General features: G+C 44.0%; 53 protein-coding genes (1 of these 53 running past the window's edge). 28 read left to right on the forward strand and 25 right to left on the reverse strand.

The genetic code is table 11. The annotated features are described in order from the left end of the window. On the forward strand, positions 1 to 474 hold a 474-nt coding region (locus tag R7R78_RS14910), incomplete at its 5' end, for a flagellin (protein ID WP_225473918.1). Positions 475 to 590: 116 nt separating this feature from the next. Continuing rightward, positions 591 to 1,715 (forward strand): flagellin, encoded by a 1,125-nt coding sequence (locus R7R78_RS14915; protein WP_225473920.1) that lies wholly within the window; start codon positions 591 to 593, stop codon positions 1,713 to 1,715. Positions 1,716 to 1,811: 96 nt separating this feature from the next. On the opposite strand, the gene crr is transcribed toward R7R78_RS14915, so the two are convergent. The 5 genes from crr to cysZ all read right to left on the reverse strand — a co-directional run bounded on the left by crr (position 1,812) and on the right by cysZ (position 6,742). Next, entirely contained in the window at positions 1,812 to 2,321 is a 510-nt protein-coding gene (crr, locus tag R7R78_RS14920; RefSeq protein ID WP_005382041.1) for a PTS glucose transporter subunit IIA, read from the reverse strand. A gap of 121 nt (positions 2,322 to 2,442) precedes the next feature. Beyond that, positions 2,443 to 4,167 (reverse strand): phosphoenolpyruvate-protein phosphotransferase PtsI, encoded by a 1,725-nt coding sequence (gene ptsI / locus R7R78_RS14925; protein WP_005389298.1) that lies wholly within the window; start codon positions 4,165 to 4,167, stop codon positions 2,443 to 2,445. A 140-nt stretch (positions 4,168 to 4,307) separates the two neighbouring features. Next, complete coding sequence (locus R7R78_RS14930) at positions 4,308 to 4,565, reverse strand: HPr family phosphocarrier protein (RefSeq protein ID WP_005382043.1); 258 nt, start codon at positions 4,563 to 4,565, stop codon at positions 4,308 to 4,310. Between the two features lie 300 nt (positions 4,566 to 4,865). After that, positions 4,866 to 5,834: a cysteine synthase A gene (gene cysK / locus R7R78_RS14935; RefSeq protein ID WP_005382045.1), complete on the reverse strand. Its 969-nt coding sequence runs from the start codon at positions 5,832 to 5,834 to the stop codon at positions 4,866 to 4,868. Positions 5,835 to 5,998: 164 nt separating this feature from the next. Then, positions 5,999 to 6,742: a sulfate transporter CysZ gene (cysZ, locus tag R7R78_RS14940; protein WP_025767003.1), complete on the reverse strand. Its 744-nt coding sequence runs from the start codon at positions 6,740 to 6,742 to the stop codon at positions 5,999 to 6,001. Positions 6,743 to 6,993: 251 nt separating this feature from the next. On the opposite strand from cysZ, the gene zipA reads away from it, so the two are divergent. From zipA to R7R78_RS14955, 3 genes are all read left to right on the forward strand, one after another. Then, on the forward strand, positions 6,994 to 7,950 hold the full coding sequence (gene zipA, locus R7R78_RS14945) for a cell division protein ZipA (protein WP_225473922.1): 957 nt from the start codon (positions 6,994 to 6,996) through the stop codon (positions 7,948 to 7,950). A gap of 90 nt (positions 7,951 to 8,040) precedes the next feature. Beyond that, positions 8,041 to 10,053, forward strand: a complete 2,013-nt coding sequence (gene ligA, locus R7R78_RS14950; RefSeq protein ID WP_017819968.1) for an NAD-dependent DNA ligase LigA — start codon at positions 8,041 to 8,043, stop codon at positions 10,051 to 10,053. A gap of 510 nt (positions 10,054 to 10,563) precedes the next feature. Continuing rightward, on the forward strand, positions 10,564 to 11,973 hold the full coding sequence (locus R7R78_RS14955; RefSeq protein WP_005382055.1) for a hypothetical protein: 1,410 nt from the start codon (positions 10,564 to 10,566) through the stop codon (positions 11,971 to 11,973). An 840-nt stretch (positions 11,974 to 12,813) separates the two neighbouring features. Here the strand turns inward: R7R78_RS14955 and R7R78_RS14960 are convergent. The 5 genes from R7R78_RS14960 to R7R78_RS14980 all read right to left on the reverse strand — a co-directional run bounded on the left by R7R78_RS14960 (position 12,814) and on the right by R7R78_RS14980 (position 17,469). Then, positions 12,814 to 13,275: an NfeD family protein gene (locus R7R78_RS14960; RefSeq protein WP_225473923.1), complete on the reverse strand. Its 462-nt coding sequence runs from the start codon at positions 13,273 to 13,275 to the stop codon at positions 12,814 to 12,816. Positions 13,276 to 13,278: 3 nt separating this feature from the next. After that, positions 13,279 to 14,196, reverse strand: coding sequence for an SPFH domain-containing protein (locus R7R78_RS14965; RefSeq protein ID WP_005382060.1), 918 nt, complete (start codon positions 14,194 to 14,196; stop codon positions 13,279 to 13,281). A 159-nt stretch (positions 14,197 to 14,355) separates the two neighbouring features. Beyond that, entirely contained in the window at positions 14,356 to 15,210 is an 855-nt protein-coding gene (locus R7R78_RS14970) for a co-chaperone YbbN (RefSeq protein WP_054578026.1), read from the reverse strand. A 472-nt stretch (positions 15,211 to 15,682) separates the two neighbouring features. Continuing rightward, positions 15,683 to 16,510 carry an SDR family oxidoreductase gene (locus R7R78_RS14975; RefSeq protein WP_213967005.1) on the reverse strand — a complete coding sequence of 276 codons (828 nt, stop codon included), beginning with the start codon at positions 16,508 to 16,510 and terminating at the stop codon, positions 15,683 to 15,685. 44 nt (positions 16,511 to 16,554) lie between these two features. Then, on the reverse strand, positions 16,555 to 17,469 hold the full coding sequence (locus R7R78_RS14980) for a TIGR01777 family oxidoreductase (RefSeq protein WP_130546534.1): 915 nt from the start codon (positions 17,467 to 17,469) through the stop codon (positions 16,555 to 16,557). 255 nt (positions 17,470 to 17,724) lie between these two features. Between R7R78_RS14980 and R7R78_RS14985 the strand changes: the two genes are divergently transcribed. From R7R78_RS14985 to yfcE, 6 genes are all read left to right on the forward strand, one after another. Further along, on the forward strand, positions 17,725 to 18,459 hold the full coding sequence (locus R7R78_RS14985; RefSeq protein WP_017634823.1) for a DUF1538 domain-containing protein: 735 nt from the start codon (positions 17,725 to 17,727) through the stop codon (positions 18,457 to 18,459). Next, positions 18,456 to 19,247 carry a DUF1538 domain-containing protein gene (locus R7R78_RS14990; RefSeq protein WP_005382078.1) on the forward strand — a complete coding sequence of 264 codons (792 nt, stop codon included), beginning with the start codon at positions 18,456 to 18,458 and terminating at the stop codon, positions 19,245 to 19,247. The genes R7R78_RS14985 and R7R78_RS14990 overlap by 4 nt, the downstream gene beginning before the upstream one ends. After that, on the forward strand, positions 19,237 to 19,587 hold the full coding sequence (locus tag R7R78_RS14995) for a P-II family nitrogen regulator (protein WP_005382084.1): 351 nt from the start codon (positions 19,237 to 19,239) through the stop codon (positions 19,585 to 19,587). Before R7R78_RS14990 ends, R7R78_RS14995 begins: the two co-directional genes overlap by 11 nt. Continuing rightward, positions 19,584 to 19,991 carry a CBS domain-containing protein gene (locus tag R7R78_RS15000; RefSeq protein WP_005382085.1) on the forward strand — a complete coding sequence of 136 codons (408 nt, stop codon included), beginning with the start codon at positions 19,584 to 19,586 and terminating at the stop codon, positions 19,989 to 19,991. Before R7R78_RS14995 ends, R7R78_RS15000 begins: the two co-directional genes overlap by 4 nt. Before the next feature lie 149 nt (positions 19,992 to 20,140). Then, entirely contained in the window at positions 20,141 to 20,350 is a 210-nt protein-coding gene (locus tag R7R78_RS15005; protein WP_005382086.1) for a hypothetical protein, read from the forward strand. A gap of 75 nt (positions 20,351 to 20,425) precedes the next feature. Beyond that, the gene (yfcE, locus tag R7R78_RS15010; RefSeq protein WP_017634822.1) at positions 20,426 to 20,971 is read left to right on the forward strand and encodes a phosphodiesterase; all 546 of its coding nucleotides are present in this window, start codon (positions 20,426 to 20,428) and stop codon (positions 20,969 to 20,971) included. Positions 20,972 to 21,010: 39 nt separating this feature from the next. On the opposite strand, the gene R7R78_RS15015 is transcribed toward yfcE, so the two are convergent. From R7R78_RS15015 to R7R78_RS15030, 4 genes are read right to left on the reverse strand one after another with little or no spacing between them, the layout of a single operon-like run. Next, entirely contained in the window at positions 21,011 to 21,289 is a 279-nt protein-coding gene (locus tag R7R78_RS15015) for a SelT/SelW/SelH family protein (protein ID WP_005382088.1), read from the reverse strand. A gap of 21 nt (positions 21,290 to 21,310) precedes the next feature. Then, positions 21,311 to 22,066 carry a sulfite exporter TauE/SafE family protein gene (locus R7R78_RS15020; protein ID WP_225473925.1) on the reverse strand — a complete coding sequence of 252 codons (756 nt, stop codon included), beginning with the start codon at positions 22,064 to 22,066 and terminating at the stop codon, positions 21,311 to 21,313. 46 nt (positions 22,067 to 22,112) lie between these two features. Beyond that, the gene (gene toxS / locus R7R78_RS15025; RefSeq protein WP_005382091.1) at positions 22,113 to 22,628 is read right to left on the reverse strand and encodes a transmembrane regulator ToxS; all 516 of its coding nucleotides are present in this window, start codon (positions 22,626 to 22,628) and stop codon (positions 22,113 to 22,115) included. Between the two features lie 11 nt (positions 22,629 to 22,639). Next, positions 22,640 to 23,518, reverse strand: a complete 879-nt coding sequence (locus R7R78_RS15030) for a transcriptional regulator (protein WP_017819958.1) — start codon at positions 23,516 to 23,518, stop codon at positions 22,640 to 22,642. Positions 23,519 to 23,789: 271 nt separating this feature from the next. Here R7R78_RS15030 and htpG point away from each other — a divergent pair, with 271 nt between their 5' ends. The 3 genes from htpG (at position 23,790) to hemH (ending at position 27,789) form a co-directional block, all read left to right on the forward strand. Next, positions 23,790 to 25,694, forward strand: coding sequence for a molecular chaperone HtpG (htpG, locus tag R7R78_RS15035; RefSeq protein ID WP_225473927.1), 1,905 nt, complete (start codon positions 23,790 to 23,792; stop codon positions 25,692 to 25,694). Between the two features lie 320 nt (positions 25,695 to 26,014). Beyond that, positions 26,015 to 26,659 carry an adenylate kinase gene (adk, locus tag R7R78_RS15040; RefSeq protein WP_005382094.1) on the forward strand — a complete coding sequence of 215 codons (645 nt, stop codon included), beginning with the start codon at positions 26,015 to 26,017 and terminating at the stop codon, positions 26,657 to 26,659. A 167-nt stretch (positions 26,660 to 26,826) separates the two neighbouring features. Then, a complete protein-coding gene (gene hemH, locus R7R78_RS15045; protein WP_017819956.1) occupies positions 26,827 to 27,789 on the forward strand; it encodes a ferrochelatase in 963 nt (320 codons plus the stop codon). A 49-nt stretch (positions 27,790 to 27,838) separates the two neighbouring features. Here the strand turns inward: hemH and R7R78_RS15050 are convergent, their stop codons facing one another. Further along, complete coding sequence (locus R7R78_RS15050) at positions 27,839 to 29,227, reverse strand: peptide MFS transporter (RefSeq protein ID WP_225473931.1); 1,389 nt, start codon at positions 29,225 to 29,227, stop codon at positions 27,839 to 27,841. Between the two features lie 333 nt (positions 29,228 to 29,560). Between R7R78_RS15050 and rfaH the strand changes: the two genes are divergently transcribed. Next, positions 29,561 to 30,061: a transcription/translation regulatory transformer protein RfaH gene (rfaH, locus tag R7R78_RS15055; protein WP_005382098.1), complete on the forward strand. Its 501-nt coding sequence runs from the start codon at positions 29,561 to 29,563 to the stop codon at positions 30,059 to 30,061. A gap of 115 nt (positions 30,062 to 30,176) precedes the next feature. Here the strand turns inward: rfaH and asnB are convergent, their stop codons facing one another. From asnB to nagA, 4 genes are all read right to left on the reverse strand, one after another. Then, on the reverse strand, positions 30,177 to 31,841 hold the full coding sequence (gene asnB, locus R7R78_RS15060) for an asparagine synthase B (RefSeq protein WP_005384979.1): 1,665 nt from the start codon (positions 31,839 to 31,841) through the stop codon (positions 30,177 to 30,179). 230 nt (positions 31,842 to 32,071) lie between these two features. Then, positions 32,072 to 33,661 (reverse strand): cation:proton antiporter family protein, encoded by a 1,590-nt coding sequence (locus tag R7R78_RS15065; protein WP_225473932.1) that lies wholly within the window; start codon positions 33,659 to 33,661, stop codon positions 32,072 to 32,074. Between the two features lie 81 nt (positions 33,662 to 33,742). After that, complete coding sequence (gene nagC, locus R7R78_RS15070) at positions 33,743 to 34,957, reverse strand: DNA-binding transcriptional regulator NagC (protein ID WP_005382105.1); 1,215 nt, start codon at positions 34,955 to 34,957, stop codon at positions 33,743 to 33,745. A gap of 2 nt (positions 34,958 to 34,959) precedes the next feature. Then, positions 34,960 to 36,096 (reverse strand): N-acetylglucosamine-6-phosphate deacetylase, encoded by a 1,137-nt coding sequence (nagA, locus tag R7R78_RS15075; protein WP_005384983.1) that lies wholly within the window; start codon positions 36,094 to 36,096, stop codon positions 34,960 to 34,962. A 490-nt stretch (positions 36,097 to 36,586) separates the two neighbouring features. Between nagA and nagE the strand changes: the two genes are divergently transcribed. Beyond that, positions 36,587 to 38,080: an N-acetylglucosamine-specific PTS transporter subunit IIBC gene (gene nagE, locus R7R78_RS15080; protein ID WP_213898759.1), complete on the forward strand. Its 1,494-nt coding sequence runs from the start codon at positions 36,587 to 36,589 to the stop codon at positions 38,078 to 38,080. A 276-nt stretch (positions 38,081 to 38,356) separates the two neighbouring features. Then, positions 38,357 to 40,027 (forward strand): glutamine--tRNA ligase, encoded by a 1,671-nt coding sequence (gene glnS / locus R7R78_RS15085; RefSeq protein ID WP_005382124.1) that lies wholly within the window; start codon positions 38,357 to 38,359, stop codon positions 40,025 to 40,027. A gap of 222 nt (positions 40,028 to 40,249) precedes the next feature. Here glnS and fcrX read toward each other — a convergent pair whose 3' ends face one another. Beyond that, positions 40,250 to 40,699 carry a ferric iron uptake transcriptional regulator FcrX gene (gene fcrX, locus R7R78_RS15090; protein ID WP_005382141.1) on the reverse strand — a complete coding sequence of 150 codons (450 nt, stop codon included), beginning with the start codon at positions 40,697 to 40,699 and terminating at the stop codon, positions 40,250 to 40,252. Positions 40,700 to 40,899: 200 nt separating this feature from the next. On the opposite strand from fcrX, the gene R7R78_RS15095 reads away from it, so the two are divergent. Beyond that, the gene (locus tag R7R78_RS15095; RefSeq protein ID WP_182016637.1) at positions 40,900 to 41,403 is read left to right on the forward strand and encodes a DUF4442 domain-containing protein; all 504 of its coding nucleotides are present in this window, start codon (positions 40,900 to 40,902) and stop codon (positions 41,401 to 41,403) included. Between the two features lie 52 nt (positions 41,404 to 41,455). Here the strand turns inward: R7R78_RS15095 and fldA are convergent, their stop codons facing one another. From fldA to R7R78_RS15110, 3 genes are all read right to left on the reverse strand, one after another. After that, a complete protein-coding gene (gene fldA, locus R7R78_RS15100; protein WP_005382146.1) occupies positions 41,456 to 41,989 on the reverse strand; it encodes a flavodoxin FldA in 534 nt (177 codons plus the stop codon). Positions 41,990 to 42,037: 48 nt separating this feature from the next. Continuing rightward, a complete protein-coding gene (locus R7R78_RS15105) occupies positions 42,038 to 42,259 on the reverse strand; it encodes a DUF2788 domain-containing protein (protein ID WP_005393038.1) in 222 nt (73 codons plus the stop codon). 112 nt (positions 42,260 to 42,371) lie between these two features. Beyond that, on the reverse strand, positions 42,372 to 43,139 hold the full coding sequence (locus R7R78_RS15110; protein ID WP_213903607.1) for an alpha/beta fold hydrolase: 768 nt from the start codon (positions 43,137 to 43,139) through the stop codon (positions 42,372 to 42,374). A 92-nt stretch (positions 43,140 to 43,231) separates the two neighbouring features. Between R7R78_RS15110 and seqA the strand changes: the two genes are divergently transcribed. Together seqA and pgm are read left to right on the forward strand one after the other, a co-directional pair. Further along, entirely contained in the window at positions 43,232 to 43,774 is a 543-nt protein-coding gene (seqA, locus tag R7R78_RS15115; RefSeq protein WP_005382149.1) for a replication initiation negative regulator SeqA, read from the forward strand. A gap of 92 nt (positions 43,775 to 43,866) precedes the next feature. Next, positions 43,867 to 45,513: a phosphoglucomutase (alpha-D-glucose-1,6-bisphosphate-dependent) gene (gene pgm, locus R7R78_RS15120; RefSeq protein ID WP_225473934.1), complete on the forward strand. Its 1,647-nt coding sequence runs from the start codon at positions 43,867 to 43,869 to the stop codon at positions 45,511 to 45,513. A 61-nt stretch (positions 45,514 to 45,574) separates the two neighbouring features. Here pgm and R7R78_RS15125 read toward each other — a convergent pair whose 3' ends face one another. Then, the gene (locus R7R78_RS15125) at positions 45,575 to 46,348 is read right to left on the reverse strand and encodes a DUF1853 family protein (protein WP_213973131.1); all 774 of its coding nucleotides are present in this window, start codon (positions 46,346 to 46,348) and stop codon (positions 45,575 to 45,577) included. Between the two features lie 232 nt (positions 46,349 to 46,580). Here R7R78_RS15125 and R7R78_RS15130 point away from each other — a divergent pair, with 232 nt between their 5' ends. Next, complete coding sequence (locus tag R7R78_RS15130) at positions 46,581 to 47,339, forward strand: Nif3-like dinuclear metal center hexameric protein (protein ID WP_170893752.1); 759 nt, start codon at positions 46,581 to 46,583, stop codon at positions 47,337 to 47,339. Between the two features lie 92 nt (positions 47,340 to 47,431). Here the strand turns inward: R7R78_RS15130 and R7R78_RS15135 are convergent, their stop codons facing one another. After that, positions 47,432 to 48,721, reverse strand: coding sequence for a citrate synthase (locus R7R78_RS15135; protein WP_005382163.1), 1,290 nt, complete (start codon positions 48,719 to 48,721; stop codon positions 47,432 to 47,434). A gap of 396 nt (positions 48,722 to 49,117) precedes the next feature. Between R7R78_RS15135 and sdhC the strand changes: the two genes are divergently transcribed. The 7 genes from sdhC to sucC all read left to right on the forward strand — a co-directional run. Next, entirely contained in the window at positions 49,118 to 49,510 is a 393-nt protein-coding gene (gene sdhC / locus R7R78_RS15140) for a succinate dehydrogenase cytochrome b556 subunit (RefSeq protein WP_017634811.1), read from the forward strand. Then, on the forward strand, positions 49,504 to 49,848 hold the full coding sequence (gene sdhD / locus R7R78_RS15145; RefSeq protein ID WP_005382169.1) for a succinate dehydrogenase, hydrophobic membrane anchor protein: 345 nt from the start codon (positions 49,504 to 49,506) through the stop codon (positions 49,846 to 49,848). Before sdhC ends, sdhD begins: the two co-directional genes overlap by 7 nt. Continuing rightward, positions 49,849 to 51,615 (forward strand): succinate dehydrogenase flavoprotein subunit, encoded by a 1,767-nt coding sequence (gene sdhA, locus R7R78_RS15150; protein WP_005382172.1) that lies wholly within the window; start codon positions 49,849 to 49,851, stop codon positions 51,613 to 51,615. It begins immediately after the preceding gene. A 15-nt stretch (positions 51,616 to 51,630) separates the two neighbouring features. Then, positions 51,631 to 52,341 (forward strand): succinate dehydrogenase iron-sulfur subunit, encoded by a 711-nt coding sequence (locus R7R78_RS15155; RefSeq protein ID WP_005382174.1) that lies wholly within the window; start codon positions 51,631 to 51,633, stop codon positions 52,339 to 52,341. Positions 52,342 to 52,512: 171 nt separating this feature from the next. After that, positions 52,513 to 55,338, forward strand: coding sequence for a 2-oxoglutarate dehydrogenase E1 component (sucA, locus tag R7R78_RS15160; RefSeq protein WP_005382176.1), 2,826 nt, complete (start codon positions 52,513 to 52,515; stop codon positions 55,336 to 55,338). Between the two features lie 28 nt (positions 55,339 to 55,366). Continuing rightward, positions 55,367 to 56,575 carry a 2-oxoglutarate dehydrogenase complex dihydrolipoyllysine-residue succinyltransferase gene (gene odhB, locus R7R78_RS15165; RefSeq protein WP_005382177.1) on the forward strand — a complete coding sequence of 403 codons (1,209 nt, stop codon included), beginning with the start codon at positions 55,367 to 55,369 and terminating at the stop codon, positions 56,573 to 56,575. Positions 56,576 to 56,788: 213 nt separating this feature from the next. Continuing rightward, positions 56,789 to 57,671 carry the 5' portion of an ADP-forming succinate--CoA ligase subunit beta gene (sucC, locus tag R7R78_RS15170; protein WP_225473936.1) on the forward strand. The gene runs 284 nt beyond the window's last position, so 883 of the gene's 1,167 nt are visible here — the first part of the coding sequence; its start codon is at positions 56,789 to 56,791; its stop codon lies beyond the right edge, outside the window.

Below are 57,671 nucleotides of genomic sequence, written 5' to 3' on the forward strand. Positions count from 1 at the left end.
GAGCTTGCGACTTACATTAACGGTCAAACTGACCTAGTGAAAGCCTCAGTAGACCAAGACGGTAAACTGCAAATCTTTGCTGGCAACAACAAAGTCGAAGGCGAAGTCGAGTTTTCAGGCGGCCTATCTGGCGAACTAGGCTTGGGCGAAGGCAAAAAGGTGACGGTAGATACTATTGACGTAACCTCAGTTGGTGGCGCACAAGAATCTGTTGCCATCATCGATGCGGCACTGAAATATGTAGACAGCCACCGCGCAGAGCTAGGTGCTTTCCAGAACCGTTTCAACCACGCAATCAGCAACTTGGACAACATTAACGAGAACGTGAATGCGTCGAAGAGCCGTATCAAAGATACAGATTTCGCGAAAGAAACGACGGCAATGACCAAATCACAAATTCTATCGCAAGCGTCAAGCTCAATCCTTGCGCAAGCGAAACAAGCGCCTAACTCAGCGCTAAGTCTGCTAGGTTAATCAATTTAACAAAGCAAGAAACCAAAGCCAGGCTTATCCCTGGCTTTTTGCTTATTGGCTATAACGATTCAGATGTGTCCTGACATTATGTTCGATAAGGCATTCATATCGATTAGATGATCTCTTTAAATTCCAATGTTTCTGCGATGGTGGCGCAGAGACACCTGAGTCAAGCAGCTGCGCAAAATGTTGAGTCACAACGCAACCTAACTTCGGGGTTTCGAATCAACTCGGCGAGCGATGATGCGGCAGGTTTACAGATATCGAATACTCTCCATGTACAAACGAGAGGGCTTGATGTCGCCTTAAGAAATGCGCACGACGCTTTTTCTGTTGCTCAAACAGCGGAGGGAGCATTGCACGAAAGCAGTGACATATTGCAACGCTTACGCTCTCTGGGGCTTCAAGCAGCAAACGGCAGTTATGACTCAAGTGATCGGCAAAGTATTCAATATGAGGTCGTAGCGCTGCAAGATGAGCTTGATCGTGTCGCGATCACGACAACATTTGCGGATAAAAACCTGTTTGATGGATCTTACGGTTCACAAAGTTTCCATATTGGCGCGAACGCTAATTCAATCTCTTTGACGTTACGTAACATGCGTAGCCATATCCCAGAGATGGGAGGGCTGCATTATGTTGGTGATGCGGTCGATAAAGATTGGCGAGTCACTAAAGATAACCAAACCCTAAAAGTCGAATACCAAGACAGTAAAGGGCAAACCCAAACGGAATCCATTGGACTCAAATTGGGTGACCGTATAGAACAGGTCGCCACTTACATCAATGCTCAACAATCGATAGTGGATGCTTCAGTAACGGAAAACAATGAACTGCAATTCTTCGCTTCTACGATGAAGGCGCCAGAGGGTGTGGTTCTCGAAGGGAGTTTAGCGGATGAGCTTGATGTGAGCGCTGGTCAATTAGTCACAATGGATGACATCGATATGTCGACGGCAGGTAAGGCGCAGCTTTCAATTGGGGTGATTGATGCAGCAATTAAGTACGTTGATTCGCACCGAAGTGAAATTGGCAGCTTTCAGAACCGTGTAAACGGCTCGATGGATAACTTAAATACTGTGAATCGGAGTGTTACAGAGTCCAAGAGTCGAATAAGAGATACAGACTTCGCAAGAGAATCTACGGAAATGGTGCGTTCTCAAGTGCTCCAAGATGCGACAACAGCATTATTGGCTCAGGCAAAGCAAAGGCCGAGTTCGGCACTTGGATTACTTAGCTGAGCGGATTTCATTGATGTAAGTCGATCAGAAACAAAATTTCAGGTAATAAAAAACGCTGCCAATGGCAGCGTTTTTTCGTGTTCGATTAAGTAAAAATTACTTAGTTACACGTAGAACTGGAGTTTCACCAACAGTTACAGAACCAGAAAGCTTGTTTAGCTCTTTGATTTCGTCCATGTTAGAGATAACAACTGGAGTTAGCGTTGACTTCGCTTTCTCTTCTAGAAGAGCTAGATCGAATTCAATTACAGTGTCGCCAGCTTTAACAGTTTGACCTTCTTCAGCGATACGCGTGAAGCCTTCGCCTTTTAGTTCAACTGTGTCGATACCGAAGTGAACGAAAAGCTCAACACCGTCGTCAGACTCGATAGAGAACGCGTGGTTAGTTTCGAAGATCTTACCGATAGTACCGTTTACAGGAGCTACCATTTTGTTGCCTGCTGGCTTGATAGCAATACCGTCACCAACGATTTTCTCAGCGAAAACAACATCTGGCACGTCTTCGATGTTTACAATCTCACCAGAAAGTGGCGCGATGATTTCGATAGCACCAGCGTCAGCGCTGTCATCAGATACAAGCTTCTTAAGTTTGTCAAACAGACCCATTGTGTCATGCTCCTAAGGTTTGGTTTTATTCTGTCGAATTATAGTATACCAATATAGCTCATTAGACGACTTTTTTCGCCGTCTAATGGCCATTAAGTATTGAATTACTTGGTACTACCGATTACTGAGCTTTCTCAGCAATAAACTTTTCTACCACGGCTTCGATTTCTTCTGCTGTCGGTAGAGAAAGGGCTTCTTCAGCCATTGCTTTCACTTCTGCGAAGTTAGAGTTACGAACTACTTTCTTCACTTTAGGGATTGAAATGCCGCTCATTGAGAACTCGTCCAGACCCATACCTAGAAGTAGAAGTGTTGCACGCTCGTCACCTGCAAGTTCACCACACATACCAGTCCATTTACCTTCTGCGTGAGAAGCGTCGATAACTTGCTTGATCACAGTAAGTACAGCAGGTGATAGTGGGTTGTATAGGTGAGAAATCATCTCGTTACCACGGTCAACCGCTAGTGTGTACTGAGTTAGGTCGTTTGTACCGATAGAGAAGAAAGATACTTCCTTCGCTAAGTGGTGTGCGATCGCAGCAGCAGCAGGAGTTTCAACCATAACACCGATTTCGATGTTTTCGTCGAACGCGTGGCCTTCAGCGCGTAGCTCTTCTTTGTACTCTTCGATCGCTTTCTTAAGCTCACGGATTTCTTCGACAGAGATGATCATTGGGAACATGATACGCAGTTTGCCGTGTGCAGAAGCACGTAGAATGCCACGTAGCTGATCACGAAGGATTTCACGACGATCTAGACTGATACGTACAGCGCGCCAGCCTAGGAATGGGTTCATCTCTTTTGGAAGATCCATGTATGGGAGATCTTTATCGCCGCCGATATCCATAGTACGGATGATCACAGCTTGACCGTTCATTGCTTCCGCAACTTCTTTGTACGCTTGGTACTGTTCTTCTTCAGTTGGTAGCGCAGTACGGTCCATAAATAGGAATTCAGTACGGTACAGACCAACACCTTCACCGCCGTTACGAAGGATACCGTCACAGTCTTTCACTGTACCGATGTTACCGCAAACTTCTACACGGTGACCGTCAGTCGTTTCTGCGTGTAGGTCTTTCAGTTTCGCTAGCTCTTCTTTTTCAGCTAGGAATGCTGCTTTAACCGCTTTCGCTTCTTCTAGCTCAGCTTCTGATGGGTTAACAACAATCTTGTTGTTCATTGCGTCAAGAATCAGCATGTCGCCATTCTTAACTTTCTTCGTGATGTCGTTAGTACCAACGATAGCTGGAAGCTCAAGTGAGCGAGCCATGATTGAAGTGTGAGATGTACGACCACCAATGTCACAAGCAAAACCAAGCACGTAGTCTAGGTTAATTTGTGCAGTTTCAGATGGCGTTAGGTCGTAAGCAACAAGAATTACTTCTTCGTTGATATCGCTAAGCGAAACAATGTTGATGCCTAGTGCGTTCTTAACAAAACGAGAACCGATATCGCGGATGTCAGTTGCACGCTCTTTTAAGTATTCGTCGTCTAGAGACTCAAGAGCACATGCTTGCTCTTCGATCACTGAGTGGATAGCGTGATCAGCAGTCATCTTGTCGTTTTTGATAAGTGCTAGGATTTCCTCTTCTAGCTCTTCGTCTTCAAGAAGCATGATGTGACCTTCAAAGATCGCTTCTTTTTCTTCGCCAAACGTTTCAAGCGCTTTTTGCTTGATAGTTTCTAGCTGAGCTGCAGATTTGTTACGAGCGTCAAAGAAACGCTGAACTTCAGCTTCTACTTGATCGTCAGAAATAGTGTTTGTGTTTAGGACAATTTCATCTTCTTGAAGTAGTAGTGCTTTACCGATTGCAATACCAGGAGATGCTAGGATGCCTGAAATCATAGCCTTACCTTAAGTTTGGTCAACTTTATAAAACGGGAGAATAATGGGTGCGCTAACGAATAGTTTTAGCTTAGTTTTGAGCCTATTTCCAACGAAGCCATTTTGCTTTCACAAAATGGCTTCTGGAGTAGGAGACCGGATTAGTGTAGTTGGTCCATTAGAGCAACTAGGTGGTCAACTGCTTGCTGAGCTTGTGGGCCTTCAGCAGAAATAGTAACTTGAGTACCTTTTACTAGGCCTAGTGTTTGTAGTTTGAACAGGCTCTTAGCGCTAGCGCTTTTACCGTTAGAAGTCACAGTGATGTCTGCGTCGAATGCTTTTGCTTCTTTAACAAACTGTGCAGCTGGACGAGTGTGAAGGCCGTTTTCTGCTGTGATTTCTACTTGCTTCTCGTACATGTGATATACCCCAATAAATGTATTTTTTTGTTAGTTTGTGACCAGATTTTAGCTTAACTGCTTTACATCTTGTGCGCTAGCACGGGAAGAGTTCAAAGCGCGTCAGTTCTGATACTAGTCAAAAGTTTGGTAACTACGCAACTGTTTGCGTGCGTAATCACTTTGAAACCTTTTTGTGTTCTGCTTCTTTATTTTGAAGCTAGAAATAAAACACCCTGATATTACCAAAGGTAGGGCAGGGATCAACAAAAAAGCCCCTAAACGGGGCTTTTTTAAACTAAAAATTGATTTGAACACATATTATTGTTGGTTCTCTTTTTCGGTAAAGATACCTGCAAAGAGTGCTGTACTTAGGTAACGCTCACCGGAACTTGGCAAGACAGTTACAATTGTTTTTCCTTCAAATTCAGGTAGTTCTGCAAGTCGGTTCGCTGCAACAACCGCTGCGCCAGATGAGATACCAGCTAGGATACCTTCCTCTTCCATTAGGCGACGAGCCATCTCAATCGCTTCTTCTGAGGTAACTTGCTCAACACGGTCAATAATGTCTAAATCGAGGTTACCAGGGATGAAACCAGCACCGATACCTTGAATTTTGTGTGGGGCAGGTTGGATTTCTTCGCCAGCAAGTGCTTGTGCAATAACCGGAGACTCTGCTGGCTCAACTGCAACAGAAGTGATGGCTTTGCCTTTTTCACCTTTGATGTAACGGCTAGTACCTGTAATAGTACCGCCCGTACCAACACCAGCAACGAATACGTCGATTTCACCGTCTGTCGCTTCCCAAATCTCAGGGCCCGTAGTCTTTTCGTGGATTTCTGGGTTCGCTGGGTTGTCAAATTGTTGAAGAAGTAGGTACTTCTCAGGGTTGCTTGCTACGATTTCTTCTGCTTTAGCAATCGCCCCTTTCATGCCTTTCGCCGCTTCAGTCAGCTCAAGGTTCGCGCCTAGTGCTTTTAGTAGCTTACGGCGTTCTAGGCTCATTGATTCAGGCATGGTCAATGTTAGCTTGTAACCGCGAGCAGCCGCTACGAATGCTAGAGCAACACCAGTGTTACCACTGGTAGGTTCTACAAGCTCTACACCTGGCTTAAGAAGGCCCGCTTTCTCTGCTTCCCAGATCATGTTTGCACCGATACGGCACTTAACACTGAAGCTAGGGTTACGCGCTTCAATTTTTGCGAGAACTTTGCCTTTACTTACTTTGTTTAGACGAACGAGAGGTGTATTACCAATAGTAAGAGAGTTATCTTCGTAGATTTTGCTCATAGTGATGTTCCTTCATTACACGTTGTGTGAATATGGATAGAAGAATATGCGGTATGAAAAAAAGGGAAAAGGATTAAAAAGTTATATCTTATTAGGTTGGCCCAGAACTTGATAAAAGAAAAGGGAAAAGCTGGCGCTGATCCCTTTCCTTCATCTCTAATCGACTATCGTTGGTGCTTAAACTCCGCGACCCACATAGCGGTTGCACCACATATTGCTACAGGCATGACAATGAGGTTCAAAATTGGGATCGTCGTAAACACAGACACCAATACCCCAAAGCCATAGGCCTTACCTTGCTTTTGTTTCAATTTGTAACGCATGTCGTTAAATGGGATTTTATGGTTATCAAACGGGTAGTCACAATATTGAATCGCGAGCATCCAGGCGGTAAAGATAAACCATAAAAATGGGCCTACTGTTTGTCCAAGGGCAGGGATGAGCAATAATAGGAATAGGCCTATTGCTTTAGGTAATATGTAAAGGAGCTTTCTCCACTCACGAGCTAAAACGCGAGGAACATCTTTCAGGACGGCAGTGAAACCATCATCATTTACTTTTTGTCCCGTTAAGTACTCTTCCACTTTTTCAGCCAAGAGGCCATTGAATGGCGCGGCGATAAAGTTCGCGAGCGTGCTGAAAAAATAGGAGAAGGTAGCGAGTATCGTCAGAGCGAGTAAAGGCCACAGAATGTAAGTTAACCAGGATAAAAACTCAGGCAGCTGCCCAATCCAGCCTTCTATCCATATATTAAGGTTTGAAAATAGATAGAAGATGGCACCACCTACAAGCAAGATATTTGCAAGTAGAGGTAAGATGACAAAGCGCCTGATTTTAGGGGCTAGTGCCAATTGTATCCCGTATAGAAAATAACCGAACCCGGTTCTCTGCTGATTGTTTTTCTTCATGTCTATTTTGGCTTCGTGTAAATGAAAACTCATTGTACCTGTGAGGACTTTTCTTTCAATGCCCTGACAAATGACGTCTTGTTAAGTGGAATCGTGGCAAGAATCACAACAAAAAACGGAACTTCTTGCATTAAGTTGTTCTAAATCTACATATAGTTTTGGTAAAGTAAACGTATCATTCAGATTTATTGCACTTGGGTTGCTGCTCAAGGAACTGCGAGTAGTAAAAACAAGTATATTGAGAGTAAATAATGCAGGAATTGCGATTCGTACTCATTGTTGTTGGCGCATTAGCCATCGCGGCATTACTGTTTCATGGTTTATGGAGCAGTAAAAAAGAAGGCAAAGCAAAGTTTGGTAACAAGCCACTTGGTAAGCTGGATGTTGACCAAGAAGACAAAAATGATCTTGTTGAGAAAGAACGAGACTTCGCTCCCGCTCCTGAAGATGACTTTGAGATCATTCGCAAAGATCGCAAAGAGCCAGATTTTGGGATGGCGAATTCTTTCGACAACAAGTTTGAATCTGACCCGTTATTCGGTGGTCTATCTGAAGTCAAACAGACGCAGCAGGAGCCGGATGACATCCCTTCATTTGTTGCAGAAAAAGATAAAGAAGAGGACGTTGAGCCTGTTGTTCAAGCACCAGTAGCTGAAGAGCCATTCCAGCCCGCTGTGGAAGAAGACGCTATTCCCGCCGCGTTTGATATTACGGAGAAAGAACAGCAAGTAGAAATTACTAGTGATCCTGTTGTTGCGGAGCCTAAAGAAGAGCCAAAGCCAGAACCTGAAATGCAAGTGATTGTATTGAATGTGCACTGTGCGGGTGAAGAGCCATTTGTTGGTACTGCTTTATTTGAGAGTATGCAACAAAACGGCTTAATTTATGGCGAGATGGATATTTTCCACCGTCATGTCGACTTGTCCGGTAACGGCAAAGTGCTGTTTAGCGTCGCTAATATGATGCACCCTGGTACGTTTGAGCATGCTGATCCTGCTGAGTTTACAACGAAGGGTATTTCATTCTTCATGACATTGCCTTGTTATGGCGAGGCTGAACAGAACTTCAACTTAATGCTTCGAACTGCGCAGCAAATTGCTGATGACTTAGGTGGTAACGTACTTGATGACCAGCGCAACTTAATGACGCCAGATCGTTTAGCATCTTATCGACGTCAAATAGTTGAGTTTACTGCCGCTAACGCATAATCTTAACAGCAAATAATAATAGGGCTCCGGATGGAGCCCTTTTTCTTGGATTTCCCAACCTCACCGATTGAAAATACACGGGGCTTTACTATGTCTGAATCAGTACTTCAGCGACTAGAAGAACTAAAAGAGTCGTTGCATTACCACGCTGTGCGTTACTACGTGGAAGATAACCCAGAGATCCCTGATGCCGAGTACGACCGTTTAATGCGAGAGTTACTGGATATTGAAGCTGAGAACCCTGACTTAATAACCGTAGACTCGCCAAGCCAACGTGTCGGTGGACAACCTCTTTCTGCGTTTAGCCAAGTGACACATGAAGTACCGATGCTTTCGCTTGATAACGCGTTTGATGATAGTGAACTTGATAGTTTCCACAAGCGCGCACAAGAGCGCGTGGGCAGCCAGAGTGTGAAAGAATACTGTTGTGAGCCTAAATTGGATGGACTCGCCGTAAGTTTGTTATATGAGAATGGCGTGTTAGTTCAGGCGGCCACTCGAGGCGATGGTACTACGGGTGAAAACATCACAGAGAATGTGCGTACGATTAAAGCCATTCCTTTAAAACTCAGGGGTAATGACTGGCCAAATCGTCTTGAAGTTCGTGGTGAAGTCTTTATGCCGAAAGCTGGGTTTGAAAAGCTCAATGAATTAGCAAGGAAGAAAGGCGAGAAAATCTTTGTTAATCCACGTAACGCTGCGGCAGGTAGCTTACGACAATTGGATTCACGTATTACGGCTTCTCGTCCGCTTAGCTTCTATGCATACAGTGTAGGCGTGGTGCAAGGCGCAGAATTGGCAGCAAGTCATTACGAACGCTTTTTGCAAATCAAATCTTGGGGACTGCCAATGTGCCCGGAAACTAAGCGAGTTGAAAGCTTGGCGGATGTAAAAGCTTACTACCAAGATATATTGCAGCGTCGTGATGCCCTCCCTTATGAGATCGATGGTGTCGTTATTAAAATTGACGATATTGCCGTGCAAGAGCGTCTGGGGTTTGTTGCTCGCGCTCCACGTTGGGCGATTGCCTACAAATTCCCAGCACAGGAAGAAATGACGACACTGAATGAAGTGGAGTTCCAAGTCGGTCGCACTGGTGCGATTACACCTGTTGCTAAACTAGAGCCTGTATTTGTTGGCGGGGTAACGGTAAGTAATGCGACGCTTCATAACGCAGATGAGATAGAACGTCTGCAGGTCAAGATTGGTGATCACGTTGTGATCCGCCGTGCTGGCGATGTTATTCCGCAAGTCGTATCTGTCATCAAAGAGCGTCGACCAGAAACAGCTCGAGATATTGTTTTCCCAACTCAGTGTCCTGTTTGTGGTTCGCATGTTGAGCGGATCGAAGGAGAAGCGGTAACACGTTGTATGGGGGGCTTAGTTTGCCAAGCCCAACGCAAACAAGCGCTAAAACACTTTGTTTCTCGTAAAGCGTTAGACGTTGACGGTTTAGGCGATAAAGTGATCGAGCAGCTTGTTGATCGTGAGATGGTGAAAACTCCTGCTGACTTATTTAAGTTATCAGCGGGGATTTTAACCGTACTAGATCGCATGGGGCCAAAGTCTGCGCAGAATATTGTGAATGCGTTAGAAAAATCCAAAGAAACAACTTTACCTCGGTTTTTGTATTCACTGGGGATCCGTGAAGTTGGCGAGGCAACCGCAGCAAACTTAGCAATGCACTTTAAAACGTTGGGAGCGATCCAAAATGCTACCGAAGAGCAGTTGATTGAAGTGCAAGACATCGGTGCTGTGGTTGCTCAACATATTACGACTTTCTTTAGTGAAGAACAGAACCAAGCGGTGGTTAAAGATTTGCTTGAACAAGGAATTCATTGGCCAGAGATTAATACTACTGAGCAGGTGGGGGAATTACCATTAGAAGGTAAAACAGTAGTATTAACGGGAACACTTTCTCAACTGGGGCGTACAGAAGCCAAAGAAGCCCTCCAAGCACTGGGGGCTAAAGTGACGGGTAGTGTTTCTAAGAAAACCGATATTTTGTTTGCTGGTGAAAATGCAGGTTCGAAGCTCGCAAAGGCACAAGAACTGGGTATCGAAATTAAAACAGAACAAGACTTACTCGAACTGATGAATTAAGTCTTCTCAAAAAAGCTAAAAAATAACTAAAAGCCCCGTATGGTAAGCATGCGGGGCTTTTTCTTGTTCATAATTAAGTGTTTTTTTATTGAGTAATTGATGCCTTTGTTCTTTTCAGTGATCAAGATCGAACCTTGGGTTATTGGTTTTTTTGGCTTTTTTAGTCTGCGAGTGACTTCAAGTTGATACTTTTAATTTAAATCTAAATATTTGATTTTAAATGATATTTTATTGCGTTGTGTTGGTGTTGTTAAAAATAAGATCTGGATCAATAAGTTATATGGAACTTTGGAGTGGCTCATATTTTTTTAGAAAAAAAATAAGTTCCATTTGGATGTTTTTAGCTGCGAAGTTAGTCTTAATCACGTGGATACACGGTGTGTATGCAGGAACTAAAAAAAGCCAAATTAGAAATAATGAGGTTTGATCAGGAATTTACTTCTCTCCTTCGGCGGCCAACTAAAGGTGAGATAGAAAAATACAGCTATATCCATTTTTAGGAGTTTTTCCATGGACAAATTTTTTAAGGTTTCAGCGTTAACCGCAGCAATGTTTGGTGTTGTTGCTGTCGCTCCAGCTACAGCGTCTACTGAAAGTGCAGCAGGTGGCGAGTACGTAGAGAAAGTGAACGAATTTATGCAAGACTCAAGTCTGAATGCATTATTCATAGTTGATACTCGTTCACGAACTCGTACAACAGGTAAGCCCGGCGGTGAAAATGGTGACCGTTGGAGTCGTCTAAACTACTCTTCTTACAACGCAATTTTAGACTTCACTTCTGGCTACCACGATGGTTGGGTGGGCGCAGATGTTGCGGCTTACTACTCTGGCGATCTTTACAACGATAGTCTTTACAATTCAAACGAAGGCTACCTATGTAACGAAATCTCAACTTGTAACAACCTAGACTGGGGTGCAGGTGATGGTCAGCAGCTTAAAGTTTACAAAGCAGCGCTGAAATTCAAAGCAAACGAAAACTTTAATGCTCGTTTCGGTATGTTACAGGCTGGTGGTAACGGTACAATCGGTAACGTTTGGAGCTTTGTACCTGGTACTTACCGTGGTTTCGAACTGAACGCTAAACTTGGTGATTTCAACCTAAGCTACTTTGGCGCAGACCAATTTACAGCACCTTGGCTGCTTCACGAAGATGATTACGCACCAGCGCTTTGGTCTGACACGTCATGGAGCTACCTACACTCTCTAGGTCTAAATGGTAACCTAACTGACAGCCTGTTTATGCAACTTGGTTTGGGTCAAGCTACTGGCGTTCAATATGCAAATGGTGTTGACTGGGGTGCAGGTCAAGTGACTAGCTACCACAACGAGACTGATAACACATCTTACAAAGCGTATTTGAAGTACACAGTGAGCGATCGTACAACTCTAGCATTTGATTTCTACGGTGTTGATGACGATGTGAAATACGATGGTCTAGGTTTCCACACTGGTCTGTCTTTGAACCAATCTTTCGGCAAGCTAGCTTGGATGTCTGAGTTGCGCTACACAGACACAGATAACCGTGCGGACTTCGTTCCTCGTACTATTCATACATATGGTATGAACAATGGTACTTGGTCTCAGTGGTGGGACGCGCTATCTGACTGGAACAAAGCGGGTGAGCTAGCATGGTACAACCGTCTATCTTACAACCAAGGTAACGGCTGGAACTACTACCTAGGCTTTGGTTACGGTACTGGCGCTGACTCTGCAGCAAGCGGAGCATCAGGTGACTGGGATTACGAAAGCGAATACGCAGTTAACGCAACAGTATCTTACTCACTACAAAGTGGCGCGCTTAAAGGTTCTACCATTCGTTTACACGGTACAATCCTAGAACGTGATGAGTACGCAGGTGCTGGCGATGCGGATGAAACAGACTTACGTCTACAAGTTCTTATCCCTTACAGCTTCCACTAATACTTAATGAGATAATAAAAGGAGCCGCTAGGCTCCTTTTCTATTTCACTTCTCGGCCGTCGTATATTTTGCAATATAACGGTGGCAACATATGTACATTACCGTTTGGCAACTCACACTTTATCTCTGGGCCTAACGTACGACCACCGGATGCACCATTAGCATGAGTGGTTAACGGAATTATGGCAAAAGATATTACTAATAGACCAGATAAAAATCTCATAATCATCACCTCAATATAAACTTTAAATATCTACGTACTTGTATAAACCGTGACTACGCAGAAAGGTAAGGTTGAAGAGGGCTCTTATATCAAACTAATCTCTTACTTCTTTACTATTCCCATTCCCCACCTCTAAATCGACACATTTCACTTGGAATATTCGTGACGTCGCCACTTGGCATCTTACATTCGACTATAGGTCCCAAATTAGTTGTACCGCCGTTTCCGTTGTTGTAGGCAAAGGAAGAAAAAGAAAAAATACCGCACAACATTAAAAAGAGAAGCTTATTCATAGTACATCCTCTTACTTACCAAATAAAAAGCACTCAACTTAAATGCTTATGCGTTAAGTATGTATCCGAGGATAAAAAGATCAAAAAATAATTCAATAAAGTTTTATTTTTTAAAATAAATTTAGATCGATAATTTACTTAGATATATTTCTATCTTATTGATTGTCGTGTGTTGAATAATTAAATAATAGGAAATGTGAAGTAGGGTATTAATAATATTACTAATACTTATTTTTTTCTCGATTTTAATTAAGGTAATGAAATGAAAGCAGTTGTTTAGATTAAAGTAATGGAGCATGATTTGCCCCATTACTTTGGCATAAATTAATTAGAATCAGGCTCAATGATTAAAATAATACCTTCCACATCAGTGATTCTTACGCGGGTACCGGCTGGAAGTGCTTGATCCGATTGTGCGGACCATGTGGTATCGGCTACCTTGATGCGATTGAGTCCGACGGAAAAGTCTTCTTCAAGGATAAGAGTACGCCCAATTAACTGCTTGTACTTTTGGTTCAGATCTCTTTCTTGGTCTTCTTGCTTGTCTTTAGACCATTGTCGTCGCCACCAAAGCCAGGTGGTGATTAAGCTGAAGCTTGCAAAGCAAAGCCATTGCAATTGCCAGTTCATTGGCAAAACGGTCATGATTGCTCCAACGATAAGTGCAGACATCCCGAGCCAGAGAAAATACCCAGCGGTACCAAGTAGCTCAACTGCTAAAAGAGCAAAGCCAAACGCTAGCCAATGCCAGAAAGAGATACCTTCCAACAAACTAAAAAAGTCCATAAATTATTCTTTATCTTGTTGTTTAAACATCTCTGCTATCCCTGCAACCGAGCCCATTAGTCCGGTTGCTTCTAATGGAAGCATAATGATTTTACCATTTTCGGCTTGACCAATGCTCTTGATCGCTTCGGTATAACCCTGTGCAATGAAGTAATTGACGGCTTGCATGTCACCTTTTGCAATGGCTTCGGAAACCATGTAAGTCGCTTTTGCTTCTGCTTGCGCGGCACGCTCACGTGCTTCTGCATGGAGAATAGCAGACTGCTTTTCGCCTTCAGCTTTTAATATCTCTGATTGTTTATGACCTTCGGCCTTTAATATCTCAGCTTGGCGAACCCCTTCTGCTTCAAGAATTTCCGCACGCTTATTACGCTCGGCTTTCATTTGCGCATTCATTGCAGCGGTCAGATCGGCTGGTGGCTGGACATCTTTAATCTCAATTCGTGTGACTTTTACGCCCCAAGGGTTTGTTGCTTGGTCAACAATCGCCAACAGCTTAGAGTTGATCATGTCGCGTTGGCTCAGCATTTCGTCCAGTTCCATTGAACCTAAAACGGTACGAATGTTGGTAAGGGTCAAGTTTCTAATAGCGTGTTCTAAATCGTTGACTTCATAAGCCGCTTTGGCAGCATCGATCACTTGAACAAATCCGACAGCGTCAATAACCACGTTAGCGTTATCTTTTGAAATGACCTCTTGCGCAGGAATATCGAGAACGCGCTCCATCATATTTACTTTTTGACCAACTTTATCAACGAATGGAATGATTAAGTTTAAACCCGGCTTTAATGTGTGGGTGTAGCGTCCGAAGCGTTCAACTGTCCAGTTGTTTCCTTGCGGAACCGTTTTAATGGCTGAAGATAAGATAACGACAGCAAGAACGACGAAAATACCGATGGTGATCAGTGAATCAATTGGCATGAGTTATTCCCTTAAGTGCATAATATTCGATCCATTTTTACCTATTTATAGACAATAGACAATTGAAGTTCTGAGACCTTTGAGAGGTTATTGGTTTTTTATATGACAAAGGCCGGAAATCCCGGCCTTTGTTGTCTTATTCCTAGAAGAATGCGGCGCTTAGTACAAAATTGAGTAAAGCTGGCGACGATATTTGCTTGCTAATGCGTTACCTTGACCTAGCGCACTGAGAATATCCATAAAAGTCTTCTTCACTTCACCGTCTTGGGCGCCCAAGTCTTTTTTAAGAATATTCCACAGCAGTTCCAACGCTTCTTCATCCCGACCAACTTGGTTGTATTGTACCGCCAATTCACAAGCGAGTTCGAAGTTTGCCATGTCTGCTGCGTATGCTTGTTCTAGTCGCTGTAACTCAGGGCTATCTGCAGCCTGCAAATGCAGCTCGAGCTTGGCTATTAGGCTCTTGTAGTAGTTATCTTGATACTCGAGAGGGATAGCGTTCAGTAGTTCTTGGGCAATATCAAATTGTTTGGTTTCTAGCAAACAATCAGCCATCGCGAGTTTCACATCACCACGCTCTTGCAGCTCTGGCGGCAAAGTGTGGATGATGCTCAAAGCCTGAGCATGCTCACCTTGCTGAAGAAGTTCACTGACTTGTTTTAATAGTTGTTCATCTGGGCTTGGCAAATGCTTTTGTAGCATGGTAGCAATGGCATCAATTGGCTGGGGGCCTCCCAGACCATCGACGGCTTGACCATTTATAAACAGCGCGATAGTTGGCAATACTTGCACGCCAAATTGAGACGCTAAAGCGGGCTGATCTTCACAATTTAGTAGAGCAAGCGTAAATGCACCGTTGTACTGTTGAGCAAGAGATTGCAACTCAGGGAGTATCTGTGCGCTTTCTGGCTGAGCGTTGGCCCAAAAGTGGATCAAAACGGGCGTGTTCATTGATCCTTCAAGCGTTTCGCGAAAGTTCTGTTCTGTTATCTCAACGATAAATGGGGATTGCATCAGAGTATCCTTGCCTTGTGTCTTGTCGTTGATATTAGATATGGAGTTGATTTAGGTGAAATTCAAGCGACATTCACCATCAATAATGAATCATTCTATTTTGAGAAAACGTGAGGTAATAGAGTGAGGTTATTGCTGCTCAGGTGTTAGATAAAAAGAAAACGCTGCCGAAGCAGCGCAATTCTAATGCTATTTGTTAGTGCGGTATCAAAATAGGATGAACATGGTCAACACTACACCCACACTAAGCCAGTTAAGCTGATTTAATGTCATTGTTGCCTCGCAGTAGTATAAACATTGCTACAAAACGTAATGGGTGGCGATACCAAATCTAAGCAACTCAATCACTTTGGGCGAAAGAATCCTCGCTGAATTGCGTAGAAATTGATTCGTTTGGTTGAGGTTTTTTTAACCTACATGTTCATAATGACATCACATTGTTACGGTGAAATTACATTTCGACAAAACTTTTTTATGCAGCCTGTCGCAAAATTTTATCAAGTACACGGGTTGGTAATAGTCTTTTCAAGACTGCGAATAATTTAGTCGGTGTAGTAATTCGATAACGAATTTTCGGTGAAACGCTAGTTAATGCATGAAGAACTGGTGCGATGCAAGACTCTGCAGGCAAAACAAATCGATTATTAGACTTGTCGTTGTTGAGTCGCTCTCTTTGTCCTTCATAAGCATGACGATGGGGGCTAGATTCAATATCAACCCACTTCTCAAAGGCTCGTAATGCATTGTTTCTAAATTGAGTTTCGATCGGTCCTGGTTCTATCAATGCTACTTTGATATTCGTATCCGCAAGCTCTAGCCTGAGCGTATCTGTCCAGCCTTCTAAGGCAAATTTTGATGCATTATAGGCGCCACGGTATTTCATTGCGGCAAAACCAAGAACAGAGCTGTTTTGTATGATGCGTCCTTCGCCTTGCTGGCGCATATGAGGAAGCACTTCTCTGACCAACTGGTGCCAACCAAAAAAGTTGGTCTGAAATTGATCTTGAAGAGCCCCGGTGGGTAAGTCTTCCAGTGCTCCGGGCTGACCATAGGCACCATTATTGAACACTGCGTAAAGCTTACCTTCTGCTAACTCTAGCGCTTGCTTCACGCCCGAAGAAATGCTTTCTGGGCTATTTAGGTCTAGATTGATGCAGGTTAGCCCTTCATTAATTAGGCGCTGGACATCTTGTTCTTTCCTACAAGATGCAATGACATTAAATCCCTTGTTTTGTAGGGCGTGAGCGCACACGTAACCGATGCCGGTTGAACAACCCGTAATAAGAATCGACTTTTTCATAATTTAATTTAAGACTCAGAAACCTTGATTAGAGCCATCATTCATCAGCTCCGGTCATGAAGCAAGTGCTTGAGTGCTGGCTCTATTCTGGAGTAGCTAAATTTAAAGCCCAGTTCGGTGAGTTTTTTGGGTTTGGCTCTCATGCTATCAAACAATAAGCAGGAAGATTCTCCCATTAGGAGTTCCATCGCCCATTTAGGCGTGAACAAGATATGCGGACGTTTTAGCGTTTTAGCTAGTGTGCCGCTGAATATACGATTAGTCACAGGATGGGGGGCGCACATATTGAATGCACCGTGGGCATGTGGTGTTTCAAGCAAGTACATGATGGCGCGGACCATATCTAGGATGTGAATCCAAGGCATGTACTGATTACCGTTCCCAAGTGGGCCGCCTACGCCAAGCTTGTAAGGTAATAGCATTTTTGCCAACGCACCACCATTAAGGCCGAGTACCACGCCAGTTCTCAGTAGACAAACCCGTGTTTGTTCCGACTCTGCGCGCTTGGCTATTTGCTCCCACTTTGCACATACCTCGTGAGGAAAGCCGTCGCTATTAACATGTAAGCACTCATCAAACGGATGGTCTTGTTGATCACCATAGTAGCCAACTGCCGAGCCACTAATAAAAACAGAGGGAGGTTCGGTACTTGCGTGGATCAGCTCAACAATTTGCTCGGTAATTTTCCAACGACTTTTGCAGATTTTTTCTTTTTGCTCGCTGGTCCACCTTTTATCCGCAATAGGCTCACCTGCAAGATTAATGACGGCATCAACGTGATTGAGATCGGCGAACGACTCGAGCGAGTCAAGGTATTCGATATTACCCAGATCAGCATGCTGTAGGCGTTGTTTTGCTCGCTCTGGAGAGCGTGTAAGTAGCATAACCTGGTGAGTTGATAGCAGCTTGAGCAACTCCGAGCCAATAAACCCAGTGCCACCTGTGAGTAATATCTTCATGTTATCTCTTTGAATGTACACGTATTAGAACATTATAGTCGTTTTGTGCTTAGCTTGATCATCTCAACACCATTATTTCTGGGATAGTGACAAGCTGACAGAGAGGCTATTAACTTCACATATTAGAAAATATGTAACTAAATGTTATAGATGGCGCTAGTGCATTCACGGTAGAAGAGTGAAATCTATGCCAGACTAAAAGTTATCGCTCATTGGAACGAGCGTAATCAGTTTGCATAATCAAGGAGGATAGGCATGGAAGCATTTGTTGCGCTTTTTCGAGCGCTCCTCAATAGTGCTCGTGACTTATTACCCATCATCATTGTTATCACTTTTTTTCAATTAGTCGTTTTGCAAGAGCCGCTGCCCAACCTGGTCTCCATTCTTTTTGGCTTGTTGCTTGTCGTTTTAGGATTAACCTTTTTTATCTTTGGCCTAGAACTTGGTCTTTTTCCTATCGGAGAGAGTATGGCTCAAGCCTTTGCAAAAAAAGGCAGCGTATTCTGGTTGTTAGTTTTTGCGTTTTGTCTAGGCTTTGGCACCACGATCGCCGAGCCTGCATTAACGGCCGTAGCAGAAGAAGCATCAGAAGTTGCGGCAGAAGGAGGGATGATCACAAACTCAGAGCAATCCATGCAGGATTATGGACAAGGGCTACGAGTAACGGTGGCACTTTCTGTGGGGATCGCTATCGTTATTGGCGTTCTGCGCATCTTAAAAGGGTGGCCAATTCATTACATGATCATCGGCGGCTACGTCGGCGTTGTAATACTGACGTGGTTTGCACCTGAAGCCATTATTGGCGTTGCTTACGATTCCGGAGGTGTAACCACGTCCACCATTACAGTACCTTTGGTCACTGCACTGGGTGTCGGTTTAGCGTCTTCTATTAAAGGGCGTAACCCTATGGTGGATGGCTTTGGTTTAATCGCTTTTGCCTCGCTGTTACCGATGATGTTTGTGATGGTTTACGGAATGGTCGTAACATGATTTCAATTGATCATTTCCTAGACACTTTGTTATCGACCGTTCGAGACGTCGTTCCCATCGCCAGCATTATTTTTGGTTTTCAGTTAGCGGTGTTAAGGCGTCCTGTTAGCAACCTTAAGAAAGTTTTGCTTGGGTTCGTTTATGTGATTTTCGGGTTAGCTCTTTTTTTACTTGGATTAGAAATGGCGTTGTTTCCACTTGGGGAGACGATGGCTGTGCAATTAACGGCGCCGGAGTTTTTACAAGAGTTCAAAGTATCGGTAGGGAAAGCCTTAATGTGGGTCGACTATTATTGGGTTTACACCTTCGCCTTTTTTATAGGCTTTAGTACCACGATTGCAGAGCCTTCTTTAATCGCTGTAGCGATAAAAGCAAACCAAGTCTCTGGAGGCAGTATCAGTATTAACGGCTTGCGCGTAGCCGTTGCGTTTGGGGTGGCAATTGGTATTGCATTAGGGAGTTACCGGATTGTCGTGGGCGATCCCATTCATTATTACATCATCGCGGGTTACATCGTCGTTGTGATTCAAACGTTTTACGCTCCTAAGCTTATTGTTCCACTCGCCTACGATTCTGGAGGCGTAACAACTTCTACCGTCACTGTCCCACTTGTAACTGCATTAGGGTTAGGGCTTGCTTCGACCGTCCCTGGAAGAAACCCAATGATTGATGGCTTTGGCTTGATCGCGTTTGCCAGTCTATTTCCTATGATCTCTGTGATGGGCTATGCGCAAATAACCCAGTGGCTGAATAAAAACGTCTCGGAGGAAGAAGAAAATGCGCTTTAAATTGATACTTGCGTTTGTTGAAGACAGCAAAACAGACAAGGTGTTGGACGCTGCACGCGATGCTGGTGCGACCGGTGCAACAGTGATTAACAATGCTCGCGGGCAAGGTTTAAATCAAAAGCGAACGTTTTTTGGTTTAACGCTAGAAGTGCAAAAAGATGTGCTGCTGTTTGTGGTCGAGGAACATCTATCTCGACACATATTAGAGACCATTAATGAGGTTGGTGAATTTGACAGAGAGTCGGGACAGGGGATTGCTATTCAGATCGATATTGAAGATGCAGTCGGTGTCGCGCATCAAGTCGAGACATTGACCAAAGTAGTCGAGGATGAATTATGAGTGATCAAACGATAATTAGAGTTCGAGATGTTATGGCGGCAACGTATGTAATGGTTGATGGACTGATGACCGTATACGAAGGCATAACGCTAGCGAAAAAATACCAAGTCAAAGCGCTGGTGGTGAAAAAGCGAGATGATAATGATGAATATGGCATCGTGTTGATGAATGATATCGCCAAAAAGGTGCTGGCGAATAATCGTTCTCCTCAGCGCACAAATATTTATGAAATCATGACCAAGCCCGCTTTGTGTGTCGAACCAGATATGAACGTAAAATATTGTGCACGTTTGTTTGAGCGATTTGGCATAAGCAGAGCGCCGGTCATTGAAAGTGGCGAGGTCATTGGGATGGTGAGTTATAACAATATTGTCATCAACGGTATGGTGCGAGAAGAAGTGTAATAGGTTGATATAAATGAAAAATCAACGAATTTTTTCTCAAGTCAGCGACTGTTACAAAGAACTAAAATATTTAATATATGTTAGGTTGCATATGTGTTAATTCACCATTATTCTTTGCGCCCTAAGCCTAATGTCGAGGAATCTGTATCATGCCTTTAGTCTCTTGCCCAGTGTGTGAGAAACAAATCTCAAAACGCGCTCATGCATGTCCAGGATGCGGAGAGCCCGATCCGCTGCACCATCTAGCCAAATCAAAGTTTATGTCGATGGTGTTTTGGATACTGGTGTTGGTTGGAACAGCGTATGCAGCATGGTTCTATGTTTTGCCTATGGTCATTGAATCATTGCGCTATCAGTAGTATTCAAACCGTCGTAGGTTGAGCTGCTAAAAAAATGCCGTAGAATGACCTCATACTTTTTGAGGAGACAATGTCGTGAAACTATTTTTTGCCTCAGACCTGCATGGCTCTTTGCCAGCAACTAAAGAAACCATTGAGCTATTTCTGGCCTCTGGTGCGCACCACCTGATTTTGCTAGGAGATACGCTAAACCATGGGCCGCGAAACCCTATTCCGGAAGGCTACAACCCTCCACAGGTAGCAGACTTATTGAACCAATACAGTGATCAAATTATTTCTGTACGTGGCAACTGTGATAGTGAAGTGGACCAAATGCTATTGAAGTTTCCAATGATGATGGATTACTCATGGGTGCTACTTGAATCTGGCAAGAGAATCTTTTTGACTCATGGTCACTTGTACAACTCTGAAAAACGGCCGCCACTACGTGAAGGTGATATCATCGCCCACGGTCATACACATGTTCCCGTCGCAGAGATGCAAGATGGAGCCATTATATTCAACCCAGGCTCGATGACATTCCCACGTAATGGCTTACCGAGAAGCTTTGGTACTCTAGAAGACAATAAGCTAACGGTAAAAACGCCAGAAGGCGAAGTATTAGCACAAACCATGATTTAACGGTTTTACTAAGTAAAAAAATAGGGAGCGAATTGCTCCCTATTTTGTGTCTGAATGTCCTAAATCGCGTTCTGGGTCGATAATGTCTCTAACGCGCTGTTTTAGCACCTTGGCTTCAGGAAAGCCGCTGTCTTTTTTCCGTTCCCAAATTTGCTGGCCATTACAGAAAATTTCGAAGCGACCACCTGTGTCTGGGTGTAAGCTGATTGTTTCTATTTCTTCACTAAAAGTATGCAGTAATTCTTGCGATAGCCAAGTTGAACGCAACATCCAGTTGCACTGGCGGCAGTAATAAATATCAATGATTGCTTTATCCATGAAACTTTCCTTTTAATCTTTTTAAACCAGCAACTTGATGCCCACGGCAAACGTGAGAATTTCGAATGCAACTTTAATCACTCTGTTACTGTATCGAGTCGCGGCCCATGCGCCTAAACTGCCGCCTAGAAATGAGCTTAACAATAAAACAGGCATCCAAGCCCAGTGAATAGGGGCCCCTGCCTGTACGACGGCAATGCCTCCAATGCCATTCCAAAACAGGCCGACACAAATCATGGTGTAAGCAACGGCTTGTTTGTAGTCGTAACCAAACCAGCGCACCAAAAATAGTGTCACGAGCAAACCAGAACCTGCGGTAAGAGATCCGTTAATGATGCCGATAGACAGTAAGCCAATTCCACCAATAACCCAACCAATAGGATGACGGTTGCGTATTACTTCAGCTTGGCCTAGCGATGTCTTAAACCGCGAGTATATACCCAGCGCTAGGATCATCGTGCCGAGCATCTTTTCCGCGATACCATCAGGGATCTGTACAATTAAGTTAGCCCCTAAAATCACGCCAATACTGCCGGACAAGATAAGATAGAGCGCGATTTTCCATTTAATAGTGCCTGATCTCAAATGCGTGCTTGCTGCGCCTAAGCCTAAAGCGACCGAAGCCACCTTATGTGTGCCTAGCGCAACGGAGAACGGTAAGCCGAGAAAGATGAGTAAAGGGAATTGAAGCAAGCCTGCTCCGCCACCAGAAAGTGAAGCCAGCGTGTTGGCGATTAGTGAACCGAAAAAAAGGGTAAGGGTATCTAGCCAATCCATAAGCAAAACAAAGGGGGCGTCTTGCCCCCTTATCATCCAATCAAAATTAGTTTTTAAACAGTACCGAAGAACCGTGGTTCAAGCTAGTGAGCAATAGTGTTTTTTCGTTCACGACGTCAATACGACGACTTTGCTCCGCATCTAGCTTAAAAATTTGAGTAATTAAACGTAGCTGTGCTTCGGAAAAGTCTTTTGATTGAGAAGATGAAATATCTTTAAACTCCGAAGGCGAGACCAACAAATAGTTGTCACTTACTTCCCAGCGGCCTTTTTCCGAGATATTTATCGTTGATTCTGCGGTTGAACCTTGAGCGAATAGTTTTATATTTGCTACGCGAATATAGTCACCATTAGGGAGATATTTCACGTTTGATTCAACATTAACTCGGCGTAGTGGGCCGACAGTATCGTCAGGCAAGCTGTCTGTAATGACTGTCACCATGGTCGACTGCCATTCGTTTGCTGTGAGGAGCTGCTCCACTTTTAGGTCACTTCCCCAATACAACCAACTACTGAAAAGAACGGATACGGCCAAAACCGCAGATGCTAATTTAATCTTCATATTGGCCTCCTTTATTTGCAGATGTCTGTTGGATCGTTTTGACCTGCGAAAATACGCAGTGTTACGTTCTCGTAAGAGTGGTTACTGTCATGAATATAGTTCAGAATCAGCTGGTTATTTTGTCCACCGGTGGCAATCACTTCAACTGGCAACGAGTCTTCTGCATGGTGCTTCACGTAGCGCTCAATGCATTGCTCTATTGAGGGCAACCAGTTGTTGATTTGAGGGTGATTTACAGGTGTCATCACTGGTACATTTTGATACTCACCAATCTGACGGAATTGGGATTCCGCAGGGTTCGTGAATAACAATACGCAAACAGGAAGCAGCAGAGACAAAAAGATAATGACACGCGGTAGCCAGTTAATCGTGTTAGATGCTGGCTTCGGCTGAGTTTTAGTCGGCTCTACTTGAGGCTCAAGATCAGCAGTAGTATCGGTCACTATCTCTGTTGGTGGTGTATCGCTCGCTTCTAACTCCACTGCTGGCGCTTCGTGTTCAGAAGCGGTTTCTTCAACGTCAGTGTTAGAGTCAGTAGAAAATGGGCTCAAGCGTTCCACTGAACAAATGAGTTGGTAGCCACGTTTAGGTACCGTTTTAACAAACTCTGGAGATTTTGTTGAATCCTTCAACATCTTACGCAGAGTAGAAATCGCTTGAGTCAGGCTTGAGTCATCCACCTCAAAACCTTGCTCACGCCAAACAAACTCGTGAAGCTCGTTACGGGTTAAAACTTCGTTTGGTCTCTCTGCCAACATCAGAAGTATACGGCTTTCGTTGCTTCCTAATCGTACAACGTCGTTGCCGTTTTGTTGGTCAGCGAGCGAATTACTATTTGGATCAAAGGTGAACCTTTGAGCAAGTAGAAATTTGGTGCCAATGTTAGTCATTTAGTTCTTCTTAGATGGATGATGTTGTAATTATGGTGATTTATGTCACAAAATTACCGGGGCGCTTGGAGTGCGCACGACATTTTAGATGCTTTTAGACGGGTAGGATAATTAAAATTTTCTAAAAAAACACCGTTTTTAGCAATATTGACCTTGAATTTACATTTGTCAGCCACATGTTAAATGACATCTCGGTAAGGTGATTTCAAGGGGAAAGTCACAAACTTGTCCCTATGAAAAAGCCAATTAGTTTAGATGTTATGGAGCACACATGAGCGAAACCGTATCTCAAAATAAAGAAACTCGTGGTTTTCAATCAGAAGTAAAACAACTACTGCATTTAATGATCCATTCTCTTTATTCAAATAAAGAGATCTTTTTGCGCGAGCTGATCTCTAACGCATCAGATGCATCAGACAAACTGCGCTTTCAGGCGTTATCTAACCCAGATCTATACGAAGGTAATGCAGACCTTTGCGTGAAACTGTCGTTTGATGAAAGCGCAAATACCTTAACCATTTCTGATAACGGTATCGGTATGAGCCGTGATGATGTGATTGAGCACTTAGGAACAATCGCAAAATCTGGAACAGCCGAGTTTTTCTCAAAGCTATCTGAAGAGCAGAGCAAAGACTCTCAGCTTATTGGTCAGTTTGGTGTTGGTTTCTACTCGGCATTTATCGTTGCTGACGCCGTTACCGTGCGCACTCGCGCTGCGGGTCTAGCCGCTGATGAAGCGGTACAATGGCACTCAGCGGGTGAAGGTGAGTACACCATCGAAAACATTACCAAAGAGTCACGTGGTACCGACATCATTCTTCATATGCGTGAAGAGGGTAAAGAGTTTTTGAATGAGTGGCGTCTACGTGACGTTATCAGTAAGTACTCTGATCACATCGGCATTCCTGTTTCAATCCAAACTGTCGTTCGTGATGACGAAGGCAAGGAAACAGATGAGAAGAAGTGGGAGCAAATCAATAAAGCCCAAGCACTGTGGACGCGTAACAAATCTGATATTTCAGAAGAAGAGTATCAAGAGTTCTACAAGCACGTATCACATGACTTTGCCGATCCCTTGGTCTGGAGTCATAACCGTGTAGAAGGTAAAAACGACTACACGAGCTTACTATACATCCCATCGAAAGCACCTTGGGATATGATGAACCGCGACCACAAATCAGGCTTGAAACTGTACGTACAGCGCGTATTCATTATGGACGATGCAGAGCAATTTATGCCGTCATACTTACGCTTCGTACGTGGTTTAATAGACTCAAACGATTTACCGCTAAACGTATCGCGTGAGATTTTACAAGACAATAAAGTGACTCAGTCTCTACGTAATGCTTGTACTAAGCGCGTGCTAACGATGCTCGAGCGTATGGCCAAGAATGACGAAGAGAAATACCAATCATTCTGGAAAGAGTTTGGTCTTGTGATGAAAGAGGGCCCTGCGGAGGACTTTGCAAACAAAGAGAAAGTTGCAGGTTTATTGCGCTTTGCTTCAACTGAAGTGGACTCTTCTGAGCAAACTGTGGGCTTGGCGTCTTACGTTGAGCGCATGAAAGAAGGTCAAGATAAGATCTACTACTTGACGGCAGACAGCTATGCAGCTGCGAAAAACAGCCCTCACTTAGAACAGTTCAAAGCGAAAGGCATTGAAGTTATCTTGATGTACGACCGCATTGATGAGTGGCTGATGAACTACTTAACTGAGTTTGATGGTAAACAGTTCCAGTCAATCACTAAAGCTGGGCTTGATCTAAGTCAGTTTGAAGATGAAGCAGAAAAAGAGAAGCAAAAAGAAACCGAAGAAGAGTTTAAGTCGGTTGTAGACCGCACGAAGTCTTACCTAGGCGATCGTGTGAAAGAAGTTCGTACGACCTTCAAACTCGCATCTACGCCTGCTGTTGTGGTAACGGACGATTACGAAATGGGCACTCAAATGGCGAAGCTTCTTGCGGCAGCTGGTCAAGCTGTGCCGGAAGTGAAATACATCTTTGAGCTAAACCCTGAGCACGAATTGGTTAAGCGTATGGCTGACGAAGCCGATGAAGAAGCGTTTGGTCGCTGGGTTGAAGTTCTGCTTGGTCAAGCAATGCTCGCTGAGCGAGGCTCTATTGAGGATCCAACAGAGTTCTTAGGAGCCGTTAATCAACTTTTGACTAAGGTGTAATAACCTCTGCAAATCAAAAAGCTCGCATTTCGCGAGCTTTTTGTTTGTTGTCGCAAAATTTTGCATCTCAAGTGCTGAGTTAATAATCAATAGGGCGTGAAAGAGGGTACTGTTAACATTCTTTAGTCTTAATACACTCTTTGCTCAGAGAACCTGTGATAGAATCTGCGACTTGAATGTGAGTAATAAGGCGTGTATTTTTGCTCGCCTATATACGTTATACCGAAACTTATCGTTGCAGGTGCTTCTCAGGTTTGATGTCTAAGAGGTCAGCTATTGTGAGCTTCGGTATAAATCTTAAATATTAAAGAGGATAAATCATGCGCATCATTCTTCTAGGTGCTCCAGGTGCAGGTAAAGGCACACAAGCAAACTTCATCATGGAAAAATACGGTATTCCACAAATCTCTACTGGTGATATGCTTCGTGCTGCTATCAAAGCAGGTACAGAGCTTGGTAAACAAGCTAAAGCTGTTATTGACGCTGGTCAGCTAGTTTCTGATGAAATCATCCTTGGTCTTATCAAAGAGCGTATCGCTCAAGAAGACTGTGCAAACGGTTTCCTATTAGATGGTTTCCCACGTACTATCCCTCAAGCTGACGGCCTAAAAGAAATGGGCGTAGACGTAGACTACGTTATCGAATTTGACGTTGCAGACGATGTGATTGTTGAGCGTATGGCTGGTCGTCGTGCTCACCTTCCTTCTGGTCGTACTTACCACGTGGTTTACAACCCGCCTAAAGTGGAAGGTAAAGATGATGTAACTGGTGAAGATCTTGTTGTTCGTGATGACGACAAAGAAGAAACAGTACGTGCTCGTCTAGGTGTTTACCACGAGCAAACTGCACCGCTAATCAACTACTACGGCAAAGAAGCTGAAGCAGGCAAGACTAAGTACCTTAAGTTTGATGGTACTAAGCAAGTAGCTGAAGTTAGTGCGGATATCGAGAAAGCACTATCTTAATTTGCTGAAGTCAAAAATTTAATATTTTGATATATTGAAAGCGGCCCAAGTGGTCGCTTTTTTTAGTTTACTCGTAAACATATATCTAATTAACTTCAGCTCGGCTATTCGTTACTTCGAGGTTACTTAAATATATGAACCAAGCCGTTTACCATGAATAGGATGTTATGAAAGAGAATAATAAACAGGGTGTACTCCTAGTTAACCTGGGAACTCCTGACGCACCAACCGCTCCTGCCGTAAAGCGCTTTTTAAGTCAGTTTCTTCATGATCACCGAGTGGTAGACATGACTCGATGGCTTTGGTGTCCACTATTGCACGGCGTTATCCTTCCTATCCGAGCTCCTAAAGTTGCCAAACTCTATCAATCAGTATGGATGGAAGAGGGCTCGCCGTTGATGGTGTACTCTAAACGCCAAACGGAAAAGTTAGCACAAAAGCTTGATATACCTGTAGAGCTTGGTATGACGTATGGTAACCCAAGTTTGCAATCAGGCTTTGAAGCCCTATTGGCGCAAGGCGTTGATGAAGTCATTGTTTTACCTTTGTATCCGCAATACTCGGGCACAACAACGGCAGCGGTTTCTGACGGAATCACTAAAGCATTTAAAAACCTGCCGGTGATGCCAGGCTTTAGCTTTATTCGTGATTATTACAATCACCCGAAATATATTGAAGCGTTAGCGCATTCAGTTCGTGAACATTGGCAAAAGAATGGTCAGGGAGATTACCTGCTGTGTTCTTATCATGGTATTCCAAAACGCTATGCTGACAATGGTGATGTTTACCCACAGCATTGTGAAGAGACGACTCGCTTGCTTGGGGAAGCGTTAGGTTTAAGCGAACAACAAATTGGCATGACGTATCAGTCCCGATTTGGGAGAGAAGAGTGGCTTCAACCTTATACCGATAAGACCCTAGAGGCACTTCCTGCAAAGGGTGTGAAAAATATTAATGTTGTGACCCCTGCATTTTCGTCAGATTGTTTAGAGACGTTGGAAGAGATCTCGGAAGAGTGTAAAGAGATTTTCCTTGAAGCTGGTGGCGAAAACTTTACCTACATCCCTTGTTTGAACGATAGTGAACTTCATATCGAGATGATGGTTGAGTTAGTTCAATCTAAACTTTAGATACAAAAAAGGGTCGCAATAGCGACCCTTTCTACGTTTAGTTGAGCGATCAAGCAACTTGTACTTGCTGCTCTTCTACTTGCTCTGCCGTTCTGTGCGTATTTTCAGCGCCATGCATCCAGCGAACGAGTGTATTAGAGAATAGGAGCAAAATTACGCCACTTACGGTTGCGCTGACCGCAATACCACTAAAGATAGCCATAGCGCCTAACTCGCCTACGTGAGAGCCCACATAGCCCGCAACATAGTTAGCAATCGCATTACAGCCAAACCATGCACCCATCATAAGTGAAGCTAAGCGAAGCGGTGCTAATTTAGTCACCAATGAAAGACCAATTGGTGATAAACACAGCTCGCCTAATGTGTGGAAGAAGAAAGCGCCGACCAACCATAACATCGATGTTTTTACTGTTGTATCTCCACCTTGTTCTAGCACTGCGCCAACCATACAAAGGAAACCAATCGCCAAGAAAAATAGTGCCATCGCAAATTTCACTGGCGAAGTAGGTTCACGTTTACCCAATTTTACCCAAAGGACAGCCAGAACTGGCGCTAGAGTAATAATGAAAAATGGGTTTAGTGATTGGAACCACGCAGCAGGAACTTCGAAACCACCAATCATGCGATCAGTATATTGTTGAGTGTAGATGTTCATCAGACCACCAGCTTGTTCAAAGCCTGCCCAGAAGACAATAGTGAATAAGCTCATGACCAGAATTACTTTTAGTCGATTCACTTCTTCTTTGGTGAGTGGCTGCTTCGTGGTGGCGTTTTTGTTGTTTAGATCTCGTTTCGCCGCTGGTTCGCGACCAATATCACCAAGCCATGATTGAGCCAGTACCATTTGCATCACTAGGCTAACCAGCATACCCACACCAGCGGCAACAAAGCCTGCTTTCCAACCGTAAGAGGTTGTCACAGAGCCAGAAACGACGCCGGCAAGTAATGCACCTAAGTTGATACCCATATAAAAGATAGTGAATGCGCCGTCACGACGGTTGTCACCTTCTTGATAAAGGTCGCCAACCATGGTTGAGATATTTGGCTTAAAGAGACCGTTACCAGTGATAAGTAGGCCAAGACCTAAATAGAAACTGTGTAGCGAACCAATACCTAAAGCATCAGCAGGAAGTGCAAGAGTAAACTGGCCGATGGCCATTAACGCGCCACCAAGAAAAATTGAGCGACGTTGACCTAAATAGTTATCTGCTAGGTAACCACCGATAAGAGGCGTGATATACACAAGCCCTGTGTATATGCCGTATAGGTCTAATGCGTCTTTGGTTGACCAGCCAAGGCCGCCGTTCATTGTTGTATCGGTGAGGTAAAGCACGAGAATGGCACGCATTGCGTAGTAAGAAAAGCGTTCCCACAGTTCAGTACCGAACAATAAGAACAGGCCACGTGGATGACCAAAATATTGATGTTGGTTTGACATAAGCTCTTCTAATAATAGTTATTACATTTTTTAACGACTTCTACGTATACAATGCAATTCAACGAGTGACAAATAATAAAATTTTGCCATTCAACTATTTTTGTTTGTTAAGTGGCTGTTTTTGATTGGATTTGCAGATTATATGATGGTGTATTGGTTGTGTTACAAACTTAATTTCCATTTTTGCCTATGGACTTCTTTATCGTAAGTTGCTGAAAAATGTCGTTAATGCGAGCGATGTATAATCATACTTTTATAGATAAACTGAATATCAATGACTCAACTTTGGCTTAATGCTAGGATAAAAACAAAATAGAATTGGCTAGTAAAAAGATGAAACGTTGGTATCTACTTTATTGTAAACGTGGGGAGCAGGTTAGGGCGAAACAACACCTTGAAAACCAAGGTGTGGAGTGCTTTTATCCAACTGTAGAAGTTGAGAAGATTTTGCGCGGTAAAAGACAAAAAGTTGAGGAACCGCTGTTTCCTTGTTACGTATTCGCTTACTTTGATTATGAGCAAGGGCCAAACTTCACCTCAGTCCGCTCTACTCGAGGTGTTGTTGACTTTGTGCGTTTTGGTGCTCAACCGAAAGAAGTTCAAGGTGACTTGGTCTTCGAATTGATGCAGTTAGAAAAGTGTTGTAATGACAATACCGTTTCTGAATGCATGCCAAAACCAGGCGATCAAATTAGAGTTAAAAGCGGTCAATTTGCGGGCATAGATGCCATCTTCCAAGAACAAGATGGTGAGAAACGCTCAATTATGCTAGTTCAGATGATCACCAAGCGTGTGCCTGTCAGCATAGACAATAGTGATTTAGATTTAAAATAGCCTAATTCCATCCAACATAAAAAGAGGTGCAAAAGCACCTCTTTTTGATCGTATCTAATTTTTTGTCTGTTTTAAAAGGGTTGGACGAACCGACCCTTATCTTTATCGTAGAGAATTAGTATGAGTCGTTGTGAACGGTCTGTACTGCACGACCTGATGGGTCAACACAGTTTTGGAACGATTCATCCCATTCAATCGCCTTCGCTGAAGAACACGCTACTGAAGGGCCTCCTGGTACACACTCTGCTGCTGATGGAAGTGGGAATAACTCTTCAAAGATTTCACGGTACACGTAGCCTTCTTTTGTCGTTGGCGTGTTGTATGGGAATCGATATTGAGCTGTTTCCATCTGCTGGTCTGTCACTTTCTGTTCCGCTACTTCTTTCAGCGTATCGATCCAGCTGTAGCCAACGCCATCAGAGAACTGCTCTTTTTGACGCCATGCGATCGATTCTGGCAGGTAGTGCTCAAAGCACTCACGAAGGATGTGTTTCTCCATTTTACCGTTGCCACACATCTTGTCTGCTGGGTTCAAGCGCATTGCTACATCAATGAACTCTTTATCTAGGAAAGGTACGCGTCCTTCAACTCCCCATGCTGCCAGCGACTTGTTAGCACGAGCACAGTCGAACATGTTCAGAGCAAGCAGTTTACGCACTGTCTCCTCGTGGAACTCTTTCGCGTTTGGCGCTTTGTGGAAGTAAAGGTAGCCACCAAAGATTTCGTCAGCGCCCTCACCAGACAATACCATCTTGATACCCATCGCTTTGATCTTACGACCCATTAAGAACATAGGTGTTGATGCGCGGATAGTCGTCACGTCATACGTTTCAATGTGGTAAATCACGTCACGAATCGCGTCCAAACCTTCTTGAATCGTGTACGTCATTTCGTGGTGAACGGTACCAATTTGGTCGGCAACTTCGCGAGCTGCTTTCAGGTCAGGCGCGCCTTCTAGGCCAACAGCAAAAGAGTGCAGTTGAGGCCACCAAGCTTCAGACTTTTCATCATCTTCAATACGCATCGCTGCAAAGCGTTTTGCTACCGCAGATGTAATAGAAGAATCTAGACCACCTGAAAGAAGCACACCGTAAGGCACGTCAGTCATTAGTTGGCGTTTAACAGCCGCTTCTAGCGCTTCCGTCAATTCTTCTTTGCTAGTGCTGTTACCTTGTACTGCTGCGTACTCGTTCCAGTCACGAACATAGTAACGTGTTGGCTCAGTATCTTTAGAGCTGTAGTAGCTACCAGGAGGGAATTCACTTACTGTTTTACATACTGGAACAAGAGCCTTCATCTCTGATGCCACATAGTAGTTACCATGCTCATCGTGACCTTGATAAAGAGGGATAATACCAATATGGTCACGTCCGACTAAATACTCATCTTTTTCTTCGTCGTAGAGCACAAAAGCGAAAATACCGTTTAGTTCTTCAAGGAGATCTGCACCCATATCTTGGTAAAGTGCAAGAATGACTTCACAGTCTGAATCGGTTTGAAATTCGTACTTTCCTTCGTAACGAGCACGAATTTCTTTATGGTTGTAGATTTCACCATTGACGGCAAGGATGAGCTTCTTATCAGGGCTGTATAGCGGCTGTGCACCACTATTTAGACCAACAATCGCCAAGCGCTCGTGCGCTAAAATAGCACGCTCTGAAGAGTAAATCCCAGACCAGTCTGGGCCACGGTGACGAAGTTTTTTCGACATCTCTAATGCGATAGGGCGCAATGCGGCTGCATCGCTTTTAATGTCTAAAATGCCAAATACTGAACACATACTACATCCTTACTAAACTAAACAATTTCTAATCGGTATGGTTTAAATTTGCCATTACTAATAAAAAAAGCAACGTTTTGTGATTAAAAAAATGATAAAAGGCCTCGTTGTATAGAAAATATTTAATTTAATCGTTGTTTTGGTGAATGAGATTAAGGTTTGGTACAAAAACTATACAAAAAAGGCTTTCTATCAATAGAAAGCCTTTCAAAAAATATCAGTGCTGTTGCTTATTTAATTGGTGTGAATTTAGGTTGAAGTTGTTTACAGACGTGTCGAGCAAAACCGCTACCAGCTTCACTATATATATTGAATGCTGCGTCAACGCCATTTTCAAGTAAGCCTTCCAATTGATCTGGGTATTCGGCGATAGCGGCAATTTGCCCCTTATATTTTCTGCGTTTAAGCTGTTCAAGTGCTGTTTGGTTACCTTGATGATGTGGCATTGCAAGCAGAACCAGTTTTACATGACCTGTATCTAAAATTCGCTCCCAGAAATCCGGGTCGGTGGCATCACCAGAAATCACATTTCTTCCTTCTGAACGATGATGATGTGCAGCGTCTTCACGAATTTCTATACCCAATGAAATTTTGCCATAGCGTGAGCGTAGCTCATCATAAGCGCCCGTTCCAATACGCCCCATACCTAAGATCAATACTTGGGCATGACCTGGGTTGATGAGTTGGTCGCGTTGATTGAGCTTTTCTACCGCTGTCTCTTGCAGCCACTTACCTGAATGTTGATAAATTTTATGGCTAAGGCGGTTAAGTGGCGCGGAAATTACAAAGGATACCGACACCGCAACTGCAATCGCAGCAAGTATATCACTTGGCATCCAGCCCATTTTATAGGCCAACCCAGCAACAATAAGACCAAACTCACTGTAGTTAAATAGTGATAAAGAGGCGAGCAAAGAGGTACGTACTCGAAACTTAAAATGATTAATAGTGACGAAGTACAAGAGTCCTTTGATTGGTAGCAGTAAGATAAATAGCAGGGCGAGAGCGACGCCATTCACGCTCAATGAGGCGGATAAACCAATGTTTAAAAAGAAGCAGACTAAAAAGAGCTCCTTCATATTGAATAATGACTTGGATAGTTCTGAGGCTTTTGGGTGACCTGCGAGTAGCATGCCTAAAATTAGCGCGCCCAAGTCTGGTTTCATCCCGACCAACTCGAATAGCCCAGCACCGACAACAAGCGCGAAGAAAATACCGAATAGCACCAGCATTTCGCCGTGGCCAACTTTATCGAGCAGCTTATAGAATAGGGGACGAAGGAAAGGCAGTGCGAACAAACCGATGGCATACCATTCTGGGACTTTTCCGGTTGAAGCAGTCAGGAATACTACGGCAAAAATATCTTGCATAACCAAGATACCGATCGCGAGTGTGCCGTAGGTCGCGTTCATTTCGCCTTTTTCTTGCAATGCTTTTACGGCAAAAACGGTACTAGAGAACGATAGTGCAAAAGCTAAAAGCAGGATTTGGCTGCCGTCCATACTGGCTAGCGAAGTCAAGCCCAGTAGTTTTAAGCCGGATAACGCTAGGGCAAAAAAAGCGGTAGAGAGTATGTTGTGGGCGGTTGCCCCTCCCCATATTTCTTTGGACAGCAGGGTTTTTACATCGAGTTTGAGTCCAATAGTAAACAGAAGAAGAGTAACACCAAGATCTGCGAGAGTGACGATAACGTCATTGCTTTGGTAACCAAATGCATGCAAGCCAAATCCAGCTAGTAGAAAACCAACGAGGGGAGGGAGGCTGCATTTAAGCGCAATAAAACCAGCTAAAAAAGCGGCTGTAATTAGAATAATTTCCATACTGTTGAGCTGTATTCCTGATATACAAAAACGGGCTGTGAAAACACAGCCCGAGATTGTAACTCAATTGGTTGTATAAACTTAGTCTTCCAGTAACTTTTGTAACAAAACTCCGTTTAGCATAGCGCGTTTAATCATCGCAAATGCGCCCATCGTTGGCTGCTTATCAATGTGAGAAGCCACGATAGGGAGGTCGTTATGGAAAGTTTTAAGAGATTGATTCTCTACGTTGCGTTGAATTGCAGGGAAAACAATATCTTGTGCTGCAGTAATATCGCCAGCAATTACAATTTTCTGTGGATTAAATAAGTTAACCGTAATCGCAATCGCTTTACCTAGCTGGTTGCCCACTCGCACTAAACTCTGTTTCGCAAGTTCATCACCATTCATTGCGTGCTGACATACCGCTTCAATTGTGATGTTTTCAAGGTCGGTTAAGCTTGATTCGTATCCTTGAGTAATCAGTTGCTTCACTCGTTGAATAATCGCTGGGTTTGCAGCTACGGTTTCTAAACAGCCAAAGTTTCCACATTGGCATTGCTCGCCAAGCGGGTCAATTTGGATATGACCAATTTCACCGACGTTGCGGTTAAAACCAAGAAAAACCTGGCCGTTAACGATAATACCTGCGCCAGTACCGCGGTGGACGCTAACCAAAATAGAATCCTGGCAGTCTTGGCTTGCTCCAAAGTAGTGCTCAGCCAACGCCATGCCACGTACGTCGTTGCCAACAAAGCATGCTGTATTAAACTTCTCTCCAACAATTTCACCGAGAGCAAGATTATCGATATCGGTATTAGGCATGTATTCGACCACGCCAGTTGTTGGGTTAACAAGGCCCGGTAAAGTGATGCCGATAGCGATGAGTTGATCAATTTTGTCTTCGCAACGGCTTACGAAATCTTTTAATAAATCGATAAGTCCTGCGATTAAGTCTGCTTGGTTAGTGTAGTGCAGTTCATGCTGATCTTCTGCCAGCGCGGTACCACCTAAATCGTATAAACTGAACTGTACGTAATCTCGACCTAAGCGAACGGCAATCGAATGAAAAGGTTTGACTTCAGTAGTCAAAGAGATCGCACGACGACCACCAGTTGAAGCTTGTTGGGCGACCTCCTTAATAAGGCCGCGCTCTAAAAGTTGGCGGGTTATTTTGGTAACACTAGCAGGCGCGAGCTGACTCACGTCCGCGACTTGAATACGGGAGATAGGACCTTGCTGATCAATCAGCCTATATACCGCAGCGCTGTTAAGCTGTTTTACTAAATCTACATTACCAATCTGTCCGCCATTCATGCTTAATTTTGCTCGTATTGTCCGTTAACAACCGTCGCTTTTACTTTAAAGTCACGATCGAAAATAGTCAGGTTTGCAACCATCCCTTTTCGAACTCGGCCAAGGCGATCCTCAACACCAATTGCTGTTGCTGGGTATAACGTGGCCATTCGTAGAGCTTCGTCTAAAGCGATCCCCGCGTGCTCAACTGAATTCTGAACTGCTTCAATCATTGTCAAAGCTGAGCCGCCTAGCGTGCCATTTTCATCAACACACTTACCATCTCGGTAATATACTTTCTTACCGACAAAAATAAAGTGATCAATGTTAGCACCTGCTGGAGCTGTGGCATCCGTCACCAAAACAAGCTTTTCACCTTTGATTTTATGAGCAATTCGGATGTTTGCGTAGTCGACGTGAAAACCATCAGCAATAATGCCAGCGTATACGTCAGGAGTATCGTAAATTGCACCAACAACTCCTGGTTCACGACCAACCATTGGTGTCATTGCATTAAAGAGGTGTGTAGCAAAAGTAATGCCTGCTTCAAAGCTTTTACGTGCTTCGGCGTAGGTTGCATTTGTGTGGCCAATTGAAACCACGATGCCAGCAGCCTTTAATCGCGCAATATGCTCTGGGTCGTTATGCTCAGGTGCTAGTGTTACTTTCGCTACGATATCGGCGTTTGCGCAGATAAGGTCGATCATGCTTTCGTCTGATGGGCGAATAAAATCGACGTTATGGATGCCTTTTTTCGCGACGTTAAGGTAAGGACCTTCGAGGTGTAAACCAAGCGATTGATTTTGATACTTGTTGTGGTACTCACGAGCTGCGGCAATTGCAGTTCGCATATCTTCATCAGATGACGTAATGAGTGTTGGCAGGAAGCTAGTACAGCCAGATTTGAGGTTTGCCTGGTGCATGATTTGCATGGTTTCAGGGGTAATTGCATCGTTTAGCATTACACCGCCACAACCGTTCAACTGCAGATCGATAAAGCCTGGACTTAGATTAGCGCCTGCAAGGTCTTTTACTTCGATGCTTTGAGGTAGCTCAGAAACCGGCACAATAGATTGAATAAGATCATTTTCGATGATGACCGCATGATCGGTAAGAACATCACTACCGGTATAAATTTTACAGTTACTTAGCGCGTACATAGTCAGCTAGTCCTTATAGATGAGAATTCAATTTCTATATCGTTATCTAAGTAGAGACTGCTTCAGTCATATGGGTACTTAGTTTGTATCACTGAATTAGATAACGAGTCACATACAGCAAGTCGCGTTTTATCGATGTTATTGTCATAGTAACTAACTGAAAAGTAATAATTGTATGGTTTTTTTATGATTCTTTTTCAGAGCAAAGTTACAGTGATTTACCCGCCTAGATACCAAAATAACACTGATTCTGCCTTGCATAAAGTGCGAGAATATTATCTTTAAAACGCCATTTTTTCGTATAATAAAATAAGTTTTATGATCTCGCTAGCAAAAACCTTCCGAAAGGGCAAATTGTGGTGATTATGATCACAAACGGTGAGCTTTTAATTTGCGGAGCAAAATTAATATCATAAACTTAGGATGACTAAATTGGACGGCTGAAATAAGTCATTCAACATAACATCTAATCCTATAGGGGGAACTTAAGGTGAACATTCTCGGATACTTCCAGAAGGTGGGTAAGGCGCTTATGGTGCCGGTTGCCACACTTCCTGCAGCAGCAATACTCATGGGTATTGGCTACTGGATCGACCCAAATGGCTGGGGCGCAAACAGTGCACTTGCTGCATTTCTTATAAAAGCTGGTGCAGCGATCATTGACAACATGTCAGTATTGTTCGCTGTTGGTGTTGCTTACGGAATGTCTAAAGACAAAGATGGCGCCGCTGCACTTTCAGGTTTCGTGGGCTTCTTGGTTGTCACAACGCTTTTGGCCCCTGGTGCAGTAGCACAAATTCAAGGCATTGACCCAAGTGAAGTACCTGCTGCATTTGGTAAAATCAATAACCAGTTCGTCGGTATCTTGGTTGGTATTGTTTCTGCTGAGTTGTACAACCGTTTTTCTCACGTAGAGCTGCACAAAGCACTGGCGTTTTTCTCTGGTAAGCGTCTTGTACCTATCCTAACGTCTTTTGCTGGTATCGTTATTGCGTTCATCCTGATGTACGTTTGGCCATCAGTTTACGGCGGTCTGGTCAGTTTTGGTGAAAGCATTCAAGGTATGGGTGAAGCAGGTGCAGGTGTTTACGCATTCTTCAACCGTCTTCTAATTCCTGTTGGTCTGCACCATGCACTAAACTCAGTGTTCTGGTTTGATGTTGCTGGTATTAATGACATTCCAAACTTCCTTGGCGGTGCGAAATCATTAGCTGAAGGCACGGCAACGGTAGGTGTTACGGGGATGTACCAAGCGGGCTTCTTCCCAATCATGATGTTTGGTTTACCAGGCGCTGCTCTAGCGATGTACCATACTGCGAAATCAAAGAATAAAGAGAAAGTGGCATCTATCATGATTGCGGCTGCGTTTGCTTCATTCTTTACAGGTGTAACAGAACCACTTGAATTTGCATTCATGTTCCTTGCTCCAGGACTGTACGTTCTTCACGCAGCGCTGACTGGTCTATCAGTTTATATCGCGGCATCGATGCAGTGGATTGCAGGTTTCGGTTTCTCTGCTGGTCTAGTCGACTTAGTATTGTCAACTCGTAACCCGCTAGCGGTAAACTGGTACATGCTCATTGTACAAGGTCTTGGTTTCTTTGCGGTTTACTACTTCGTGTTCCGTACCGTGATTGTTAAGTTTGGCCTTAAAACACCGGGACGTGAAGATGATGAAGAAGCTTCATCTAACGTGGCTGGATCAAGCAATTCTTCAGAGCTTGCTCGTCAGTACTTGAAGGCCCTTGGCGGTCATGACAACCTAAGTTCTATCGATGCCTGTATTACTCGTTTGCGCCTTTCTGTGAAAGATATGAGCGTTATCAATGAGAAAACTCTGAAAGATCTTGGAGCTATGGGAGTTGTGAAGCTAGGTACAAACAACCTACAAGTTATTCTTGGTCCACTAGCAGAGATTGTTGCTGGTGAGATGAAGAATGTATCTAAAGATGAAGACTTAAGTGGTGTTCAGCTACCAGCTTAACTGTTTAATAGTGGTGTGATTGTTTGTTATTGGTATTGCAAACAATTGATACTACAACATCGCAAAAGGCCTCCGCAGGAGGCCTTTTTTCGTTTAGGCCCTTTGAATCTGCTTTGCTTTCACGCTAACTCGATAAATATTGTCGTTTTAGAGCGAGTTCTTGTTGTCTAATTGCTTAGAATTGTGGATCATTAGGAACAATGTACTCTGTGAAACCATACTTGGATACAGGGTTCCGTTTTCTCTGACAATACTAATATTTTTGAGGTGCTATAGATGAGTGAAGCTGATGCTCGTCCATCAAACTTTATTCGCCAGATCATTGATAAAGATCTAGCGGATGGTAAACACACTAGCGTGCATACTCGATTCCCGCCGGAGCCAAATGGCTACCTGCATATCGGTCATGCTAAGTCTATCTGTTTGAACTTCGGTATTGCTCAGGACTACCAGGGTCAATGTAATCTGCGTTTCGACGATACAAACCCTGAAAAAGAAGACATCGAATACGTTGAGTCTATCAAGAAAGATGTAAACTGGTTGGGCTTTGAGTGGAGTGGTGAAGTATGTTACTCATCAAACTACTTCGATAAGCTTTACGAATATGCAATTGAATTGATTAACAAAGGCTTAGCGTACGTAGATGAGCTAAGTCCAGAGCAAATTCGTGAATACCGCGGCACACTAAAGGCGCCAGGTAAACCAAGTCCATACCGTGACCGTTCTGTTGAAGAGAACTTGGCGTTGTTTGAAAAAATGCGCGCTGGTGAATTTGAAGAAGGTAAAGCGTGTCTTCGTGCTAAAATCGACATGGGTTCTTCATTCATGGTCATGCGCGATCCAGTTTTATACCGTGTGCGTTTTGCTACGCACCACCAAACTGGTGATAAGTGGTGCATTTACCCAATGTACGACTTTACGCACTGTATTTCTGATGCATTAGAAGGCATTACGCACTCTATTTGTACGCTTGAATTCATGGATAACCGTCGTCTGTACGATTGGGTTCTAGACAACATCACGATCGAAAGCCGTCCACATCAATACGAGTTCAGTCGTTTAAACCTTGAATACACAGTGATGTCTAAGCGTAAGCTTAACCAGCTAGTTACTGAAAAACTGGTTAATGGTTGGGATGATCCACGTATGCCGACTGTCTCAGGTCTGCGTCGTCGTGGCTTCACACCTGCATCTATTCGTGAGTTTTGTAAGCGTATTGGTGTAACGAAGCAAGAAAATATGATCGAGTTTAGTTCATTAGAATCTTGTATTCGTGATGACCTAAACGAGAACGCTCCGCGTGCAATGGCTGTACTGGATCCTGTTAAAGTTGTTATCGAAAACTTTGAAGCAGGCGCAGTAGAAAACTTGACAGTTGCCAACCACCCAAATAAACCTGAAATGGGCGTGCGTGAAGTGCCATTCACGCGTGAATTGTGGATTGAGCGTGAAGACTTCCGTGAAGAAGCGAACAAAAAGTACAAGCGTTTAGTGCTAGGTAAAGAAGTTCGTTTACGTGGTGCTTACGTGATCAAAGCTGAGCGCGTTGAAAAAGATGCCGAAGGCAACATCACAACGATCTTCTGTTCTTACGATGCAGATACGCTAGGTAAAAACCCAGCAGATGGTCGTAAAGTGAAAGGCGTTATTCATTGGGTGTCAGCTGATAAAGCTCTTCCAGCGGAAATTCGTCTGTACGATCGTTTATTTACGGTGCCAAACCCAGGCGCAGCGGAAGATTTTGCTTCTACTATCAACCCTGAATCATTAGTTGTGATCAATGGCTTCGTCGAGCCTAGCCTAGCTTCTGCAGAAGCAGAAAAAGGTTACCAGTTTGAACGTATGGGTTACTTCTGTGCAGACTCGAAAGACTCTTCAGCAGATAATCTAGTATTCAACCGCACGGTTGGTCTACGTGATACCTGGGCAAAAATTGAGAATCAATAATCTCAATTAATGCTGAGAACGATGAAAAAATGCCAGCAAACGCTGGCATTTTTTATACCTAATCCCACAGAGTGCTATATAGATGTGCAAAACTGTGGAGAAAAAAGATGGGTGTTTAGTAGCTTTTGTTCTGTAACCAAAGTACTGACGTCTAAGGTACTGACTTCTAGAAACAAAAAACGCCAGCATGTGCTGACGTTTACTTTTTAAATTAACAAACCCTTATTTTTTCGGTTTGTGTGCATCTGGATTGTCTTTACAACCACCATCGCTACACTTGCCGTACAAGTATAAGCTGTGGTTTGTTAGTGTGACATTGTACTTAGCTGCAATCTCTTTTTGACGTTCTTCAATAAGATCGTCAGAAAATTCAATTACCTCACCACAGTCTAGGCACACTAGGTGGTCGTGGTGATGTTGAGTCGATAATTCGAAGACTGACTTTCCACCTTCAAAGTGGTGACGAGTTACAATACCAGCATCGTCGAACTGGTTTAGAACTCGGTAAACAGTTGCTAGGCCAATTTCTTCACCTAGATCAATCAACTTTTTGTACAAATCTTCAGCACTGATGTGCTGGCAGTCTGGCTGCTGAAGTACTTCTAGAATTTTTAGCCTCGGAAGGGTTACTTTTAAACCCGCATCCTTCAGCGCCTGATTATTATCTGACATATACTTTCCCGTTGGATCATCTGCAGCGATTTAACAGAATTCAATCTTCCTACCATTATAGGATAAGCGTTCGGAACATTAAACCACGAACTTCAAAGGGTTAATAGAATCTTTTTGTAAATTAGAAACAGGTCCATTATATTACAGCTCTGACCAGTTACAATTGTGTAACATTAAGCTTGGAGAGGGCAGGGATAGCGATGAATAGGCGACTAGCGAAGATATACAAACCAGGAATTGTAAAGTTCGCACTCAATGTTTGGCCTCCTTTTTGGGGGGCGGGTATTAAAATCTTACATATTTCTCAAGACTTCCGTACTGTAAAGGTACGTTTAAAGCTTCGCTGGTGGAATAAAAATGCCAATCGCACCCAATATGGCGGCAGTATTTTCTCTTTAACTGATCCTATTTACTCGTTGATGCTGATGGGGATTCTACGAGAGGAATATTATGTGTGGGATAAAGAGGCAAGCATTAACTTTATTAAGCCGGGGCAAAGTGATTTGTTTGCAGAATTTGAGGTCACTGAAGGGATGCTGGAAAACATTTATCAAATGACACGGAATGGAGAAAAGTGTTTTCCTGAGTTTATTACTCATGTAAAAGATAAACAGGGGAATGTGGTTTCAGAGGTTCAACGCAAGCTTTATGTAAGAAAGAAACCTCAGTATCGCGAAGAGGAAGTACTTACCGATGCTGTGTGACAATACATACAAAAAGACCTCCAAGTGGAGGTCTTTGCATCATTCAATTTGATTAGCCTTCTAGCTCAGCTAAACACATCTCTTCATAGATCTGTTTAACCCAGCTTTCAACACGCTCGTCAGTCAATTCTGGTTGGCGGTCTTCATCAATACATAGACCTACGAATTGGCTTTCGTCACCTTCAACAAGTGCTTTAGACGCTTCAAATTCGTAGCCTTCTGTCGAGGTATGGCCAAGAATTGTGCCGCCTTTAGATTCAACGATATCACGGACTGTGCCCATCGCGTCACAGAAGTATTCTGCGTAGTCTTCTTGGTCGCCACAGCCAAAGATAGCCACTAGCTTAGTAGAGAAGTCGATTTGCTCAAGCTCAGGGAAGAAGTCATCCCAATCACATTGTGCTTCGCCGTAGTACCAAGTTGGGATACCTAGAAGAAGAAGATCGAAGTTATCAATGTCTTCTTTGCTGCTTTTCGCGATGTCTTGAACGTGAACTAGATGTTTACCTAGTTGCTTTTGAATCATCTTTGCAACGGCTTCAGTATTACCTGTGTCGCTACCGAAGAAGATACCTACACTTGCCATAGAGTCTATACCTTTACATTGTTTGTTATTGGCGATGCTACTAAGGGTTTAACCTAACCCTGAGCCTTCCCAAGTTAGCTGAATTACACCTTTTGCAATAAAGCCAGCACAGCCTAGGAAAAGGACTAACCACACAATACGACGACCAAAAACAGGTACATTGCCTTGCTTTAGCACATCTTTTATCGCCATCCCGATGAAAAAAAAGATAGCAGCAAAAAGAAGATCGAGCCCAATAGACTCGAGCATATCCATATAGTCGTAAAGCATTTTAGCCCTTCATGCCGAAAAATCTTGGGCGCACTATACCACTGTTAAACGGTAAAGTTAATGCACTACAAGAAGGGTTATTTCAATAATCTAGTGTTGCTTTTCGAATTTGTTAACTCGAAATGTATTTTCGAATGACTCTCATTACTTCTGTCGGTTTCTCGGCGTGTAACCAGTGACCAGTGCCAGCGATAATGTGTGCTTTAGCATGGTTAAATTGTCGCTTCACTGCCGGCTGATGTTCTGGCATTAAGTAGTCAGAGTCCCCGCCTTTGATAAATAAAGTTGGGATATCTGTTGGTGTGATTTCTTGCCAGCCAATAATTTGGTCATAATTCTCAAAAAGGCTCGGTACGTTAAACCGCCAATCCATCTTATCGCCATTTTTGTACAGTGATTTAGAGAGAAATTGTCTTACACCATCGAGTTCAATATGTTGAGCTAGGATATCCATGGCTTGCTGTCGATTTGCTGGTTTTTCATTAATAACAGCATGTAAGCCGTTAAAAACATTATCGTGACGGTTCGTAGTGTAGGCAACAGGCGCCATGTCGAGAACGACTAACTGCTTGACTACATTTGGCGCAATGTCCACAAGAGCCATCGCGACTTTTCCGCCCATGGAGTGACCAATAACAATAGATGGCTCAACGTTTAAGTACTGAAGGAGCTGAGCCACATCTTTTGCCATATCGGTATAGTTATGGACTTCGGAGTGGAAAGAGAGGCCGTGATTTCTCAGATCAATACTGATCACCGTGTGATCTTTAATAAGATCGCGGGCGAGTAGACCCAGATTACTTAAACTACCAAACAATCCGTGAATCAAAACAACTGTTTGGCCTTGGCCTTCCTGCTTATAGTTGAGTAATGCTGACATTTTATCTTATTCGTGATGGGTTTAACGTGGAGTATCCGCGTGGATCTCGTTATAATCCCCCAGAGTTTAAACATTGAGAATGTGAAAAGCGAATGAAAACAATTGAGGTTGATGAGGATCTATACCGTTATATAGCTAGTCAAACTAAGCATATCGGTGAAAGCGCCTCGGATATTTTGCGACGCCTTTTAAACCTTGATGGTCAGTTGCAGGAAGCTAAAGCCGCGCCTGTAGTAGAGAAGCCACAAGGGATTGTAGTAAGTAAAGATGCGGGTAAAACGGAATCTGTTGATGTAGTGAAAGAAATGCGTTCGCTGCTTATTTCTGATGAGTTTGCCGGTCTAAAAAAAGCGATTGATCGCTTTATGTTAGTATTATCGACCTTACATAAATTGAATCCAGAAGGTTTCGCCCAGGCTACGAATGTAAAAGGACGCAAACGCGTGTACTTTGCAGATAATGAAGAAACCTTGCTAGCAAACGGTAATACGACCAAGCCGAAAGCCATTCCTGGTACACCGTTTTGGGTTATCACGAATAACAATACAAGTCGTAAAAGACAGATGGTTGAACAAGTGATGGCACACATGGGGTTCCAACCTGACTTAATAGAAAAAGTAACAGGTTCAATCTAAGAAACCTGATAGAAGCCTCATAATGCGTCGCAGTGAGCGGATATTATGAGGCTTTTTTAATTTTATTTGTATTTAAAGAAAGGATGTCAAACATGGCTATGCACCCTCGTGCTGGGCAAAAAGCGCAGCAGGAAGATCTTCACAATATCCCAGCACTCGTTGCTAACTACTTCTTACTTCAACCAGACGCGGCAAACGCAGAACACAAAGTTCAATTTGGTACTTCTGGCCACCGCGGTACTGCAGACAAGCACACTTTTAACGAAAACCACATTTTAGCGATCGCTCAAGCGGTAGCAGAAGTTCGTGCTGAGCAAGGCACAATTGGCCCGTTGTTTGTGGGTAAAGACACGCATGCGCTATCTGAGCCTGCTTTCTCAAGTGTGATTGAAGTACTGATTGCAAATGGTGTGAGAGTGATTGTCCAACAAGACAACGGTTACACGCCAACACCGGGTATTTCACACGCGATTCTGACTTACAACATCAAACACGATGAAAAAGCAGACGGTATCGTTATTACCCCATCACATAACCCACCACAAGACGGCGGTATCAAATACAATCCGACACATGGTGGTCCTGCAGAAGCAGAGTTGACTCAAGCTATCGAAGATCGTGCGAACGAACTGATTGCTGAAGGTTTACAAGGTGTGAAACGCCTACCACTAGCAGAAGCAAAAGCATCGGATCTGTTTGTAGAGATGGACTTGGTGAAGCCATACATTGATGACCTGGTGAACGTTATCGATATGGAAGCAATCCAAAAAGCGAACCTGAAGATTGGTGTAGATCCATTGGGTGGCAGCGGTATCGATTACTGGCGTCAAATTGGTCAGGCATACAACCTAGACCTAACGCTAGTAAGTGAATCGATCGATCCTTCTTTCCAATTCATGTCGCTAGATAAAGACGGCGTTGTGCGTATGGACTGTTCTTCTCCTTACGCAATGGCGGGTCTATTGGCACTGAAAGACGAATACGATTTAGCATTTGGTAACGATCCTGACTACGACCGTCACGGTATCGTTACGCCAAAAGGTTTGATGAACCCGAACCACTTCTTAGCCGTTTGTATTGACTACTTGTACCGTCATCGTGACGAGTGGGGTAAAGATGTCGCTGTTGGTAAAACACTAGTTTCAAGTGCGCTGATTGACCGTGTTGTTGCGGATCTAGGTCGTGAGCTATGTGAAGTGCCTGTTGGTTTCAAATGGTTTGTAGACGGTCTGTACACTGGTAAGTTTGGTTTCGGCGGCGAAGAAAGTGCTGGTGCGTCTTTCCTTCGTAAAGATGGCAAGCCTTGGTCAACAGACAAAGATGGCATCTTGCTATGCCTTCTAGCAGCAGAGATCACTGCGGTAACGGGTAAGAACCCACAAGATTACTATGAAGAGCTAGCGGCGAAGCACGGTGAGTCGAAGTACAACCGTATTCAAGCTGTAGCAAATGGCCCACAAAAAGACGTATTGAAGAAGTTGTCACCAGAAATGGTTGCGGCTGAAACTCTAGCAGGTGATGAGATCACTGCTCGTCTAACGCATGCACCAGGCAATGGTGCTGCGATTGGTGGCCTTAAAGTAACGACAGCTAACGGTTGGTTCGCTGCTCGTCCATCAGGTACAGAAGATATCTACAAGATTTACTGTGAAAGCTTCAAAGGTGAAGAACATCTGAAACAAATCGAAGCTGAAGCACAAGAAATAGTTAATCAAGTATTTGCAGCCGCTGGTTTGTAAAACATCCAATGGTCAATGTATCTAGCAAAGGGTTGATGTGAAAACATCAACCCTTTCATGTTTAAGTGCCCCGAACCGCTTTATCTCCGGGCCATGAATCTGGTACCACAAACCAGAATTGACCGTCTTCCGTTTGTGCGTGTATGAATCGATCTAAAGGCTTTTCAATAGGTTGAGAGAAATCGTCTGTACCGATCGCCCAGCATGGTTTATGTAAATGATAAAGTGGTTTACCAATTAAATCCCATTGACTTTGATAGCACCAGTAACCACTAATCTGACTTGGATTTAATTCATAACCCAAGCACTCCTTAGGAGTTGGCTCTGGAGTAAACGGATTAATATAGAGTCGTCCTTGCATCATTAGGCGCTCTTCTGGAGAGTCGTTTAAAGGAATTATTTTTTGAAATTCCGGGCGATCGCTCATTTTCAGCTGATGCGTGAGCATTCTATCCAATTTTGCATGTAACTGGTCGTGAGCATTCGGGCCATACCAAATGCCGTTGTAAAGAAGATAAAACTTAATCGCCACTTCCCAATGTTCTATCTGATTTGATTCTGTATTCCTCAACACCAAATCGACAGCACCAATGGTCTTACCTTCAGCGTCGTTTAACTGAATTTCTTCGGCAATAATCTGATATCGTTCTGAATTAGAAAGAGCCGCAGTGCATAGGTGCTGATATAAAAAACCCAGTCTCGGATTACCATTGTATTGTTCTGAGCTATTCAAAGGTTTGACCGAGACATCTTCTAAGGTTGCAAACGGAGGGCGTAACTTGAAAAGCGGAGGTGAAGTGGCGATCCATTGGTAAAAGCGTTGCAGTTGGTTCATCCGTATCCCTAAATTTATGGTGAGGCGACAAGCTTTGTTATTGTAACTAAATTTGCTTTTGAGGGTAGGGTGGCTAGCATCGATATTAGGGTTCGAGATACACTTTAAAGACCTAAATGATATCAAGGTGCCAGATGTCAAAAACGTTGTTGTATCAACTAGGTTGCACTCTTTCGTCTGATTCCATCGAGAGGTTATTTAGGTTTACATGCGCTAGAAATTGGAAGTAATAATGAATAACTTAAAGCTAGAACAGATTCTTAATGACAAACTGTCACCGCAGTTAATTAAAGATTACGCGCCAAATGGGTTACAGGTAGAAGGGAAATCAGCGGTAAAGCGTGTTATCACTGGCGTAACCGCCTCTCAAGCCTTAATCGATAAAGCGATTGAGCTTAATGCAGACGCATTGCTTGTTCATCATGGCTATTTTTGGAAAGGTGAGCCTGAGCCAATTCGTGGCATGAAAGGTAAACGAATTCGTAGCCTGATCAAAAATGATATCAACTTATATGGTTATCACCTTCCTCTAGATATTCATCCAGAGCTAGGCAACAACGCTGAATTAGCTCGCTTACTTGAAATCGAAGTAGAAGGTGGGCTTGAAGGGCACCCTCAGTCAGTTGCTATGTTTGGGCGCTTGAAAAAGCCGATGTCTGGTGTTGAATTTGCGAGTAAGATCAACCAAGTTCTTGCTAGAGAGCCTCTGCATATCGCTCCAGAGAATACCGATAAGATGATTGAGACAGTCGGCTGGTGCACTGGTGGAGGGCAGGATTTCATTGAACTTGCTGTACAGCACGGGCTGGATGCATTTATCTCTGGAGAAATTTCAGAGCGCACCACTTATACCGCTCGTGAAATGGACATTCATTACTTTGCTGCAGGTCATCATGCTACTGAGCGTTATGGTGTTCAGGCCTTAGGCAAATGGCTAGCGGATGAATATGGCCTACATGTGGAGTTTATCGATATTGATAATCCGGTTTAGCGTTTTCCATTAATAACGTTAAACGCAAAAAAGAAAAAAGGGTTGAGACGAAAATCTCAACCCTTTTGTTTGTCTATCTTCGTACTAAAAGATCATTCACGTTCGTGAAGTGGAGAAAACTCACGTTGTGTTTCGCCAGTGTATAGCTGACGAGGACGACCGATGCGGTTCAGTGGATCGCTGTGCATTTCGTTCCAGTGAGCAATCCAGCCGATGGTACGAGAAATCGCGAAGATAACCGTAAACATAGAAACTGGAATACCAATCGCTTTAAGAATGATACCTGAGTAGAAGTCTACGTTCGGGTACAGCTTCTTAGACACGAAGTACTCATCAGAAAGCGCAATGCGCTCAAGTTCCATTGCAACGTCTAGCAGAGGGTCTTGAATGTTTAGCTCTTTGAGAACTTCATGACACGTTTCGCGCATTACTGTCGCACGTGGGTCATAGTTCTTGTAAACGCGGTGACCAAAGCCCATTAAGCGGAATGGGTCATCTTTGTCTTTCGCGCGGTCTACATATTCAGGGATGTTATCGACGCTGCCAATCTCTTCTAGCATTCTCAAGCAGGCTTCGTTTGCACCACCGTGAGCAGGTCCCCAAAGGGATGCAATACCAGCGGCAATACATGCAAATGGGTTCGCACCAGAAGAGCCAGCTAGACGAACAGTTGATGTCGACGCATTCTGTTCGTGATCCGCGTGTAGAGTGAAAATCTTATCCATCGCACGGGCAACCACAGGATTTACTTCATACTCTTCGCAAGGGTTTGCGAACATCATATGCAAGAAGTTCTCTGCGTAGCTAAGGTCGTTACGAGGGTAAATAAATGGCTGACCGATAGAGTATTTGTAACACATCGCCGCCAGTGTTGGCATTTTTGACAGCAGACGGTACGCTGCAATTTCGCGGTGTTCGTCGTTGTTAATGTCAAGAGAGTCGTGATAGAAGGCTGCAAGTGCTCCAACTACACCACACATTACCGCCATTGGGTGAGCATCGCGTCGGAAGCCATGGAAAAAGCTTGCGATTTGCTCGTGTACCATTGTGTGACGAGTAACGGTCGTTTTGAATTGCTCGTATTGTTCTCGGGTAGGGGCTTCACCATAAAGAAGGATGTAACATACTTCTAAGTAATCTGCGTTATTGGCTAATTGATCAATCGGGAAACCGCGGTGCAAAAGAATACCTTTGCCGCCATCGATGTACGTGATTGATGATTCACAAGATGCAGTGGCAAGAAAACCTGGGTCAAAAGTAAAGTAACCATTGGCTCCCAGCTTACGAACGTCAATTACAGGTGTACCTAGCGTACCGTCCATAATTGGCAGTTCGATTGGCGCTTGACCTTCAACATGAAGGGTCGCTTTCTTATCCGCCATAACAATCTCCTTTGTTTATTATTTAATCCGTCCAGGATGTTTATGTGCCATTTTTGTACTGTTGTTAAAGCTTAAAGTCAATTTTTCTCCATCTTTGTGTGCACTTGTTATGATTTTTCTCATGAAAATCGTTAAAAATCTGTTCTATGTAGCATAATTTGTTACACCAATTGTATTAGAATGTTGCTCGCCGTATATTGGCAAAGAAAATTTTAGTTAAATCCTTATAAATTCGGGGCTAGAAACAAAGTGTGAGGTTTGTTGCTGGATTCCGTTTGTTAACAAATTGTTTACAATTATCTGGGTGGTTACTCGCGATATTTGTTAAATAGATGTTAACTTTTGTACGTTTGGAAGCTGAAATTGGTTATAACAATAAATGCTCAATGGAGCTGAGTGAGCAAGCCCGTGAAAGAAAGAAAGTCAAGACCTGTTAATTTAGATTTACAGACCATCCACTTTCCTATCACAGCAATCGCATCCATCCTACACCGTGTGTCTGGGGTAATTACGTTTGTTGCGGTGGGTATATTACTGTGGTTACTATCCATTTCTCTGTCATCCCCAATGGGTTTTATGGAAGCCGCTGACATCGTCGATAGCTTCTTCGTAAAATTCATCCTGTGGGGAATTCTTACTGCACTTGCCTACCACATCGCAGGTGGTATCCGTCACTTATTGATGGATCTAGGTCACTTTGAAGAACTAGATTCAGGCACGATGAGCGCTAAAGTCGCGTTTGGTGCAACAGCAGTATTATCATTATTGGCGGGGATCTTGGTATGGTAAAACACGTATCTTCATTTGGTCGTAATGGTGTACACGATTTCCTACTAATTCGTGCAACTGCAATCATTATGACGCTATACACGATTTATCTGATTAGCTTCTGTGCATTTTCAGATATCTCTTACGCATCTTGGACCCAATTCTTTGGTGGTACCTTCACTAAAGTATTCACCATGTTGGCACTTGTCTCGATCCTGATTCACGCTTGGGTTGGTTTGTGGCAGGTATTAACTGATTACATTAAGTGCGCGAAACTACGTGGCGCACTACAACTTGGTGTTATTGCCGTGCTATTCGGCTATGTCTTCTCTGGTCTATTTATTCTGTGGGGTGCGTAAGTGTCTATTCCAGTTCGTGAGTTTGATGCCGTAGTAATCGGCGCTGGTGGTGCAGGTATGCGCGCTGCACTACAAATTTCAGAACAAGGCCTATCATGTGCTTTGTTGTCAAAAGTATTTCCAACACGTTCTCATACTGTGTCTGCACAGGGTGGCATTACTGTTGCTCTGGGTAACTCGCACAAAGACGATTGGCAATGGCACATGTACGATACCGTTAAAGGTTCCGACTACATCGGTGACCAGAACGCGATTGAATACATGTGTAAAAATGGTCCTGAGTCAGTTATCGAGCTTGAAAAAATGGGTCTTCCATTCTCTCGTTTTGATAACGGTACCATCTACCAACGTCCATTCGGTGGTCAATCTAAAGAGTTTGGTGGTGAGCAGGCTGCTCGTACAGCCGCTGCTGCAGACCGTACTGGTCACGCACTTCTTCACACGCTTTACCAGCAAAACGTAAAACACAAAACAACCATCTTCTCGGAGTGGTACGCTTTGGATCTTGTGAAAAACCAAGACGGCGCAATCATGGGTTGTACTGCGATTTGTATGGAAACGGGTGAAATCTGTTACTTCAAATCAAAAGCAACCATTCTAGCTACAGGTGGTGCAGGTCGTATTTACGCATCGACCACTAACGCGCACATCAACACGGGTGATGGCGTTGGTATGGCACTTCGCGCAGGCGTTCCAATGCAAGACATGGAAATGTGGCAGTTCCACCCAACAGGTATTGCTGGCGCGGGTGTTCTAGTGACGGAAGGTTGTCGTGGTGAAGGTGGTTACCTTCTAAATAAAGATGGTGAACGCTTCATGGAGCGCTACGCACCAAACGCGAAAGACCTTGCTGGTCGTGACGTGGTTGCTCGTTCAATGATGATTGAAATTCGTGAAGGCCGCGGCTGTGATGGTCCTTGGGGTCCACATATCAAGTTGAAACTTGATCACCTTGGTAAAGAAGTACTTGAATCACGTCTACCAGGTATCTGTGAACTGTCTCGTACATTTGCACACGTTGACCCTGTGAAAGAGCCAATTCCAGTAATTCCAACTTGTCACTACATGATGGGTGGTGTACCTACTCAAGTCTCTGGCCAAGCAATTAAGCAGAAGGCCGACGGTAGCGAGATGGAAGTACAAGGCCTTTACGCATGTGGTGAGATTGCTTCTGTATCGGTACACGGTGCTAACCGTCTGGGCGGCAACTCATTACTAGACTTGGTCGTATTTGGTCGTGCTACTGGCTTGCACCTTGGCGAAACGCTAGCAGCGCAAGCAGAAGCTCGTCCTGCAACAGAATCTGATATTGAAGCGTCTCTAGCGCGTACTATGCGTTGGGAAAACAGCACTGGTGGTGAAGATCCAGTTCAGATTCGTAAAGACCTACAAGCATGCATGCAAAACAGCTTCTCGGTATTCCGTGAAGGCGATGCGATGGCAACCGGTCTAGAAGAGTTGAAAGTGATTCGCGAACGTTTGAAAGATGCGCATCTAGCGGACAAGTCTTCAGAGTTCAACACGCAGCGTATTGAGTGTCTAGAACTTGATAACCTGATGGAAACCGCGTTTTCAACTGCCGTTGCAGCAAACTACCGTACAGAGAGTCGTGGCGCACATGCTCGTTTCGATTTCCCTGAGCGTGATGATGAGAACTGGCTATGCCACTCTATCTACAATCCGGAAACAGAAGCGATGACTAAGCGTGATGTGAACATGACGCCAACGCATCGTGAAGCTTTCCCGCCGAAAGTACGTACATACTAAAGGGAGGATACGACTATGAAATTAAACTTCTCTTTATACCGTTACAATCCGGATGTGGATACCAAGCCTTACATGAAAGAGTATACCCTTGAGGTAGACGAAGGCTCAGACATGATGGTGCTTGATGCATTGATTCTGCTAAAAGAGCAAGATCCAAGCATCGCGTTTCGTCGCTCATGCCGTGAAGGGGTATGTGGTTCTGATGGTTTGAATATGAATGGTAAAAACGGCCTAGCGTGTATCACACCGTTATCTGCTCTACAAGGCGATAAGATAGTTATTCGTCCACTACCAGGGTTACCTGTCGTGCGCGATCTTATCGTTGACATGACGCAGTTCTATGATAACTATGCGAAAGTTAAACCATTCTTGATTGATGATGGTGCATTACCACCATCACGTGAGAACCTACAATCGCCTGATGATCGTGCGCATTTAGATGGATTGTACGAATGTATCATGTGTGCATGTTGTACAACGTCTTGCCCATCATTCTGGTGGAACCCTGATAAATTCATCGGCCCAGCTGGTCTTCTCGCAGCGTACCGTTGGCTAATTGATAGCCGCGATACGGCAACAGATGAACGTTTGTCTGATCTTGATGATGCATTTAGCGTTTTTCGTTGCCATGGCATCATGAATTGTGTAAGTGTTTGTCCTAAGGGATTAAATCCGACGAAAGCCATCGGTCACATTAAGTCGATGTTGGTTAATCGTTCGGTTTAATTTACTCGCTCTTAGGAATGTCGCAGTGTTGCGGATCACCCGATATGACCGCTTCACTGCTTCAGTAATATTCGAGTAAAGAATACAAAAATTGCCGACCGTATTTTTAGTCGGCTCTTATAGCTCGGCAAAGACCGAAGCAAACGTGAAAACTACTGGTTAAGGGAAAATATGCACAACGGCGTGATGAAGGCATGGCTCGAGTCTTCACACTTGGCTGGCGCCAATGCAACGTATGTAGAGGACCTCTACGAACTGTATCTAAGTGATCCCGATCTGGTAAGTGAGGAGTGGAAACGTGTTTTTGAAGGCTTGCCTAAGCCATCAGAAGAAGTGGCAGAACAACCACATTCACGTGTCCGTGACTACTTCCGACGACTCGCTAGAGAAACAAAGCATTACAATGTCCAAGTTAGTGACCCAGATGTCGATGCAAAACAAGTAAAAGTTCTACAGCTAATCAACGCATACCGTTTCCGCGGGCATGAAGCTGCAGAATTAGACCCACTAGGTCTATGGCAACGCCCAACAGTGGCGGAGTTAGACCCTGCTTTTCATAATCTTACCGAAGATGACTTCGAAGAAACTTTCAACGTAGGTTCTTTTGCTGTTGGGCAAGAAACCATGAAGTTGAAAGATATCTATGAAGCCCTCAACAAAACTTATTGCGGTTCCATCGGTGCTGAATACATGCACATGACTGACACAGAGCAAAAGCGTTGGATTCAGCAACGCCTTGAGTCTGTCGTAGGCCAGCCATCATTCAACAAAGATGAGAAGCGCACATTCCTAGAAGAGCTAACAGCCGCTGAAGGTTTGGAGCGTTACCTCGGGGCGAAATTCCCAGGTGCAAAACGTTTCTCTTTAGAAGGTGGTGATGCGCTGATTCCGATGACGAAAGAGTTGATCCGTCATGCGGGTACAAGTGGAATGCGTGAAGTGGTTATCGGTATGGCTCACCGCGGTCGTTTGAACATGCTGGTGAACGTACTTGGTAAGAAACCTCAAGACCTGTTTGATGAGTTCGCCGGTAAACACGACGAAACTTGGGGTACGGGTGATGTGAAATATCACCAAGGTTTCTCTGCTGATTTTGCGACTCCTGGCGGTGATGTTCACTTAGCACTTGCATTTAACCCGTCGCACCTAGAAATCGTAAACCCAGTAGTCATGGGCTCAGTTCGAGCACGTCAAGATCGCTTGGGTGATAATCAAGGTAGCAAAGTGCTTCCTATCACCATCCACGGTGATTCTGCAATCGCTGGTCAGGGTGTGGTTGCCGAAACGTTCAACATGTCTCTTGCTCGTGGGTTCCAAGTTGGTGGTACGGTACGTATCGTCATCAACAACCAAGTAGGCTTTACGACGTCTAATCCTCGTGACACGCGTTCTACGATGTACTGTACCGATATCGCGAAGATGGTGCAGGCGCCAATTTTCCATGTAAATGCAGATGACCCAGAAGCAGTTGCTTTTGTTACTCGCATTGCATTGGATTACCGTAACGAGTTCAAGCGCGATGTCGTGATTGATCTTGTATGTTACCGTCGCCACGGCCACAATGAGGCGGATGAGCCAAATGCGACTCAGCCTTTGATGTACCAGAAAATCAAAAAGCATCCTACACCACGCAAATTGTATGCAGATGTTCTGATCGATAAAAATGAATCAGATATCGAGACAGCGACTCAGTTAGTCAATGAGTATCGCGATGCATTAGATCGCGGTGAAGTGGTTGTTAAAGAATGGCGTCCAATGGCGTTGCACTCTGTAGACTGGTCCCCTTACTTAGGGCACGAATGGGATATGGAGTGGGATTCAAAATACGACAAGACACGCCTTATTGAGCTAGGCAATCGTCTGTGTCAGTACCCAGAAAGCCATAAACTGCAAAGCCGTGTTAATAAGCTATACAACGATCGTCTAGCAATGATGACCGGTGAAAAAGCCATTGACTGGGGTATGGCTGAAACATTGGCGTATGCTACATTGGTTGACGATGGCAAGCGTATTCGTCTTTCTGGTCAGGACTCGGGTCGTGGTACTTTCTTCCACCGTCACTCGGTTCTTCATAACCAAACCGATGCAAGCACTTACATTCCATTAGCGAATATTCATGACAACCAAGGGCCATTCCAAGTCTTTGACTCAGTATTGTCAGAAGAAGCAGTGTTGGCGTTTGAATACGGTTACGCAACAGCCGAACCAGGTGGTTTAACTATCTGGGAAGCACAGTTTGGTGATTTTGCCAACGGTGCACAAGTTGTTATCGACCAGTTTATCTCGTCAGGCGAGCAAAAGTGGGCGCGTTTGTGCGGTCTTACTATGCTTCTACCTCATGGTTATGAAGGTCAAGGTCCTGAGCACTCATCTGCACGTTTAGAGCGTTACCTTCAGCTTTGTGCTGAGCAAAATATGCAGGTTGTGGTTCCTTCAACACCGGCTCAGGTGTACCACATGATTCGTCGTCAGGTTGTACGCCCAATGCGTCGACCTCTCATTGTTATGTCGCCGAAATCTTTGCTGCGCCACCCTCTATGTACTTCAACGATTGAAGACTTGGCGGATGGTACATTCCAATCTGCAATTCCAGAAGTAGATGATTTAGAACCAAGCAAAGTGAAACGTGTCGTGTTCTGTGCTGGTAAGGTTTACTTTGACCTACTAGAGCAGCGCCGTAACAACGAGCAAGACGATGTTGCTATCGTGCGTATTGAACAGCTTTACCCATTCCCAATGGAAGAAGTACAAGCAGCAATTGCTCAATACACTAACGTTGAAGACTTCGTGTGGTGTCAGGAAGAACCTCAGAACCAAGGTGCTTGGTACTGTAGCCAACATAACTTCCGTGCCGCTATTCCTGCAGGTGCAAATCTTAAATACGCAGGTCGCCCAGCTTCTGCTTCGCCAGCAGTTGGCTACATGTCGGTGCACTTGAAACAACAAAAAGCGTTGGTTGAAGACGCTCTGAACGTGAACTCAAAAACTTCGAATTAAGAACTAGAAGTTAAAGGAAGAAACAGATATGACAATTGAAATTCTGGTTCCAGATTTACCTGAATCAGTTGCTGATGCAACCGTAGCGACATGGCACAAACAACCAGGCGACGCAGTAGAGCGTGACGAGGTTTTGGTTGACATCGAAACAGACAAAGTTGTGCTAGAAGTTCCAGCTCCGGAAGCTGGCGTTTTAGAAGCTATTGTTGAAGCAGAAGGTGCGACAGTACTTTCTAAACAAATCATTGCTAAATTGAAGCCAGGCGCAGTTGCAGGTGAACCAACTGCAGACAAAACAGAAGGTACTGAAGCATCTCCTGATAAGCGTCACAAAGCTGCGCTTAGCGAAGAAAGTAATGACGCATTAAGCCCAGCAGTGCGCCGTTTATTGGCTGAACATGGCTTAGAAGCAAGCCAAGTGAAAGGCACTGGTGTTGGTGGTCGTATTACGCGCGAAGATATTGAAGCGCATCTTGCGAACGCTAAATCTGCGTCAAAAGAAGACTCGCCAGCAGTGGTTGACGTGCCGGCAGCGGCTCGCAGTCAGAAGCGTGTTCCAATGACTCGCCTTCGTAAGACAGTTGCTAACCGTCTGCTAGAAGCGAAGAACAACACGGCAATGCTAACGACGTTTAACGAAGTGAACATGAAACCAATCATGGACCTTCGTAAGCAGTACAAAGATCAGTTCGAAGAGCGTCACGGTATTCGTTTGGGCTTCATGTCTTTCTACGTGAAAGCAGTAACAGAAGCGCTTAAGCGTTACCCAGAAGTAAATGCTTCGATTGATGGCGATGACATTGTTTACCACAACTACTTCGACATTAGCATGGCGGTATCAACGCCACGTGGTCTAGTTACACCTGTCCTAAAAGACTGTGACAAGCTTGGTTTCGCTGATGTTGAAAAAGGCATCAAAGAGCTGGCTATTAAAGGTCGTGATGGCAAGCTAACGGTAGACGAGCTAATGGGCGGTAACTTCACTATCACAAACGGTGGTGTGTTCGGTTCACTAATGTCTACACCAATCATCAACCCACCTCAATCAGCGATTCTTGGTATGCATAAGATCCAAGAGCGTCCGATGGCAGTGGATGGCAAAGTTGAAATCTTGCCGATGATGTACCTAGCGTTATCTTACGATCACCGCCTAATTGACGGTCGTGAATCAGTTGGTTTCCTAGTAACGATTAAAGAGTTACTAGAGGACCCAGCACGTCTCCTATTAGACGTTTAATATCGCTAAAACGTCTAGTTATCGTAGGTAGCTAGACGTTAAAAATTTCAATGGCTAGACTAGCTCAACGTTTGGCCTTCATTTGAATCCTTCAGTATGAGAACTCATGATGAAGGATTGATTTGAGAAGACCCTACAGACGTACAAGCAGCCAAGACTGCAGCGTTATGGAAATAATAAATCCCTTAAGGGAAAAACAAACGGAATATCGAAATGAATTTGCATGAATACCAAGCCAAACAGCTGTTTGCAGAATTCGGTTTGCCTGTGCCAGAAGGCTACGCGTGTGATACACCACAAGAAGCTTTTGAAGCCGCAGGCCGTATTAGTACAGCCAAGAAAGTAGTTAAATGTCAGGTTCACGCTGGTGGCCGTGGTAAAGCGGGTGGCGTAGAGCTACACGATACAAAAGAAGGCGTTAAAGAGTTTGCACAGAAGTGGTTAGGTAAAAACCTAGTGACTTACCAAACAGACGCAAATGGTCAGCCAGTAACAAAAATCCTTGTTGAAGAAGCTTCAAATATTGCGAACGAACTATACCTAGGTGCGGTAGTTGACCGTGCTAGCCGTAAGATCGTTTTCATGGCTTCTACCGAAGGTGGTGTGGAAATTGAAAAAGTTGCGGAAGAAACGCCGGAACTCATCCACAAAGCAGCAATTGACCCACTAGTAGGTCCACAAGCTTACCAAGGTCGTGAGCTAGCGTTCAAACTTGGTCTTGAAGGCGACCAAATCAAACAATTCGTTAAGATCTTTATGGGTCTTGGCACTATGTTCTCTCAGTACGATCTTGCTCTGCTAGAGATCAACCCACTTGTGATTACTGGCGAAGGCAACTTGCTATGTCTTGACGGTAAGATCAACATCGACTCAAACGCACTGTATCGTCAGCCTAAGCTTCGTGAAATGCACGATCCTTCACAAGAAGATGAGCGTGAAGCACACGCAGCTCAGTGGGAGCTGAACTACGTAGCACTAGACGGTAACGTTGGCTGTATGGTTAACGGTGCAGGCCTAGCAATGGGTACGATGGATATCGTAAACCTACACGGCGGCAAACCAGCTAACTTCTTAGATGTAGGTGGCGGCGCGACGA

Source organism: Vibrio sp. 2134-1, assembly GCF_033339495.1.

Bases quoted from the DNA above. Each gene is read 5' to 3' on its own strand.
- R7R78_RS14915 (WP_225473920.1), top strand. From the start codon at position 591: ATGATCTCTTTAAATTCCAATGTTTCTGCGATGGTGGCGCAGAGACAC.
- crr (WP_005382041.1), bottom strand. From the start codon at position 2,321: ATGGGTCTGTTTGACAAACTTAAGAAGCTTGTATCTGATGACAGCGCT.
- ptsI (WP_005389298.1), bottom strand. From the start codon at position 4,167: ATGATTTCAGGCATCCTAGCATCTCCTGGTATTGCAATCGGTAAAGCA.
- R7R78_RS14930 (WP_005382043.1), bottom strand. From the start codon at position 4,565: ATGTACGAGAAGCAAGTAGAAATCACAGCAGAAAACGGCCTTCACACT.
- cysK (WP_005382045.1), bottom strand. From the start codon at position 5,834: ATGAGCAAAATCTACGAAGATAACTCTCTTACTATTGGTAATACACCT.
- cysZ (WP_025767003.1), bottom strand. From the start codon at position 6,742: ATGAAGAAAAACAATCAGCAGAGAACCGGGTTCGGTTATTTTCTATAC.
- zipA (WP_225473922.1), top strand. From the start codon at position 6,994: ATGCAGGAATTGCGATTCGTACTCATTGTTGTTGGCGCATTAGCCATC.
- ligA (WP_017819968.1), top strand. From the start codon at position 8,041: ATGTCTGAATCAGTACTTCAGCGACTAGAAGAACTAAAAGAGTCGTTG.
- R7R78_RS14955 (WP_005382055.1), top strand. From the start codon at position 10,564: ATGGACAAATTTTTTAAGGTTTCAGCGTTAACCGCAGCAATGTTTGGT.
- R7R78_RS14960 (WP_225473923.1), bottom strand. From the start codon at position 13,275: ATGGACTTTTTTAGTTTGTTGGAAGGTATCTCTTTCTGGCATTGGCTA.
- R7R78_RS14965 (WP_005382060.1), bottom strand. From the start codon at position 14,196: ATGCCAATTGATTCACTGATCACCATCGGTATTTTCGTCGTTCTTGCT.
- R7R78_RS14970 (WP_054578026.1), bottom strand. From the start codon at position 15,210: ATGCAATCCCCATTTATCGTTGAGATAACAGAACAGAACTTTCGCGAA.
- R7R78_RS14975 (WP_213967005.1), bottom strand. From the start codon at position 16,510: ATGAAAAAGTCGATTCTTATTACGGGTTGTTCAACCGGCATCGGTTAC.
- R7R78_RS14980 (WP_130546534.1), bottom strand. From the start codon at position 17,469: ATGAAGATATTACTCACAGGTGGCACTGGGTTTATTGGCTCGGAGTTG.
- R7R78_RS14985 (WP_017634823.1), top strand. From the start codon at position 17,725: ATGGAAGCATTTGTTGCGCTTTTTCGAGCGCTCCTCAATAGTGCTCGT.
- R7R78_RS14990 (WP_005382078.1), top strand. From the start codon at position 18,456: ATGATTTCAATTGATCATTTCCTAGACACTTTGTTATCGACCGTTCGA.
- R7R78_RS14995 (WP_005382084.1), top strand. From the start codon at position 19,237: ATGCGCTTTAAATTGATACTTGCGTTTGTTGAAGACAGCAAAACAGAC.
- R7R78_RS15000 (WP_005382085.1), top strand. From the start codon at position 19,584: ATGAGTGATCAAACGATAATTAGAGTTCGAGATGTTATGGCGGCAACG.
- R7R78_RS15005 (WP_005382086.1), top strand. From the start codon at position 20,141: ATGCCTTTAGTCTCTTGCCCAGTGTGTGAGAAACAAATCTCAAAACGC.
- R7R78_RS15015 (WP_005382088.1), bottom strand. From the start codon at position 21,289: ATGGATAAAGCAATCATTGATATTTATTACTGCCGCCAGTGCAACTGG.
- R7R78_RS15020 (WP_225473925.1), bottom strand. From the start codon at position 22,066: ATGGATTGGCTAGATACCCTTACCCTTTTTTTCGGTTCACTAATCGCC.
- toxS (WP_005382091.1), bottom strand. From the start codon at position 22,628: ATGAAGATTAAATTAGCATCTGCGGTTTTGGCCGTATCCGTTCTTTTC.
- R7R78_RS15030 (WP_017819958.1), bottom strand. From the start codon at position 23,518: ATGACTAACATTGGCACCAAATTTCTACTTGCTCAAAGGTTCACCTTT.
- htpG (WP_225473927.1), top strand. From the start codon at position 23,790: ATGAGCGAAACCGTATCTCAAAATAAAGAAACTCGTGGTTTTCAATCA.
- adk (WP_005382094.1), top strand. From the start codon at position 26,015: ATGCGCATCATTCTTCTAGGTGCTCCAGGTGCAGGTAAAGGCACACAA.
- hemH (WP_017819956.1), top strand. From the start codon at position 26,827: ATGAAAGAGAATAATAAACAGGGTGTACTCCTAGTTAACCTGGGAACT.
- R7R78_RS15050 (WP_225473931.1), bottom strand. From the start codon at position 29,227: ATGTCAAACCAACATCAATATTTTGGTCATCCACGTGGCCTGTTCTTA.
- rfaH (WP_005382098.1), top strand. From the start codon at position 29,561: ATGAAACGTTGGTATCTACTTTATTGTAAACGTGGGGAGCAGGTTAGG.
- asnB (WP_005384979.1), bottom strand. From the start codon at position 31,841: ATGTGTTCAGTATTTGGCATTTTAGACATTAAAAGCGATGCAGCCGCA.
- R7R78_RS15065 (WP_225473932.1), bottom strand. From the start codon at position 33,661: ATGGAAATTATTCTAATTACAGCCGCTTTTTTAGCTGGTTTTATTGCG.
- nagC (WP_005382105.1), bottom strand. From the start codon at position 34,957: ATGAATGGCGGACAGATTGGTAATGTAGATTTAGTAAAACAGCTTAAC.
- nagA (WP_005384983.1), bottom strand. From the start codon at position 36,096: ATGTACGCGCTAAGTAACTGTAAAATTTATACCGGTAGTGATGTTCTT.
- glnS (WP_005382124.1), top strand. From the start codon at position 38,357: ATGAGTGAAGCTGATGCTCGTCCATCAAACTTTATTCGCCAGATCATT.
- fcrX (WP_005382141.1), bottom strand. From the start codon at position 40,699: ATGTCAGATAATAATCAGGCGCTGAAGGATGCGGGTTTAAAAGTAACC.
- R7R78_RS15095 (WP_182016637.1), top strand. From the start codon at position 40,900: ATGAATAGGCGACTAGCGAAGATATACAAACCAGGAATTGTAAAGTTC.
- fldA (WP_005382146.1), bottom strand. From the start codon at position 41,989: ATGGCAAGTGTAGGTATCTTCTTCGGTAGCGACACAGGTAATACTGAA.
- R7R78_RS15105 (WP_005393038.1), bottom strand. From the start codon at position 42,259: ATGCTTTACGACTATATGGATATGCTCGAGTCTATTGGGCTCGATCTT.
- R7R78_RS15110 (WP_213903607.1), bottom strand. From the start codon at position 43,139: ATGTCAGCATTACTCAACTATAAGCAGGAAGGCCAAGGCCAAACAGTT.
- seqA (WP_005382149.1), top strand. From the start codon at position 43,232: ATGAAAACAATTGAGGTTGATGAGGATCTATACCGTTATATAGCTAGT.
- pgm (WP_225473934.1), top strand. From the start codon at position 43,867: ATGGCTATGCACCCTCGTGCTGGGCAAAAAGCGCAGCAGGAAGATCTT.
- R7R78_RS15125 (WP_213973131.1), bottom strand. From the start codon at position 46,348: ATGAACCAACTGCAACGCTTTTACCAATGGATCGCCACTTCACCTCCG.
- R7R78_RS15130 (WP_170893752.1), top strand. From the start codon at position 46,581: ATGAATAACTTAAAGCTAGAACAGATTCTTAATGACAAACTGTCACCG.
- R7R78_RS15135 (WP_005382163.1), bottom strand. From the start codon at position 48,721: ATGGCGGATAAGAAAGCGACCCTTCATGTTGAAGGTCAAGCGCCAATC.
- sdhD (WP_005382169.1), top strand. From the start codon at position 49,504: ATGGTAAAACACGTATCTTCATTTGGTCGTAATGGTGTACACGATTTC.
- R7R78_RS15155 (WP_005382174.1), top strand. From the start codon at position 51,631: ATGAAATTAAACTTCTCTTTATACCGTTACAATCCGGATGTGGATACC.
- sucA (WP_005382176.1), top strand. From the start codon at position 52,513: ATGCACAACGGCGTGATGAAGGCATGGCTCGAGTCTTCACACTTGGCT.
- odhB (WP_005382177.1), top strand. From the start codon at position 55,367: ATGACAATTGAAATTCTGGTTCCAGATTTACCTGAATCAGTTGCTGAT.